This window comes from Paenibacillus sp. S150 (assembly GCF_019352175.1).
Classification (GTDB): Bacteria; Bacillota; Bacilli; order Paenibacillales; family Paenibacillaceae; genus Paenibacillus_AQ.
On record NZ_JACBYI010000004.1, the window covers coordinates 115,343 to 172,270 of the forward strand.

At 56.0% G+C, this 56,928-nt stretch carries 56 protein-coding genes and 1 riboswitch (1 of these 57 running past the window's edge); of the genes, 42 read left to right on the top strand and 14 right to left on the bottom strand.

Annotated features, from left to right (window positions below; all coding sequences use genetic code 11):
- Positions 1-803: 803 nt before the first annotated feature.
- Positions 804-1,355: a transposase gene (locus HYD27_RS06375; RefSeq protein WP_219212709.1), complete on the top strand. Its 552-nt coding sequence runs from the start codon at positions 804-806 to the stop codon at positions 1,353-1,355.
- 523 nt (positions 1,356-1,878) lie between these two features.
- Entirely contained in the window at positions 1,879-2,244 is a 366-nt protein-coding gene (locus HYD27_RS06380) for a hypothetical protein (RefSeq protein WP_219212711.1), read from the top strand.
- Positions 2,245-2,629: 385 nt separating this feature from the next.
- Here the strand turns inward: HYD27_RS06380 and HYD27_RS06385 are convergent, their stop codons facing one another.
- Positions 2,630-3,529, bottom strand: a complete 900-nt coding sequence (locus HYD27_RS06385) for a LysR family transcriptional regulator (protein ID WP_219212713.1) — start codon at positions 3,527-3,529, stop codon at positions 2,630-2,632.
- A 636-nt stretch (positions 3,530-4,165) separates the two neighbouring features.
- Between HYD27_RS06385 and HYD27_RS06390 the strand changes: the two genes are divergently transcribed.
- The 8 genes from HYD27_RS06390 to HYD27_RS06425 all read left to right on the top strand — a co-directional run bounded on the left by HYD27_RS06390 (position 4,166) and on the right by HYD27_RS06425 (position 12,077).
- The gene (locus tag HYD27_RS06390; protein ID WP_219212716.1) at positions 4,166-4,831 is read left to right on the top strand and encodes a succinate dehydrogenase cytochrome b558 subunit; all 666 of its coding nucleotides are present in this window, start codon (positions 4,166-4,168) and stop codon (positions 4,829-4,831) included.
- 97 nt (positions 4,832-4,928) lie between these two features.
- Entirely contained in the window at positions 4,929-6,671 is a 1,743-nt protein-coding gene (gene sdhA, locus HYD27_RS06395) for a succinate dehydrogenase flavoprotein subunit (protein WP_219212718.1), read from the top strand.
- Positions 6,672-6,773: 102 nt separating this feature from the next.
- Positions 6,774-7,538, top strand: a complete 765-nt coding sequence (gene sdhB, locus HYD27_RS06400) for a succinate dehydrogenase iron-sulfur subunit (protein WP_219212720.1) — start codon at positions 6,774-6,776, stop codon at positions 7,536-7,538.
- A 422-nt stretch (positions 7,539-7,960) separates the two neighbouring features.
- The gene (locus HYD27_RS06405) at positions 7,961-8,749 is read left to right on the top strand and encodes a DUF3891 family protein (RefSeq protein ID WP_219212722.1); all 789 of its coding nucleotides are present in this window, start codon (positions 7,961-7,963) and stop codon (positions 8,747-8,749) included.
- A 45-nt stretch (positions 8,750-8,794) separates the two neighbouring features.
- Entirely contained in the window at positions 8,795-9,547 is a 753-nt protein-coding gene (locus tag HYD27_RS06410; protein WP_219212724.1) for a potassium channel family protein, read from the top strand.
- Between the two features lie 35 nt (positions 9,548-9,582).
- Positions 9,583-10,518, top strand: coding sequence for a metallophosphoesterase (locus HYD27_RS06415; RefSeq protein WP_219212726.1), 936 nt, complete (start codon positions 9,583-9,585; stop codon positions 10,516-10,518).
- An 80-nt stretch (positions 10,519-10,598) separates the two neighbouring features.
- Positions 10,599-11,141, top strand: coding sequence for a GNAT family N-acetyltransferase (locus tag HYD27_RS06420; protein ID WP_219212729.1), 543 nt, complete (start codon positions 10,599-10,601; stop codon positions 11,139-11,141).
- A gap of 198 nt (positions 11,142-11,339) precedes the next feature.
- On the top strand, positions 11,340-12,077 hold the full coding sequence (locus tag HYD27_RS06425; protein ID WP_309242028.1) for an NADPH-dependent oxidoreductase: 738 nt from the start codon (positions 11,340-11,342) through the stop codon (positions 12,075-12,077).
- 100 nt (positions 12,078-12,177) lie between these two features.
- Here HYD27_RS06425 and HYD27_RS06430 read toward each other — a convergent pair whose 3' ends face one another.
- A complete protein-coding gene (locus tag HYD27_RS06430; RefSeq protein WP_219212733.1) occupies positions 12,178-12,990 on the bottom strand; it encodes a histidinol-phosphatase in 813 nt (270 codons plus the stop codon).
- Between the two features lie 83 nt (positions 12,991-13,073).
- A complete protein-coding gene (locus HYD27_RS06435; RefSeq protein ID WP_219212735.1) occupies positions 13,074-13,976 on the bottom strand; it encodes a LysR family transcriptional regulator in 903 nt (300 codons plus the stop codon).
- Positions 13,977-14,429: 453 nt separating this feature from the next.
- On the opposite strand from HYD27_RS06435, the gene HYD27_RS06440 reads away from it, so the two are divergent.
- The 5 genes from HYD27_RS06440 (at position 14,430) to HYD27_RS06460 (ending at position 19,270) form a co-directional block, all read left to right on the top strand.
- Positions 14,430-14,885 (top strand): chemotaxis protein CheX, encoded by a 456-nt coding sequence (locus HYD27_RS06440; protein WP_219212737.1) that lies wholly within the window; start codon positions 14,430-14,432, stop codon positions 14,883-14,885.
- 29 nt (positions 14,886-14,914) lie between these two features.
- Entirely contained in the window at positions 14,915-15,691 is a 777-nt protein-coding gene (locus HYD27_RS06445) for an SDR family NAD(P)-dependent oxidoreductase (protein WP_219212739.1), read from the top strand.
- Between the two features lie 129 nt (positions 15,692-15,820).
- Positions 15,821-17,299 (top strand): DEAD/DEAH box helicase, encoded by a 1,479-nt coding sequence (locus HYD27_RS06450; RefSeq protein ID WP_219212741.1) that lies wholly within the window; start codon positions 15,821-15,823, stop codon positions 17,297-17,299.
- The gene (locus HYD27_RS06455) at positions 17,296-18,042 is read left to right on the top strand and encodes an ABC transporter ATP-binding protein (protein ID WP_219212743.1); all 747 of its coding nucleotides are present in this window, start codon (positions 17,296-17,298) and stop codon (positions 18,040-18,042) included. The genes HYD27_RS06450 and HYD27_RS06455 overlap by 4 nt, the downstream gene beginning before the upstream one ends.
- Position 18,043: 1 nt before the next feature.
- Complete coding sequence (locus HYD27_RS06460; protein ID WP_219212745.1) at positions 18,044-19,270, top strand: ABC transporter permease; 1,227 nt, start codon at positions 18,044-18,046, stop codon at positions 19,268-19,270.
- Positions 19,271-19,382: 112 nt separating this feature from the next.
- On the opposite strand, the gene HYD27_RS06465 is transcribed toward HYD27_RS06460, so the two are convergent.
- Positions 19,383-20,072: a GntR family transcriptional regulator gene (locus HYD27_RS06465; RefSeq protein ID WP_219212747.1), complete on the bottom strand. Its 690-nt coding sequence runs from the start codon at positions 20,070-20,072 to the stop codon at positions 19,383-19,385.
- A 353-nt stretch (positions 20,073-20,425) separates the two neighbouring features.
- On the opposite strand from HYD27_RS06465, the gene HYD27_RS06470 reads away from it, so the two are divergent.
- The 5 genes from HYD27_RS06470 to HYD27_RS06490 are packed head-to-tail and all read left to right on the top strand — an operon-like array spanning position 20,426 to position 25,082.
- Positions 20,426-20,962, top strand: coding sequence for a tripartite tricarboxylate transporter TctB family protein (locus tag HYD27_RS06470; RefSeq protein WP_219212749.1), 537 nt, complete (start codon positions 20,426-20,428; stop codon positions 20,960-20,962).
- A 1-nt stretch (position 20,963) separates the two neighbouring features.
- Positions 20,964-22,493 carry a tripartite tricarboxylate transporter permease gene (locus HYD27_RS06475; protein ID WP_219212751.1) on the top strand — a complete coding sequence of 510 codons (1,530 nt, stop codon included), beginning with the start codon at positions 20,964-20,966 and terminating at the stop codon, positions 22,491-22,493.
- 47 nt (positions 22,494-22,540) lie between these two features.
- Positions 22,541-23,611, top strand: coding sequence for a Bug family tripartite tricarboxylate transporter substrate binding protein (locus HYD27_RS06480; protein WP_219212753.1), 1,071 nt, complete (start codon positions 22,541-22,543; stop codon positions 23,609-23,611).
- Between the two features lie 35 nt (positions 23,612-23,646).
- Positions 23,647-23,925 (top strand): UxaA family hydrolase, encoded by a 279-nt coding sequence (locus tag HYD27_RS06485; protein ID WP_228745008.1) that lies wholly within the window; start codon positions 23,647-23,649, stop codon positions 23,923-23,925.
- A 2-nt stretch (positions 23,926-23,927) separates the two neighbouring features.
- Complete coding sequence (locus HYD27_RS06490; RefSeq protein ID WP_220101529.1) at positions 23,928-25,082, top strand: UxaA family hydrolase; 1,155 nt, start codon at positions 23,928-23,930, stop codon at positions 25,080-25,082.
- Positions 25,083-25,359: 277 nt separating this feature from the next.
- Here HYD27_RS06490 and HYD27_RS06495 read toward each other — a convergent pair whose 3' ends face one another.
- From HYD27_RS06495 to HYD27_RS06510, 4 genes are all read right to left on the bottom strand, one after another.
- Complete coding sequence (locus HYD27_RS06495) at positions 25,360-25,470, bottom strand: YjcZ family sporulation protein (protein ID WP_219212758.1); 111 nt, start codon at positions 25,468-25,470, stop codon at positions 25,360-25,362.
- Positions 25,471-25,623: 153 nt separating this feature from the next.
- The gene (locus tag HYD27_RS06500) at positions 25,624-26,925 is read right to left on the bottom strand and encodes an aminotransferase class I/II-fold pyridoxal phosphate-dependent enzyme (RefSeq protein WP_219212760.1); all 1,302 of its coding nucleotides are present in this window, start codon (positions 26,923-26,925) and stop codon (positions 25,624-25,626) included.
- Between the two features lie 108 nt (positions 26,926-27,033).
- The gene (locus HYD27_RS06505; RefSeq protein ID WP_219212762.1) at positions 27,034-27,195 is read right to left on the bottom strand and encodes a hypothetical protein; all 162 of its coding nucleotides are present in this window, start codon (positions 27,193-27,195) and stop codon (positions 27,034-27,036) included.
- 123 nt (positions 27,196-27,318) lie between these two features.
- The gene (locus tag HYD27_RS06510) at positions 27,319-27,933 is read right to left on the bottom strand and encodes a pyridoxamine 5'-phosphate oxidase family protein (RefSeq protein ID WP_219212765.1); all 615 of its coding nucleotides are present in this window, start codon (positions 27,931-27,933) and stop codon (positions 27,319-27,321) included.
- A gap of 171 nt (positions 27,934-28,104) precedes the next feature.
- On the opposite strand from HYD27_RS06510, the gene HYD27_RS06520 reads away from it, so the two are divergent.
- A complete protein-coding gene (locus tag HYD27_RS06520; RefSeq protein ID WP_228745009.1) occupies positions 28,105-29,895 on the top strand; it encodes an aminotransferase-like domain-containing protein in 1,791 nt (596 codons plus the stop codon).
- Positions 29,896-30,470: 575 nt separating this feature from the next.
- Entirely contained in the window at positions 30,471-31,256 is a 786-nt protein-coding gene (locus HYD27_RS06525) for a helix-turn-helix domain-containing protein (protein WP_219212768.1), read from the top strand.
- A 784-nt stretch (positions 31,257-32,040) separates the two neighbouring features.
- Here HYD27_RS06525 and HYD27_RS06530 read toward each other — a convergent pair.
- Positions 32,041-32,292, bottom strand: coding sequence for a hypothetical protein (locus HYD27_RS06530; RefSeq protein WP_219212769.1), 252 nt, complete (start codon positions 32,290-32,292; stop codon positions 32,041-32,043).
- Between the two features lie 329 nt (positions 32,293-32,621).
- Here HYD27_RS06530 and gpmA point away from each other — a divergent pair, with 329 nt between their 5' ends.
- The gene (gene gpmA, locus HYD27_RS06535) at positions 32,622-33,371 is read left to right on the top strand and encodes a 2,3-diphosphoglycerate-dependent phosphoglycerate mutase (protein ID WP_219212771.1); all 750 of its coding nucleotides are present in this window, start codon (positions 32,622-32,624) and stop codon (positions 33,369-33,371) included.
- Between the two features lie 79 nt (positions 33,372-33,450).
- Here gpmA and asd read toward each other — a convergent pair whose 3' ends face one another.
- Positions 33,451-34,242, bottom strand: a complete 792-nt coding sequence (asd, locus tag HYD27_RS06540) for an archaetidylserine decarboxylase (protein WP_219212773.1) — start codon at positions 34,240-34,242, stop codon at positions 33,451-33,453.
- Between the two features lie 99 nt (positions 34,243-34,341).
- Positions 34,342-35,424, bottom strand: a complete 1,083-nt coding sequence (locus HYD27_RS06545; protein ID WP_219212775.1) for a YheC/YheD family endospore coat-associated protein — start codon at positions 35,422-35,424, stop codon at positions 34,342-34,344.
- A 248-nt stretch (positions 35,425-35,672) separates the two neighbouring features.
- Here HYD27_RS06545 and HYD27_RS32630 point away from each other — a divergent pair, with 248 nt between their 5' ends.
- From HYD27_RS32630 to HYD27_RS06605, 12 genes are all read left to right on the top strand, one after another.
- Positions 35,673-37,901, top strand: coding sequence for a WIAG-tail domain (locus HYD27_RS32630; protein WP_219212777.1), 2,229 nt, complete (start codon positions 35,673-35,675; stop codon positions 37,899-37,901).
- A gap of 372 nt (positions 37,902-38,273) precedes the next feature.
- Positions 38,274-39,122 carry a glycosyltransferase family 2 protein gene (locus HYD27_RS06555; protein ID WP_219212779.1) on the top strand — a complete coding sequence of 283 codons (849 nt, stop codon included), beginning with the start codon at positions 38,274-38,276 and terminating at the stop codon, positions 39,120-39,122.
- Positions 39,119-40,258, top strand: a complete 1,140-nt coding sequence (locus HYD27_RS06560) for a glycosyltransferase family 2 protein (RefSeq protein ID WP_219212781.1) — start codon at positions 39,119-39,121, stop codon at positions 40,256-40,258. The genes HYD27_RS06555 and HYD27_RS06560 overlap by 4 nt, the downstream gene beginning before the upstream one ends.
- The gene (locus tag HYD27_RS06565) at positions 40,255-40,992 is read left to right on the top strand and encodes a glycosyltransferase family 2 protein (RefSeq protein WP_219212783.1); all 738 of its coding nucleotides are present in this window, start codon (positions 40,255-40,257) and stop codon (positions 40,990-40,992) included. Before HYD27_RS06560 ends, HYD27_RS06565 begins: the two co-directional genes overlap by 4 nt.
- 47 nt (positions 40,993-41,039) lie before the next feature.
- Positions 41,040-41,771: a sugar phosphate nucleotidyltransferase gene (locus HYD27_RS06570; RefSeq protein WP_219212785.1), complete on the top strand. Its 732-nt coding sequence runs from the start codon at positions 41,040-41,042 to the stop codon at positions 41,769-41,771.
- A gap of 517 nt (positions 41,772-42,288) precedes the next feature.
- On the top strand, positions 42,289-42,582 hold the full coding sequence (locus HYD27_RS06575) for a nucleoside-diphosphate sugar epimerase (protein ID WP_220101536.1): 294 nt from the start codon (positions 42,289-42,291) through the stop codon (positions 42,580-42,582).
- Between the two features lie 24 nt (positions 42,583-42,606).
- Positions 42,607-42,945: an alpha-helical endospore appendage domain-containing protein gene (locus HYD27_RS06580; RefSeq protein WP_219212790.1), complete on the top strand. Its 339-nt coding sequence runs from the start codon at positions 42,607-42,609 to the stop codon at positions 42,943-42,945.
- Positions 42,942-43,253: a hypothetical protein gene (locus HYD27_RS06585; protein ID WP_219212792.1), complete on the top strand. Its 312-nt coding sequence runs from the start codon at positions 42,942-42,944 to the stop codon at positions 43,251-43,253. Before HYD27_RS06580 ends, HYD27_RS06585 begins: the two co-directional genes overlap by 4 nt.
- Positions 43,250-43,657 carry a FliH/SctL family protein gene (locus HYD27_RS31935; RefSeq protein ID WP_228745010.1) on the top strand — a complete coding sequence of 136 codons (408 nt, stop codon included), beginning with the start codon at positions 43,250-43,252 and terminating at the stop codon, positions 43,655-43,657. The genes HYD27_RS06585 and HYD27_RS31935 overlap by 4 nt, the downstream gene beginning before the upstream one ends.
- A gap of 165 nt (positions 43,658-43,822) precedes the next feature.
- The gene (locus tag HYD27_RS06595; protein WP_228745011.1) at positions 43,823-44,347 is read left to right on the top strand and encodes a GNAT family N-acetyltransferase; all 525 of its coding nucleotides are present in this window, start codon (positions 43,823-43,825) and stop codon (positions 44,345-44,347) included.
- A 217-nt stretch (positions 44,348-44,564) separates the two neighbouring features.
- Positions 44,565-44,663, top strand: a riboswitch (purine riboswitch).
- 63 nt (positions 44,664-44,726) lie between these two features.
- Positions 44,727-46,073 (top strand): 5'-deoxyadenosine deaminase, encoded by a 1,347-nt coding sequence (locus HYD27_RS06600; protein ID WP_219212796.1) that lies wholly within the window; start codon positions 44,727-44,729, stop codon positions 46,071-46,073.
- A 49-nt stretch (positions 46,074-46,122) separates the two neighbouring features.
- Positions 46,123-46,287, top strand: a complete 165-nt coding sequence (locus HYD27_RS06605; protein ID WP_219212798.1) for a hypothetical protein — start codon at positions 46,123-46,125, stop codon at positions 46,285-46,287.
- A 586-nt stretch (positions 46,288-46,873) separates the two neighbouring features.
- On the opposite strand, the gene HYD27_RS06610 is transcribed toward HYD27_RS06605, so the two are convergent.
- Positions 46,874-47,269, bottom strand: a complete 396-nt coding sequence (locus HYD27_RS06610; RefSeq protein ID WP_219212799.1) for a hypothetical protein — start codon at positions 47,267-47,269, stop codon at positions 46,874-46,876.
- A gap of 275 nt (positions 47,270-47,544) precedes the next feature.
- On the opposite strand from HYD27_RS06610, the gene HYD27_RS06615 reads away from it, so the two are divergent.
- From HYD27_RS06615 to HYD27_RS06625, 3 genes are all read left to right on the top strand, one after another.
- Positions 47,545-49,443 (top strand): LTA synthase family protein, encoded by a 1,899-nt coding sequence (locus HYD27_RS06615; protein ID WP_219212801.1) that lies wholly within the window; start codon positions 47,545-47,547, stop codon positions 49,441-49,443.
- Between the two features lie 9 nt (positions 49,444-49,452).
- Complete coding sequence (gene wsfD, locus HYD27_RS06620; protein ID WP_219212803.1) at positions 49,453-50,877, top strand: glycan biosynthesis hexose transferase WsfD; 1,425 nt, start codon at positions 49,453-49,455, stop codon at positions 50,875-50,877.
- A gap of 111 nt (positions 50,878-50,988) precedes the next feature.
- Positions 50,989-51,174, top strand: coding sequence for an aspartyl-phosphate phosphatase Spo0E family protein (locus tag HYD27_RS06625; protein ID WP_219212805.1), 186 nt, complete (start codon positions 50,989-50,991; stop codon positions 51,172-51,174).
- A gap of 84 nt (positions 51,175-51,258) precedes the next feature.
- On the opposite strand, the gene HYD27_RS06630 is transcribed toward HYD27_RS06625, so the two are convergent.
- Positions 51,259-52,035, bottom strand: coding sequence for an AAA family ATPase (locus tag HYD27_RS06630; RefSeq protein ID WP_219212808.1), 777 nt, complete (start codon positions 52,033-52,035; stop codon positions 51,259-51,261).
- Positions 52,036-52,247: 212 nt separating this feature from the next.
- Between HYD27_RS06630 and HYD27_RS06635 the strand changes: the two genes are divergently transcribed.
- The 4 genes from HYD27_RS06635 (at position 52,248) to HYD27_RS06650 (ending at position 56,488) form a co-directional block, all read left to right on the top strand.
- Entirely contained in the window at positions 52,248-53,336 is a 1,089-nt protein-coding gene (locus tag HYD27_RS06635) for a CgeB family protein (protein WP_219212809.1), read from the top strand.
- 30 nt (positions 53,337-53,366) lie between these two features.
- Positions 53,367-54,497, top strand: a complete 1,131-nt coding sequence (locus HYD27_RS06640) for a CgeB family protein (protein WP_219212812.1) — start codon at positions 53,367-53,369, stop codon at positions 54,495-54,497.
- Between the two features lie 297 nt (positions 54,498-54,794).
- Positions 54,795-56,288 (top strand): glycosyltransferase family 4 protein, encoded by a 1,494-nt coding sequence (locus HYD27_RS06645; RefSeq protein ID WP_219212814.1) that lies wholly within the window; start codon positions 54,795-54,797, stop codon positions 56,286-56,288.
- Positions 56,289-56,347: 59 nt separating this feature from the next.
- Entirely contained in the window at positions 56,348-56,488 is a 141-nt protein-coding gene (locus HYD27_RS06650) for a hypothetical protein (RefSeq protein WP_219212816.1), read from the top strand.
- A 345-nt stretch (positions 56,489-56,833) separates the two neighbouring features.
- Here the strand turns inward: HYD27_RS06650 and HYD27_RS06655 are convergent, their stop codons facing one another.
- On the bottom strand, positions 56,834-56,928 hold the final stretch of the coding sequence (locus HYD27_RS06655) for a hypothetical protein (protein ID WP_219212818.1). It continues 190 nt past the right edge of the window; only the last 95 of its 285 coding nucleotides appear in the window; its start codon lies beyond the right edge, outside the window — the gene reads right to left on this strand; its stop codon occupies positions 56,834-56,836.

The window sequence follows — 56,928 nt, forward strand, 5'->3', positions numbered from 1 at the left end:
TCGGGACTTCGGCCAAGCAAACTGCGCGATTGCGTTGGCCGCAGCGGGCAGGGAGAGGGAATCAGAGGCAGAAGTACCTTTAATTTCGCCCGAAGTCGGCTGGACGCTGAAATCAGAGGCAGAAGTACCTTTGAATTCGCCTGAAGCCGGCTGGACGAGGGAATCAGCGCGAAATGGTTCTTCTCCTCCCCACTGAAATGGCGGGTTACCGAATGTAAAAAGGACCTGGAGCAGAGCTTCAGGTTTTTCTTAAAAGATAAGTTATATGTTTCACGCTAAAAAATTAGCCTTATCCTTCTTGCTGAAACGGCTGCGCCGTCCTGATAAGGACGGCGCAGCCGTTTCCACTTGCGTAGGTTATATAGGCTATTAGAGTGGACGCTCCGCGAACGGAGCGTTGTCCGGGTCGCAGTGCTCTCCAGATTTATTTCATTCCCCTTAGGAGCTGCGAGGAAATGAGTACCCGCTTTTGTTGACAAAATCTCCACGGTTTTGTCAACAATGTAGCGGTACTTTATTTCGTCGCAGTCTCTTGGCGGTGAAAATCCGGAGACCCACGCGGCCGCTGCCGCTGTTCCGCGGGTCCGTCCGCTCCGCTGTTTAAGCGGGAGACGGTTCTGTAATCTTTAAAAAACACAACAAAGAAACTGGACAGTGAAAAGTTCTTTTCGAAAAATCGACGCAAAGAAAAATAACCCAATTGAGCGAAATTATGGTATCCTTTAGTTTTCACACGAAAGGAATAATCGCCAAATGGGTTACAAGAAGCAGTTTACCCTATTTGCAGGCGATTGAACATACCTATGCTCAAATATATGAACACCCTTTTACAGCCTTTCCGTTCCTGCTTTTCCAGACAAGCGACGTTCGAGTGGTTTGTCGTTATCGTTGTGGGTTTTATGCTGCGCTCCGACCACCTGGGCGTAACTTCTGTGATTCGGGATCTCTCGCTGAACAGCCGCTGCTACGAGACGCTGATTCACTTCTTCCGTTCGTCCGGCTGGTCCACTCAGGCGCTAAGGCAGAAATGGCTTCAGGTCGTGCGCCAGCATGCGCCACTCTTGGTGATTCAGGGTCGCGTGGTCCTCGTCGGCGACGGTATGAAACAGGCCAAGGAGGGTCGCCGAATGCCGGGGGTCAAGAAGCTTCATCAGGAATCCGAAAATGTCTCCAAGGATGACTACATCTTTGGTCATTTGTTCGGCGCCAGCGGCATTCTGGTCTGCGATTCAAGGAAGTGGTTCTGCTTGCCCTTGTTCATAAATCTAAAAGACGGTATCCAAACCATTCGGGGCTGGAAGAAGTCCAGGGGCGAAGGAGAGACGCATTCCCATGTCGTTCAGATGATTGAATAAGGCTTCGAGGCCGCGAAAGGCTCCGGTCAAGCACTGCTGCTTTTGGATCGGTACTTCTTGTCGGTTCCGGCCTTGGAGCGGCTGAATGCATGCCACCTCGCTTCTGAAACCCGCATGCACCTGGTGACGAAAGCGAAATCGAACGTGGTGGCCTAAGAACCCCCTCCTGCCAAGAAACCCGGACGGGGCCGGCCTCCCCAAAAAGACCAATCGGTCAAACTGAAGGAGCTGTTCACGACTCGCGCTGCTGATTTTCAAACTACAACTCTTCCCCTGTACGGCAAAGAAGAGACGGTTCAATGGCTGTGCCTGGATCTGCTTTGGGGCCAAGGCATGTATCAGGAACTGCGCTTTGTGCTGGTGATGCATCAGGGCCGCTGCTCCATTTTTGGTCAGTACGGATTTGAGCCTGGCAGCCCCAGATATCATCCGCTTGTACGGTTAACGCTTCAAGATTGAGTGCACGTTTCGGGAAATGAAGCAAGTCACCCACGCCTTCGGCTACCGCTTCTGGAGCAAGTCGATGCTGAAGCTGAACCGGTTTTTGAGAAAAGAGGAAGCTCATCCGCTCGAAGCCGTAACGAACGAGCAAGCCCGGCAGCGCATCCAGAAAGCGATCCAGGCCATCGAAGGATTCGTGATGTGCCAGTGCTATGCGATGGGACTGTTACAACTAATCGCCTTGCAGTTTTCAGGCCGGACTTCAGGGCTATGTTTCCGCTATCTGCGAACGCCCTCCCGTGCTGTGGTCTCTGAAGCCAGCGCAGCCGTTTATTTACGCAAGTCTATTTTTCGCCTGTTTGCTCAAAGTCCCCACTTATCCATAACGAAAATAATTATATCCAAGCAAGAAAACACGGATGTGGAGCGCGATTCGCTGGTTTCTTAGCACTGTAGAACTTTTGACTGGAAACTTAATGTAATTGAACCGGCTTATATTAAATGAACCGGCGAACCTGAACAAGCTGATGGAACGCAAGGAAATTTATTGGAACGGAAGCGAAGTGGAAAAAGTAACACTAATGGGCTTGGAATCCTGGCTATAACGGGCTTTAGTGGGATTTTGTACACTTAATGGAGGCCTGCTCACCTCATATGGGGGGAAACGGATGGATTAGGTATCCTTTTTCCCACTAACGCCGGCGGAAAAGGGGATAAGGTGAGATTAAGTTTACTTTTTCCACTTGGCTTACCGCCGGGTCCCTTTAAAAGCACTTTAACCTGAAATGTCCGACGGCCGCGCTGTCCTGTGAAGGCCGGCGCAGCGTTCTACGCTATTCAAGCCCCGGCAGGAACACCTCCTCGGTCACCTGCACGAGGCAGCGTGCCGCTGTGCTGAGTCCGCCGCTGACCGGATAGATCAGGCAGGTCGTCCGCTGGGTCTGCTCCAGCTCCTTGATATGCAATGAGACCAGCCCCCCTCCGTTCAGCAGCTCGGAGCGGAGATAGGATTTCGGCAGCAAGGCTGCGGCTTTGATGGTCGGCAGCAGCCGGACGATCGCCTCGAACGAGTCGATCTCCATACGCACGTCGGGATCAACGCCGCTGCGCTGGAACAGCTCGTCGGTCATGCGGCGGTACCAGGTTCCCTTGGAGAAGAGAATCATCGGCAGCCGGGCGAGATCGCCCATGGCCAGCTTCCCAGAGTGGGCCAGCGGATGATGCTCGGAGACGACCAGCCTTAGCTGGTCCTCGAACAGCGGGATGCAGCGCAGGCCGGGCTCCTGAATGGCGGAGGCGATAATGCCGAGATCGGATCTGCCCTCGCTGACCGAGGAGACGATCTCATGCGTCTTGCCGGTGATCAGCTTCAGCTCGGCGGCCGGATACTTCTCCATGTAGGCGTTCACAAGCGGAGGAAGTGTCGTCTGCAGCGTGGTCAGGCTGGCTCCGAGCGTTACAAGCTGCGGCTCCCCTTCCTTGAATTTCGACAGCGCTTCCAGAAATTTGGAGCGCTGCTGCCGCTGCTCCAGTGCGTAGGTGTAAGTAAGCCGGCCCACCTCGGTCAGCTCCAGCCGCTTGCCGAACCGGTTGAACAGGGCAACGCCCAGCCGCTCCTCCAGCTTGGAGATTTTGCGGGAGAGGGCCGGCTGGGACAAGTTGAGCTGGCGCGAAGCCCGGTTCAGGCTGGAATGCTCTACTACGGCGGCAAAAATGTCCAAATCATCAAACATAAGCCATCCTCCTAAAAGTTTTATGGAGCAGCACTTCTCCGGATATGCACCGCAATAAAACCCGCTCCGGAAGCATACGCCAAGTTTTATGGAGCAGCACTTCTCCGGATATGCACCGCAATAAAACCCGCTCCGGAAGCATACGCCAAGTTTTATGGAGCAGCACTTCTCCGGATATGCACCGCAATAAAACCCGCTCCGATAGTTTAGACATGAATCATCCGCAGGGTACACCGTATTATTTACTTCTGCCCGTTATCAAGAAAGTGATATATGGCATAGACGCCATAATAATATATCCTTTACCGGCAAGGACTAGCAGCGTTTGCGCTGCAATTATTCCGTTCCAAATGAGAATTATTATCATATTAAAAATATTCTTATGCATTTATTGTATAACGTTTAATAATTAGATTGCAATTCCCTTATAAGAGAAAAAGGAGTAACATGAAAAGTGACACAAGATATTCACATATTGTGAATAATACAGCATAGTCCGGGAAAACAATGAATAGCGGTGAAAATAGACATTTTGCAGGCTTCGCTAAGTTCCCTGCCCCCTGTTTCAACTGTGCTCCCGGCGGTGTATGCTCATTAATGAAAACGCTGTTTTATATCGGAAAGGGGACACTTTGCATGAGAGGATTTTATTCCAGAAAGATTCATTCCTTGCTTGGCGTTATCCCGCTCGGGTTCTTTTTCCTGGAGCACATGCTGACGAATTTCTCGGCAGTAGAGGGAGGCGCTTCCGGTTTTGCGGACAGCGTGCTGTGGCTGAACAGCCTGCCGCTTGTCTTCTTCCTGGAATTGTTCGGCATATGGCTTCCGCTGCTGTACCACGGAGTCTATGGGCTGTACATTGCCTATCAGTCCAAGCCAAACCTGAACCGCTTCAATCTCGAACGGAACTGGCGGTATACGCTGCAGCGGATCAGCGGAGTGATCACCTTCATCTTCATCGTCTGGCATCTGTACGATACCCGCATTCAGGTGGCGCTCGGCAATGTGGAGCATGAGGAGCTGGGCGGCGTCATGCATAATATCGTGACCCAGCCGCTGCTGCTGACCGTCTATGTAATCGGCATTGTTGCCGCCTGCTTCCACTTCTCCAACGGCCTATGGTCGTTCCTGATCAGCTGGGGGATTACGGTGGGGCCGCGTTCGCAAAGAGTGTCCTCTGTTCTGTGTCTCGGTATTTTTGTGGTGGTTACCTTCATGTTCCTGCTGTCCCTGGTCACCTTCCGCGACAACGAATTCCAGGCTTCGGCTTCGGCTGTGCAGTCGCTGCGCAGTTTGATCTAGGAACTTGAGAAAGCGTGTCCATCTACGAACGGACATTATACTTCAATATACAAGATACGGGTTGAAATTCCGCATAACAATTTAGGAGGGAACAATCATGGCATCAGCCGATATCATTATCGTGGGCGGAGGGCTGGCCGGCCTGATGGCTACCATCAAGGCGGCGGAATCCGGCGCGCATGTGCATTTATTCTCCCTTGTTCCTGTCAAAAGATCGCACTCGGTCTGTGCGCAAGGCGGCATTAACGGGGCGGTGAACACCAAAGGCGAGGGTGACTCGCCCTGGGAGCATTTCGACGACACCGTGTACGGCGGCGATTTTCTGGCCAACCAGCCTCCGGTCAAGGCGATGTGCGAAGCGGCACCGGGTATCATCCATCTGATGGACCGGATGGGCGTCATGTTCAACCGCACGCCGGAGGGGCTGCTCGACTTCCGCCGGTTCGGGGGCACGAAGCGCCACCGGACGGCTTTTGCAGGCGCGACGACCGGCCAGCAGCTCTTGTATGCACTGGATGAGCAGGTGCGCCGCTGGGAAGCCGAAGGCATGGTTACCAAAAGCGAGAACTGGGAATTCCTCTCGGTGATTCTTGACGACGAGCGGGTGTGCCGGGGCATCAGCGCCCAGAATCTCAAAACGATGGAGATTCAGACCTTCCCGGCGGATGCGGTGATTCTGGCGAGCGGCGGCCCGGGGATTATTTTCGGCAAAACGACCAACTCGGTCATCAACACCGGAACGGCTGCCAGCGCGGTATACCAGCAGGGTGTGCATTACGCCAACGGCGAATTCATCCAGATTCACCCGACCGCGATTCCCGGCGACGACAAGCTGCGGCTGATGTCTGAATCGGCTCGCGGCGAAGGCGGACGCATCTGGACCTACAAGGACGGCAAGCCGTGGTACTTCCTGGAGGAGAAATATCCTTCTTATGGCAACCTGGTGCCGCGCGATATTGCCACCCGGGAGATTTTCAGTGTGTGTGTGGACCAGGGGCTTGGCGTGGGCGGCGAGAACATGGTGTACCTCGATCTGTCCCACAAGGACCCGAAGGAGCTGGACGTCAAGCTCGGCGGCATTATTGAAATATATGAGAAATTTATGGGCGATGATCCCCGCAAAATCCCGATGAAAATCTTCCCGGCCGTACATTACTCCATGGGCGGCATGTGGGTCGACTATAACCAGATGACCAATATCCCCGGACTGTTTGCGGCAGGGGAATGCGAATACCAGTATCACGGAGCGAACCGGCTCGGAGCGAACTCGCTTGTATCGGCGATCTACGGCGGCATGGTCTCGGGTCCGAAGGCTGTCGAATATATTAAAGGGCTGAAGAAATCGGTACAGGATATTTCCTCCGCCGTCTTCGACAGCTTCCATAAGACGCAGACCGGCAAATATGAATCCCTGCTGGCGATGTCCGGCACGGAGAACGCCTATGTGATCCACAAGGAGCTGGGCGAATGGATGACCGCCAACATGACGGTTGTGCGCGATAACATGAAGCTTACGGCCACCATCGGCAAAATCAAAGAGCTGAAGGAGCGGTACCGCAGCATCAATATGGACGATACGTCGCGCTGGAACAACCAGGGGGTGGCATTCACCCGCCAGCTGTGGAACATGCTGGAGCTGTCCGAGGCTATGACTCTCGGTGCGCTGCTGCGCAATGAGAGCCGCGGGGCGCACTATAAGCCGGAGTTCCCGAAGCGCAACGATGAAGAGTTCCTGAAGACCACCAAGGCCACCTGGACCGCAGACGGTCCGCAAATCTCTTACGAGGAAGTGGATGTCTCGCTGATTCCTCCGCGGGTTCGGGATTATTCGAAGGATTAAGATAGATAAAAACGATACTCCGGGTGCCTGCCGGATGGCGGATTTTGTACGGAGTGTAAGCTCAGGAAGCATCGCTCACAAAACTTTTAGGAGGTAACAGATATGGCGGAAACTGCTGCAGCTCCCAAAAACGTAAGGTTTATCATTACCCGCCAGGATGAACCGGAAGCGGCCCCCTATACGGAGGAATTCGAGCTTGCGTACCGTCCGGGGATGAATGTGATCAGCGCCCTGATGGAAATTCAGCGCAATCCGGTCAATGCCAAGGGCGACAGCACGGTTCCCGTCTGCTGGGAATCCAACTGCCTGGAGGAGGTGTGCGGCGCCTGCTCGATGGTGATCAACGGCAAGCCGCGCCAGGCCTGCGCCGCCCTGATCGATAATCTGGAGCAGCCGGTCCGCATTGAGCCGATGAAGACCTTCCCTGTGGTCCGTGACCTGGTGATTGACCGCAGCCGGATGTTCAATGCGCTCAAACGGGTCAAGGCGTGGATTCCCATCGACGGCACCTACGATCTGGGGCCGGGCCCGCGCATGGCGGAGAAGAAGCGCCAATGGGCGTATGAGCTGTCCAAGTGCATGACCTGCGGCGTCTGCCTGGAGGCCTGCCCGAATGTCAATGAGAAGACCGACTTCATCGGTCCGGCGGCCATTTCCCAGGTGCGCCTGTTCAACGCCCATCCTACGGGCGAGATGAATGCCGATGAGCGGCTGGAAGCGCTGATGGAGGATGGGGGCATCGACGGCTGCGGCAACTCGCAGAACTGCGTGCGCGCCTGCCCGAAAGGCATTCCGCTCACCACCTCCATAGCGGAGATCAACAAGCAGACTACGAAGCATATGTTCAAGCGCTGGCTGGGTGTGTAGCCATACCTCCAACAACCAGCTGATGGAACAGGAAGGCTGTTCCCCGGAGTGCATTTCGGCCGCATAAGACCGCCTTGCAGCATTCAAAAACACACAAAAGTCAGCCAAGCAGCGATTCTTCCGTTACCGGAGAATCGTTGCTTGGCGTTTTTGCCCCATATGAAAGTAACAGCAGGTGTCTTTGGAAATCAGGCCTTGCCGCCTGCGGGCATGCCCGCACCGGAATTTCATATACTTGCCTGCCTGCAGCCTGTTTCTTTCATGCTGTCAAACGGGTACATTTTTAGACAGTCCTTTACAGTAATGCACCGGCCTGCATAAATGGCCCAGGCAGTCTGTATTCCAACATATATAGGCGTATATGTTATAATCTCCATAATCGCTGCAACATTCAGGCAATGATAAACCAGGGAGGAATAACATTGATTTGTCGCGAACAGGACGGATATTGGGTGATGCTGAAGCAGCATGAGCATGGACTGCTGGCTGGTAAATTTGCAGAGTTTTTCAAGGAAGAGCATGTTCCGGAGGAAGGCAGGCGCGCGGAGGTGCTGCGGGCGATCGGCAATCATGACCGGGGCTGGATTGATCTTGACGAGACTCCCTTCTGGAATGATGCGGAGGGCTCGCCGTACACTTTTATGGATTTTCCGCTTGTGCCGAAGCTGACCTTCTACAGGCGGGGATTGGATGAGATTGAGGCGGATACGCCTTATGGCGCACTGCTGTGCAGCTCGCATTATGAGCGTCTGATCGAGGTGTCGGGGGAGGAAGGTCCCGAGCTTACCGCCTATCTGAAGCATGAGGAGGCCCGCCGGGCCCGCATCCACCGTCATCTGGAGAACAGCAAGCCGCTTGTCGAGGGCGAACTCTATTATGATGCCAGATTGCTGCAGTTCTGCGATGACCTCTCGCTCTACTTGGGGTTGAGCGAGCCGGGAAGCCCGAAGTCGGAAGAGCATCCATGGTTCCGTGACGGCTTCTCCGGCAGCGAGGATTTCAGCTTCACCGCCGGACGCCTGATTACAGCGGAATGGCAGGATCAATCTACGCTGCTGCTTGACCCTTTTCCATTCACAGAGAACGTCGAGGTAAGCTTCAAGCTGCGCCGGGTATCTATGAAGGACGCGGAGAGCAAAGGCATCGCCCGTGCCTACAGCGGCACTGCGGAAGAAGAGTGCCGGATTACCGTGGCCAGCCGGCCGGAATAAGCTGTGCGCAGCTGAAGGGTATCCGTGAACAGGAGTGTAATGCCCATGGCTTGGTGGATGTGGCCCCTCAATATAGCTGTAATTGTACTGTTTTTATTATGGTTGAACCGGATGAAGCTGAGCTGGATGGGAAAAGGAGTGCTGCTCGCTCCCATACTGATCTATGCGCTGATTTCGGTGGAAGACCTGCTGAGCTGGATTGACCTCGGCAGCATTGTTCCGGGGGACCGGGGCCTCCGCGGCCTTATTCTGATCTTTGCCCTGGCGTCCATGCTGTTCTATGTGCTGTTTATTTTCCATGAGATCAAGGAGTCGAACAGCAAGGAGGTCAGGCTGCAGCAGACGCTGGTGCGCATCAGCATTGCCGCATTCACCTGCATTATTTTTTTCACTGTCGTATATACATCCATATATAAGCTGTTTGGACAGTCCTCCTTCGAGGGAAAAGGGCTCGGCGAGGATCTGCTCAGCCAGCTGATTACCTTCCTCTACTTCAGTGTAGCCACCTTCACCACGGTCGGGTACGGGGATGTGGCTCCGGTGGACAATACCTCGCGCCTTGTCGTCGTTATGCAGATCAGCTTCAGCTTCATCACCGTCGCTTATGCGTTGTCCATGCTGGGCTTGTTCCGCAAGATCCTGGGCCCCGGCTCGGAAGCGGAAATTGAGGCTGAGATTGATGTCAATATCGATACAGCCGCCGGACACAAGGTGCAGGAAGCCAAGGAAGAGCTGGAGACAGAGGAGGATGCAGAAAAGGCTCATTCCGCCCGTTCATCCAAGCCAACGGGCAAATGACCCATCATTACCCCGCAAGAGAGGAGAATCTCCCTATGAAGCACAAATCGTCCGGGGCTTCTCCCGACCTTTCCGCCGCACCTGCTGAAATCGGCAGCAGGTATAGTGCTCCGCCGCCTCCTGGCGGCGGCCGCCGAATCACCCGCCGCCAGTTTCTCGCCCGGGGGGCCGCCGCCGTATTTGGCGCAGGAGTGCTTACCGGCGGCTATGCCTGGCAGGGGGAGCCGAACTGGCTTGACATTACCCGGCTGGAGCTGTCCTTCACCGACCTTCCGTCCGCATTTGCCGGCACCCGCCTGGTTCATTTCAGCGATGTGCACCTAGGCTTCAACAAGGATGCCCGTGATTTGAAGCGGCTGGCTGGACATATCCGGGAGGCCAAGCCCGACATCATCTGCTTCACCGGAGATATGGTGGACAGCTATGCCGAGGATTTGACGGAAGCCGTGCCGATTCTGGCGGAGCTGAGCGCACCGCTGGGCAAATATGCGGTCCTCGGCAACCATGACTACAAGAACACGGAGCTGCTCGCCCGTCTGCTGAACGATGCCGGTTTCGGCGTGCTGCGGAACCAGTCTTATCTGATTAAGCAGGGCGGGGCAGCCATTGCGGTTACCGGACTTGACGACATGCTGCACGGCAAGCCCGATCCCCAGGCGGCCCTAAAGGGTGTCCCTGAGGGAATGTTCAATCTGCTGCTGATGCATGAGCCGGATTACGCGGATATGGTTGAGGCTTATCCCTTCCATCTGCAGCTGTCCGGGCATAGCCATGGCGGGCAGATCCGGCTGCCCTTTGTAGGAGCGGCATACACTCCTTACGGATCGGATAAATACATAAGCGGCTTGTATTATACGGACAAGAAGGGGATGCCGGTGTATGTCAACAGAGGCTTCGGTGAAACCTATATGCCATTCCGGCTAATGTGCAGACCGGAACTGACCATTATCACCCTGCGCCGGAGGGAATAACCGCGCGGCTCCGGTATAGCGGCAAACGGATCAGCCGGGGCTCACGGCAGCGGCAAGCCGCAACAGAAAAGGAGACGCGCATGAGCACCTACGATACGTTATTATCCATGGCACGGCAAGGAGAAATAGTTGAACTAAGGACGATGCCATCCGCCGAGGCCGCTGTGCTCAAGGCGCTGCTTGCCCATCCGGAAGTGAAGCCGCATATTCTGCTGCGCCAGGGAGAAGGCTCACCGCAGGCGCATCTGGATAAGCTGGTAGCCCGCATGCTGCATGCCTGCGATCCATGCGCTCTGCATGCGGGAATTTATGCCAAGGGACGCCAGGAGCTGATTGGAACGGTCTCCCTGCAGAACTGGAGCCGCCGTGAGGGCAAGGCGGTGCTTGGGTACATGCTGAATCCGCTATGGTGGGGGCAGGGGATGGCCACTGAAGCTGTCGGCCTGCTGCTGGATTACGCCATTCAGGAGCTGGGACTTATCAAGGCCGAGGGACGCTGCCGCAGTGACAACCCAAGGTCTGAGCGAGTCATGATCAAAAACGGTCTGACGCTGGAGCGCATTCTTCCGATGCCTGGCAGCCCGGGTACTGCAATGAAAGTCTTCACATTGTTACACAAATGAAATAATGCCGTTACGAAACTCTAACAGAGTCCGGTTAAACTAAGTACATGACCCCCTTTTGAAAATATAAATGCTGTTGGGACCCGATGCTTCGGGTCCATTTTTTTGCGGCCAGGACTGGCGGCTTCCCGGAGAGTTAGGATATGATGGTTGTAATACAACGGCAACAGACAAGGAGGTCATCATTCTTTGAACGAAGTGATCAGAACATTAACCAGCCACCGCTCCTTCCGGCAATACCGTAAGCAGGCTGTGGAGCCTGAGATGCTGAGGCTGATTATTGAAGCCGCCCAGGCCGCTCCCTCCTGGGCTAACGGGCAGCAGGTATCCATCATTGCCGTGCGCAGTGAAGAGCGCAGGCAGCAGCTCTCGGAGCTGAGCGGAAATCAGAAGCATGTGGCTGCTGCGCCGGTATTTTTGGTGTTCTGCATGGACTTTTACCGGGCCCAGGCGGCAAGCAGGCTGGAAGGATTGCCTTTTGAAGCCGCCAAGGATGTGGACGCGCTGCTTGTCGGTGCTACGGATGTGGGGATTGCCCTATCCAATGCCGTTGCGGCTGCGGAGTCGCTGGGGCTGGGCGTCATTCCGATAGGGGGAGTGCGCCGCCATACGGCGGAGGTGATTGAGCTCCTGCAGCTGCCGGAGTATGTCTTCCCGATAGCCGGCCTGTGTGTCGGGTATCCCGCCGAGGAGCTGCCGAAGAAGCCAAGGCTTCCCATGGAGGCCGTTCTTCATGAGGAACAGTACAATCCGGAGGTGAAGGGCCTGATTGAAGAATACAATCTGGCACACCGCGCCTCATTGAAGGCTCAGGGCTTGACGGAAAGGGACTGGAGCAGCACGATTGCCCGTTTCTATTCACTCAATCCCCAGTATGGGGATGCGCAGCATACGCTGAAGCGGCAAGGCTTCACCTGCGACAATCTGAATAAATAGCAAAATGCACCGCAGCGTTCACGGCGGACGGAAGCAACCGTCCAATGCGTGAGGCTGGGGTGCATTTTTAAATATCCGGGTGAAGGATTTCCTGCTTCCTTTATTCAACCGGCACGGAAATTTTGGCTGTCCGCTTGAAGTATACCCAATGGGTGAAGCCGATGTCCCTCAGCCGTGCCGCCACAGCCTCCCGCTGATCCGCGATCCGGGAAGGGCGGTGGGCATCAGAGCCGAAGGTGACCTGGACGCCGTAATGCAGCGCCCGCTCCAGAATGTCATCCGAAGGATACCATCCTCCGCACAGCTTTGTCCCCCCGGAGGTGTTGATCTCGATAGCGAGGCCGTATTCTCCGATAACGCGCAGACACTCGTCGACCACAGCCGCGGCGGGGATATCCGAGAATTGCGGGTAATTGCCCTTCATCGCATCGATGTGGCCGAGAATCTGGAACATCCCGCTCCGTGCTGAAGCGGCAATCAAGCGGTAATACTCGGCTTTGCCGGCGATCTTATCTTGAAGTCCGAGCCCCTTCCAGCGGCCTTTGTTGAAGATGCTCACACCGTCCACATTATGCACAGAGCCGATGATGTAATCAAACGGATACGCCGATAATGTACGGCGGTACAGCTCCGCATGTTCGGGAAAGTAGTCCGATTCGATGCCGAGCAGAACATCAATCCTGCCTGTGTATTCCTTTTGCAGCGCCAGCACTTCCTCCACATAATGGGCAAGCTCGGATTTGGCCATGGCTATACGGGGAAAAGCCTGCTCGGAAGGACTTCCGAAGTAAGGCGTATGATCCGAAATTCCGATCACTTGCAGGCCGGCGGCAATGCCTGCTTCAATATAATCCCTGATCGTCCCGTCAGCATGGCCGCAGCGGAAATGATGGGTATGCAGGTCGAATTTCATGAATTGAACATCTCCTTAGGACAAAAGTAGCAGAATCAGTGGTTTCAAAAGCGCCAGAGCATAATTTTCTCTTTGCAAATCTGTTACTCTGAGCCGATGAAATGGGTCTCGGGCATGCCCTTGAGGTCGCTCAGAAACTGCCGCATGGCAGAGTTGACGTATTTGCCTGACTTTGTAATAACGCCTACGGGGTGGGTGACTTCAAGCTCGATGATCGGGACGATCTTAAGGGTGCCGCTCCGCACCTCGGCGGTTACAGACTGCTTGGAAATCACGGCGGCGCCCAGGTCCAGCTCCACCATCCGTTTGACCTCCTCGCTGCTGGTCAGCTCCATAATCACCTGCGGCTGGATGCCGTGCTTCGCGAACACATCATCGGCGAATCTGCGGCCGACGGTATCTGGAGAGAGCAGGATAAGCGGGGTTTTGCCCAGCGCCTCAATCCCTGCAGATTTGACCTGCGCGAGGGGATGGCGCGGAGAAACGACCAGTTCAAAGGTGTCATAATACAGCACAGAGGTTGTCATTCCCGGACTGCGCCCGATTAAGTAGCCAATGCCGACGTCGACCAGCCCATTCTCCACATGCTGGTATATCTGTGAAGAGGACATGGAGGAAATGGAAGTTTTGATATGCGGGAACTGGTCCTGAAAATAAGAAAGGATACGCGGCAGAATCTGAATGGCGATCGAGGTGGTCGTACCGAGTATAATGTGCCCCTGGGGATTCTCTTCCAAATCCGCAAGACGCTGCTTAAGCTCTTCGACGATGCTCACAATCTGTTCCGCGTGTGTGAGAAACACCTGTCCCCTGTCCGTCAATGTCACCGGCTGGTTCCGGTCGACGAGCTGGGTTTTGAATTCTTCCTCAAGGCTTTTGATCTGCGCCGAAACAGCCGGCTGGGTCAGGTTGAGCAGCTCGCCCGCCTTGCGGAAGCTCATGGTTTTGGAGATGGTAATCAGCGTCTCAAGCTGGCTGATATTCATGGACTTACCCCCTTTTGGCCTGCTGATGGATGCCGCCGTTTGTTTGTATGATGCTGAAACGCGCGTTTTTTTCCAGGACTCGGGAGTCCCTTCTGATTGGAGCTGGAGATTGGCTCAGGTGATTGCAGAGTCTTCGGGATAAGCCGTGAAGTAACGCTCCGCGATGTGGGGCCGGAAAAATAACAAGGATTTATGGGGTGTTCGGGGTTCGTTCTCTGCTAGGGATGACGCCGCCGTTTCTACATGTATCTTACGCCGGATGTTGGCATTTGATTAAATTATAGGAGATAACATCCGGCAGGGCAATGTCGCCGCCGAAACTATCTTGATAATTCCTTCGAAAAGACCATTAATTTTTGGTGAATAATGCCGATATATGAAGTATAATAAATCATTATTGCTTGGGACTTTTGGTATATGACTAAAGCCTGGTAGAGGGGGGACAGCACTTTCATGAAAGCAGAAGTAATCAATCCGTTTTTAGAATCTGCAAGAATTGTAATTGAGCAGGTGATACAGGTCTCGCCATCCACCGGTAATCTGGGGATAAAGGATATCGAACTGATCGATAATCATATATGGATACAAGTGGGGATGACCGGTCAGTTGACCGGGGATATTATTTTTGGGATCACCGAACAGGTAGCGCTCAAGATCGTGTCGGCCATGATGGGCGGCTATGTGATCACGGAGATGGATGAGATGGGCCAGAGTGCAATTTCCGAGCTGGGCAACATGATCAGCGGCAACGCCAGCACGATCCTGTCCAATCAGGGGGTATCGGTGGATATTACGCCGCCGAAGCTGATGAAGACCGAGGGCATGTCGGTAATGCCGCGTAAAGCGCTGAGCATTCCGTTATTGATGGAAGGCATTGGAGAGCTGGATATTCAGGTAATGATCTCTTAGGCGGACAACTGGGAGCTGAAACATATTTCATGGCACTGGTGGACAAGGTGGTTGTAATTACAGGAGCTTCGAGCGGGATAGGGGCGCTGACGGCGCAGATGCTCAGCAAGCGTGGGGCTGTTCCCGTTCTGCTGGCCCGTTCGGAGGACAAGCTGAAAGAAACGGCGGCCGGTATTCCGGGCGTTTTTGGACTGTATGCCTGCGATGTTACCGACGGGGCGCAGGTTGCCGGGACCTTTGCGGAGATACTCCGCGTATACGGCAGAATTGACATTCTTGTGAATAATGCCGGATATGGCAAATTCGCCGCTTTTACCGAGATGGAGCCCCGGGAATTCGATGACATGATGAATGTGAACTACATGGGCATTGTCCGGTGTACTAAGGCTGTAGTCCCGCATATGCTGGAGCGCGGAAGCGGGCAGATTGTCAATGTGGCGTCCATGGCGGGCAAAATCGGCACGTCGCGGGCCGTTGCCTACACCGCAACCAAGCACGCGGTGCTGGGCTTCACGAATGCGCTCCGCCAGGAGCTGCGCACAAATGGGATTATTGTCTCGGCAGTGAACCCGGGACCGATTGCCACCGATTTCTTCCGCACAGCCGATCCTTCCGGCAATTATGAGAAAAGCGTATCCCGGATCATGATGACTCCTGAGCATGTGTCCTCAAAGATCGTTAAGCTGATCGAGAAGGGCAAGGAGGAGATCGACCTCCCCGTTTTTGCGGCCCTGGGCATCCGCCTTTATGGCCTGTTCCCCCGGCTCGCGGACAAGCTTACCTATAATCTGATGAACCGGAAATAGACAGGAAACAAGCAGCACATTACCGTTCAGCTGGCTTAGAATGGACTCAAGCGGCCTTCCATTTGGTGGAGAGGCCTTTTTGGCATATAATGAACATATTATCTTAAGCGAAAAGGATGAATTACTACTATGAATAAAGCTTCTTTTGCGGCCATCGGCATCCAGGAAGACCTCGTTGCCAGGTTGTCGGAATTCGGCATTACTGATCCATCCCCTGTGCAGGAGCAGACGATTCCGCTGCTGCTGGAGGGAAGAGATGTGCTTGCCGCTTCCCAGACAGGCACCGGCAAGACGCTGGCGTACCTGCTGCCGCTGCTCCAGGGCATTCATCCCGAGCAGAGAGTGGTGCAGAAGCTGGTGCTGGCGCCCACCCAGGAGCTGGCGATGCAGATTCTCCGTGAAGCGGAGCGCTATGGCGCAGAACGCGGCATTAAGGTAATGGGCCTGATCGGCGGCGCGGCGATCAAGCGCCAGATTGACAAGCTGCGCGAGCATCCGCAGCTTGTTGTAGGCACTCCCGGCCGCATCCGGGAGCTGATCGGGCTGCGCAAGCTGAAGATGCATGAGGTAACCACGATTGTCATCGATGAAGCCGACCAGATGTTCCAGCTCAGCGGAGCGGGCGAGGTGGCGAAGATCGTCAGCAGCGCACTTCGCACCCGTCAATTGGTTATGCTGTCGGCGACCATCGGACCGGAGACGAAGGCGCTTGCGTCGCGGGAGATGAAGAATCCGGCTGAGATCGGCATCGATCCGGGTGTCATGACGGCGCAGAGCCTGGAACACCATTACGTGGTGACCGAGGAACGGGGGAAGATCGATATGCTGCGCCGGGTAATCCGCCATTACAACCCGGAGCGGGCGATTGTGTTCGTTAATGCCACCGACGATATTGCCGAGGTGACCGCCAAGCTGAACCATCTTGGACTTACGGCGGCGGCGCTCTACGGCGATGCCGACAAGGTGACGCGCAGCAATGTGCTGTCCCGCTTCCGTGACGGCAGGTTCCGCGTGCTGGTGGCCAGTGACGTGGCCGCCCGGGGTCTGGATATTGAGAAGCTGACGCTGGTTGTCAGCTTCGATCCGGCCTTCGACTCGGAGCACTATGTGCACCGGGCCGGGCGAACGGGCCGCATGGGACGGCGCGGCCTGTCCGTGACGATCGTCACGGAGCAGCAGACGTTCATCATGCGCAAGTTCGCCAAGGAGCTGGACATCCGGCTGGAGGAGAAGGAAATGGTCGGCGGCAAGGTGCTGGCCGCCGACGAGGACCGCAGCGAATACCGCGGCGGGACGGGTTCCGGCCGCCGCGAAGGCAGCGGACCGCGCACGGGCGGCCCTGCGGCGCGCAGCGGCAAGCCGCAGGTGCGGACGGCGGCGGCGGGCGGCGGCGCCGCAGCCTCCGCCCCGCCGCCGGGAACGGCAGCGGGCGGGGAAGTCCGGCGCGAGCAGCAGCGCCGCAGTCCGGGTCCCGCCGCAGGAACGCGCGGCGGTGCGGCTCCCGCAGGCAAGGCGCGCGGCAGCAGCGCGGAGCGCGAGAAGAACCGCAAGAACAAGGGAGCGCCGAAATGGTTGAAAGACAAAACCCCGAGAGGTGACGGTCAATGAATACTGCCCCCGTATTGCAAATTACGGGCTTAAGCGGAGGTTACAGCCTGAACAAGCCGGTGCTCCATGATATCGGCCTTCAGGTACAGCCCGGAGAGATGGTCGGGCTGATCGGTTTGAACGGAGCGGGCAAAAGCACGACAATGAAGCATATTCTGGGCCTGATGTCGCCGCATAAAGGCGAGATTGCCGTTCAGGGCAAGACAAGGAGCAGCGATCCGGAGTCGTATCACGGCGCGCTGTCTTTTGTCCCGGAATCGCCGCTCCTCTATGAGGAAATGACGGTCCGCGAGCATGTGGAATTTACCGCCAGGGCTTACGGCGTGGAGCGCAGTGATTATGAATCCCGCAGCAGCCAGCTGGCCGCACTCTTTAATATGGAGGACAAGATGGATACGCTGTCCTCGCATTTATCCAAGGGCATGAAGCAGAAGGTCATGATTATGTGCGCATTCGTCGCGCGTCCGGCGCTGTATGTGATCGATGAGCCTTTCCTGGGCCTGGACCCGCTGGGGATTCGCTCCCTGCTCGATTTCATGCTGGAGCTGAAGAAATCAGGGGCTTCCATTCTGCTTAGCTCCCATATTCTCTCCACCATTGAGAATTACTGTGACCGCTTCATTGTCCTGCACCGCGGCAAGGTAATCGCGGAAGGCACGCTTGCCGAGATGTCCGCGGCTGCCGGGCTGCAGGGACTGAACCTGGAGCAGCTGTTCTATGAACTGGTGCAAGGAGGGAAATGATATGGATTTGAAGGAGCTGCGCCGGCAGCGGCGCAGCCGGTTCACCGGAAGCCTGATCCCTTATATGGGCTATATCATTCAGAGCGGTGTAGCCATGCTGTTCCTGCTGGTGCTGATTATCTTCTCGGCCTGGTACACCTCACTTCTCCGCGATATTCCGGCAGGCATCCCGATCCGCTGGATTATGCTGGTTATCCTGCTGCCTGCGGTCGCGCACAGCAGCTTCCGGACCTATCTGCAGAGTCCGGACACCATCTTTCTGCTGCCGCAGGGCCACCGGATGAAGGAATATTTCGCCCCGGCCTGGGTCGCCGGGAATGTCTGGAAGATTCTGCGGCTGGCCTTCGTGCTGATTACGCTTTGGCCCCTCTACATACGCACGGATGATTCCCATAAGATGCTGCTGGCCACGCTTGCCGTGCTGATCCTGGCGAAGCTGCTGGCAAGCTACGGCCTGTGGCGGGAGCTTACCATGCTGTCCCGTCCGGCGGCCTCCGGTTATACCCTGCTGCGGTGGGCGGCCGCAGGGCTGATGATTGCCGCATGGCTGTGGCAGCCCTCTCTCCGGGCACTGATCTTCATCGTGATACTGGCGGCAGCCTATGTGGCTGCGCTGGCCGTTCCCGGACGCCATTCCGTCCCCTGGGAACGCCTTATTGCCACCGAGCGCAATCAGGGCACGAGGGCGCTGATGATTCTCGGCTGGTTCGTGGACGTGCCGGGCAGGGAGCAGCGGGTCAATGCCCGGCGCTACTTGTCCAAATGGGGCGGCGGCATCGCCTGGCGGCGCAGCACCGCCTACCGCTTCCTGCTGACCAAAAGCTTCGCCAGGGGCGATATCTTCGGGATTGTGATGCGGATAGCGGTTCTGGCGCTGCTGCTGGTTTGGTGGAACCGGGACAGCTACTTCGGCAGCGGCATTTATCTGTTCTTCCTGCTGATGACGGGCGTGCAGCTGTCTGCGCTCCGCAAGCTGCACAGCGAGTCCTTCTGGCTGACTGTCTACCCGCTGCCGCCAGGCAGCCGGGCCGGGAGTACGGTGGACTTTGTACTCCGGGTGCATCTGGTGTTAATGCTGGTCCTGGCCGTACCGCTGCTGACAGCCGGCGGGGGAAGCCTGCCGCGGGTGCTCGGCACGCTGGCCGCCGGAGCCGCCATCGTGGCTGTGACCCGGATCCGTCTGCTACGGAAACTGCAAAGCGGAGAAGAATCGGAGCTGCAGCAATAAGCGCACCTGTCCTCGCCAACGCCAATCAACCCGTTCTCCACAATATCGTGGGCAACGGGTTGATTGCATGTCTGCATATCCTGAATTCAGGCGCCGGCCGCCCATTGCTGTGCTAGATGATGCCGCCGTTCAGATTGATATTTTGATACAGCCGCAGCTTGGCGTCCTCGAGATGTCCCGTGACCACGCGCTGCAGATCATCGTAGGCTCCCGCTTGCAGGGCGGCGATAATCTGCCCGTGCTGGTCCAGCGAGTGCATAACCATTTCCTTGGTAATCAAATACGATTTCATTGCCAGCCAGCGGTAGTTCATCGTGTTCAGATAAATATTGGAGATGTTCCGGTTGCCGCCCAGCTTCAGAAATTCCATGTGGAAGTGCAGATTATAATCCCCTTCATGGTAATTTTCCAGCTTGGAGCTATTGACAATGTAGACGGCGGTTTCATGGATTTTCTGCAGATTTGCGGCAATTTCCGGAGTAAAAGAGGCCGTCCCGTCCTCCAGCCGCTTGACCACCCACAGCTCGATCATCAGGCGTGTCTCCATGATTTCAAGCACATTCCCGGCCGTAATGCCGGTGACAAAGGTGCCGACCTTCGGCACGGTCTTGATCAAGCCATCCATTTCCAGCCGGGCCAGCGCTTCGCGAATCGGGGTGCGGCTGACACCGAGCTTGGCAGCAAGGTCGGGGATCGCCAGCTTGTGATCCGGAGGATATTCTCTTTTGATGATTAATTCTTTCAAAATACTGTAGGTTTTTTCCGGTAGATTAGCGTTGTCAATACGGCTCAGATTGGGCACGAAATCATTCCTTATCCCTTAAAATTCCAAAATAATGTTATATATATCATACTTATTTATTGCATAGTGAAAATACTTCTGTCAAGCGGTTTATCCAAAAAACAAAGTAAAAAACAAGGATTGACAGGGAAAATATGCTGATGATATGATAATCGGCAAGCAGAAACAAAGCCGACTAAACCAATGAGGTATATATATTTGTAACTGTGAGGAATGCAAAAACTCTTAATTTAGAATGTTGTATACAACATATATTAAGCTGTTGACCGTACTAACGGAGACCTGCTTGAGGCTGTAGAAGGCCAAAGCGGGTTTTTTGCGTTCATAATCCACCCGGTCAGGAGGAATGAGAGATGAAAAGCATGGCTGATCGTCTTGCCGGCGCGCTTACCGTTCTGGCTGGCTGCCTGGCTCTGCGTGAAGCTTGGAAGCTGTATCCCTACCATGTCAGCCTGCTGGGCGGGGACCATGTATTCCCGGCCTTTATTGGAGCGGGCCTGCTCCTATGCGGCTTATGGTTGCTGGCGGCATCAAGAGGACAGGCCCATAAAGCGCTTGTGGGACGTAACCCGGAAGAAGTGTTGGCCCGCAAGGCGGCAATGGATGAGCCTGAAGTGCGGGCTGCGCCGCCGCTGCTGCGGCGTTCCTGGCCCAAGGCAGGCTTAATTCCGCCGCTGCTGCTGATTTATACCGTTCTGCTGCAATCAGTGGGTTATGCGCTGAGCACTTTTGTGGCCTCGCTGCTGCTGCTGCGCTTACTCGGCGGCGGCTGGCGGCGCAGCGGCTTGTACGCTTTGGTGCTGACATCGGGGCTGTTTCTGGTATTTATCGAATGGCTGCATACGCCGTTTCCCGCTGGAACGGTCTGGCATGCGCTGAGGAGGCAATGAAATGGATAATGTGCTTATGCTGCTGGATGGCTTCGCTCAGGCCCTCACTCCGCTGAATCTGCTGATGGCGGCCATCGGGGTGCTGGTGGGCACCTTTGTGGGCGTGCTGCCGGGGCTTGGCCCCACCTCCTCGATCGCCATTTTGCTGCCCGTCACCGGGGTGCTGGAGCCGACGCAGGCGATCATTATGCTGGCGGGGATTTATTACGGTGCGATGTATGGCGGCTCGACTACGGCCATCCTGCTGAATATTCCCGGTGAAGCCTCGTCTGTTCCCACCTGCCTGGACGGATTTCCGCTGGCCCAGCAGGGACGGGGCGGCCCGGCGCTGGGAATCGCGGCGATTGCTTCCTTTATTGCCGGAATTCTGGGTGTGGTCGGTCTGGTCCTGTTCGCTCCGCTGCTGGCCAACCAGGCGCTGCGCTTTGGCCCGCCGGAGATGTTCTCGGTGCTGCTGCTGACCTTGGTCATTATGATGGGCATGACCGGGGCACGCTTTGTCAAAGCCGCAATCATGGCTCTCGCCGGTCTTGCACTGTCACTGATCGGACTGGGGGCGAATTCCGGGATGTACCGCTTTACGCTGGGCTGGGGACCGCTGGAGGGCGGGCTGGATATGGTGAGCATTCTCATCGGCTTCTTCTCCATCAGTGAGGTGATGAGGGGTGTGGCAGAGAAGAAGCAGGCGATTTCCGGCGGCCGGATCGGCAGCGTTTATCCGAGCCGTAAAGATCTGAAGCAGAGTGCTGTGGCTATAGGCGCAGGGGGAGGGATCGGTTTTTTTATGGGTCTGCTGCCGGGCTGTTCGGCCGCTGTAACGTCTTTTATGTCCTATGATTTTGTCAAAAAAATCTCCCGCCGCCGCCATCTGTTCGGCAAAGGGGCGATTGAAGGGGTTGCCGCACCGGAGGCTGCCAACAATGCCACCAGCTCCGCGGGCTTTGTCCCGCTGTTCGCACTGGGCATTCCTTCTTCGCCGCCGCTGGCGGTGCTGCTGGCCGGGCTGATGATCTACGGGCTGACGCCGGGGCCGATGCTGTTCGAGCAGAAAGGCAGCTTTGTCTGGACCGTCATCGCCAGCATGTTTATAGGAAACGTGCTGCTGCTGGTGTTGAATCTGCCGCTGGTCGGCATCTGGGCCAAGCTGACGCGGGTGCCGTTCGCGATTCTTGGTCCGATCATCCTGCTGCTCAGCATGATCGGCGCCTATACGGTGCGCAACAGCCTGTTCGATGTCCAGGTTGCCGTGGTCTTCGGCATTGCCGGATATTACCTGCAAAAGCATGATTGGCCGACCATGCCCTTTATTCTCTGCTTTATTCTCGGCCCGATGGTGGAGCAGGCATTTCTGCAATCAATGGCGATCTCCGGTGGGAGCCTGGCCATTTTTGTGCAAAGGGGCCTGTCGCTGTTCTTCATTGGCGCCGCCGCTGTAATGCTGCTTCTATCCCTGTATATGGTCCGCCGCACCCGGCAGAGACTCCGCGAGGAGCGGGGGGAAGCGCTCAGCATCCTGAACAGCGAGGCTTGACATTGGCTCCGGCAATTATTCCATATAGAAACAGGAGAGTGGATTGGATGAACAAATGGATTGTACGCAAGGCCCGGCGTTTGCCGGCATCTCTGGCACTGCTGGTACTGCTCGCCGGCTGCGCCGCGGAACCCGCGCAGCCGGAAACGGCGGCAACCTCTGAAGCGTCGCCGTCCGGCGCTGCGGCGACGGCGTCGCCGGGCCCATACGCCGACTATCCGAACAGAAGGATAGAGTATGTGGTGCCGTTCTCGGCCGGCGGAGGGGTAGATCTTGTGGCCCGGACGGTAGCGGAGGCGCTGGGCAAGGAATGGGGGCAGCCGATTGAAATTGTGAACAAGCCCGGTGCGGGCGGGGCTACCGGGGCGCAGTACGCACTCAAGCAGGCGGCAAACGACGGCTACACGGTGCTGGCCGACAATGTGGCCAGCACGACGATGCTGCAGGCCGGATCGGCCAAGGCACCGGTGCTGCTCAGCGACCATGAGTTCGCGGCGCGGGTAGTGACGGATGCGCCTGTGTTCGTAGTGGCGGCGGATGCCCCGTGGGAGGATTTTACCGAGTTCTCCGCCTGGGTCAAGGCGAACCCCGATCAGCTGACCTGGACGAGTGTCGGTCCGGCGGGCTTCACCACCTTCGTTGTTGCGGAATGGCTGAAAGAAATCGGGGCGGACTTTTCCAAGACACGGATGGTGGCGACCAAGGGCGCGTCCGAATCACTTCCGCTGGTGGCCGGAGGCAATGCGGTCCTGGCGGTGCACACCGTCAATGAGACCTCAACCCTGGTCAAAGCGGGCAAGCTGAAGGTGCTGGCGGTTCTGGCGCCTGAACGCAGCCCGTATTACCCTGACGTGCCTACAACCGGTGAGCAAGGTGTTGATAATCTGACGGTTTCGTGGTGGACAGGCTTCAGCTTTCCAAAGGGAACGCCGCAGGAGATTATTGACAAATGGCAGGAGGGAATCGGCAAGCTGGCACAGGACCCGGACTTTATCGCGAAGCTGAAGACGCTGCAGCTTGAACCCGATGTTCTGACCGGCCCGGCGTTTAAGGACTGGATTGACCAGCAGGCGGAATATTATACGGGGCTGGCTGCCGAAACGGGAATTCGCAAATAGGCATGCCCGCCCACATTGAAATGGAGGAAAGGAATATGCATCATTTTCTGATTCACAAGCAGGGAGATCAGGTCGGTGTAGCCACAACGGATATCCCGGCGGGACAGGAGGCCGTCGGCATCTACATGGATGATGATTCGCGCATTACCCTGACCAGCCTGCAGGACATTCCGCTCGGGCATAAAATTTCACTGGCTCCGCTTGAACGGGGCGGCCGGGTGCTGGAATACGGCATTTCCATAGGAATTGCCCCCGGGGGACTGGCAAGCGGCGAGTACGTGCATACGCACAACATTAAATCGGCGAGGTGGTAACAATGGGACAATTATATGGGTACCGTCGGGAAAACGGGGCGGTGGGCATCCGCAATCATGTCATTCTGTTGCCTGTGGACGATATTTCGAACGCGGCCTGCGAAGCGGTGGCCAAGGTCATCTCCGGCACACTGGCGCTCCCGCATGCTTACGGGCGCTTGCAGTATGGGGCGGATCTGGATTTGCATTTCCGCACATTGATTGGAACGGGGCGCAATCCGAATGTGGCAGCAGTCATTGTAATCGGCATTGAGCCGAACTGGACGAACATTGTCGTCGACGGCATCGCCGGCACCGGCAAGCCGGTCGCGGGCTTCTCCATTGAGGGGCTGGGCGATCTTGAGGTTATCCGCCGCGCCTCCTGGAAGGCCAAGGAATTTGTGCAGTCGGCTTCCGAGCTGCGCCGTGAGCCGGTGACGCTCGGCGAATTAACGGTCAGCATCAAGTGCGGCGAGTCGGATACGACCACCGGGCTGGGATCATGTCCCACCGTTGGCAGCACGGTCGATTATTTGCTGGAGCAGGGCGCAACCGTCTTCTTCGGCGAAACGTCGGAGCTTACGGGCGGCGAGCATCTGATCGCCGGGCGTATGGCGACGGAGGAGCTGCGGGACAAGTTCCTGCGGACGTATGAGCGCTATGTGTCCGGTTTTGCCTCCCAGGGAGTGGATCTGCTCGGCTCGCAGCCGACACAGGGCAATATTGCAGGCGGCTTGTCAACCATCGAAGAGAAGGCGCTCGGCAATATTGAGAAAACCGGGAGCAAGCCGGTCATCGGGGTGCTGGAGCCGGCGGAGGAGCCGCAGAACGGGCCGGGACTGTATTTCATGGACAGCTCCTCCGCTGCGGCGGAATGCATTACGTTGATGGCGGCCGCCGGAGCGGTCGTACATTTCTTCCCGACGGGACAGGGGAATATTATCGGCCATCCGATTGAGCCGGTGATCAAATTATCGGCCAACCCGCGCACGGTCTCGCAGATGGCAGAGCATATCGATGTCGATGTCAGTCCGCTGCTGGAGCGCTCGATTACGCTCCCGGAAGCCGGCGAGCGCCTGCTCGAAGCGCTGGAGCGGACGGCCAACGGCCGCTTGACGGCGGCGGAGGCGCTTGGCCACCGGGAATTCGTAATGACCAAGCTGTATCCGAGCGCCTGACTTTTAGGCAGTCCGGACTGTGAGGATGCAGCCGTTCGGCGGCAGATCGGCGCCGCCGGCAGCTGATGGCACCGGGCCTGTTGCTCAATACCTCTCCGCTATCGAAAACAAGGATGTTTTTCGGCCGTGGCATGGCTTGGAAACATCCTTGTTTTTTATGGACTCGTCTTCGGTTGGATATGCTTTTTTTGCCGGGAATATTACTCCATAGGGAATGGCTAAACGCGGGTAAGTATGGGAGAGAGCCGTGGCTCCCTCCCGGGATAGTCATTCCCGGTTAGACAAAAAGTGAACGGCTGATGATAACCAGCAGGATAAAGAGAACCAGAATCGCGCCAGTGCTTGTGAATGCACCGTATCCATATCCGCCTCTAACTTCTTCGCTCATGTTCATTCCCCTTTCGAGTGTGAGTTGTTGTACTTGAGTACACCGTATTGTATGTGCGGAGGGAACAACGTGTATAGGCCAATGCATAACCGCCTGCAAAAAAATCAGCCCCGGCTTGGCCGGGGCTGATTGCTACCCGGCAGGCCTGTATCCTCAGGCTTTTTCGAGATCGCGGATTCCCGCATAGACCATATCGAACAGGTCCTCAAGCTGATCCTCTTCGATACAGGAGAAGGCAATGCGCAGATCGGTTTCACCCAGGGCTATCGTGCCCAGACCGTAGTTATGAATCAGATGCAGGCGCAGGGCGTCAGCGGAAACGGTGTGCAGCTTCAGGCACATGAAGTACCCGGAGTTGAACGGATAATAGGTCCAGACCTCATCGCCGTATTTGCCGCTGTCGAGCAGCGCCTTCACTTTGTTGGCACGGCCCTTCATAATCTGGAACTTCTCTTCCTTCTGTTCCGCGAATTCGGGCGATTTCAGCGCATCAAGCACAAAGGTCTGCGAAGGATGGGGTCCGCTGGAAATGGTGGCGCGGATAATGCCCATTGTCTTCTGCTCCAGGGCAGCAAGCACTTCCCTGCTGTCCGAGGCATAGGTGATGAAGCCGACGCGGAAGCCCCAGACGAATTCCTCCTTGGTGGCTCCGTCAATCTTCACGGCGAGCACGCGCGGATGCAGATTGGCCAGACGGCCAAAGAGGGATTCCTTCAAGGAATCCTCAAAAAAGAGCCCGAAATAAGCATCGTCGCTGACTACAACTACATTGATGCCTTCTTCCGCTGCGCGCAGAATGGAGGAAACGATTGCTTCTCCTTCCTTGACGCCAGGGGTATAGCCGGTAGGATTGTTCGGGAAGTTGAGCAGTACAATCGCTTTGCCGCGGTCCTTCTGGGCCAGCAGGGCATCCAGCAGCCCTTCGCTGTTGAAGCTCATATCTTCAGTGAAAAGCGGATAGTTGACGATATCGCTGAGACGGCGGACGCCGAAGGTCAGCTCGTAGTTCTCCCAGTTTTTGTCCGGATAGATGATGGCATCGCCCTGATCGGCGAACAGGTCGGCAACGATGCTGAGCCCGTGGGTCAGCGCATTGGTAGCGATAGGGTTGCCGAAGGATTTGCCTTCAAGCGACGGAGTCTCGCGCAGCATCTTCTCGCGCCATACGTTGCGCAGCTCCGGCTTGCCTGCCGGTGGAGCGTAGCCGTACAGGTCCTTTGGACTGTAGGCGGAGAGCTTATCCTGAATAACGGCGAGGTGCATAGGTACGCCCTTCTCGGTGGCAATACCGATGGTTGCATTGTATTTCTTCGCGTGAGCAGCCGCTTCGGCGGATTGACTCAGAATGCCCTCTTTGGGATAATAAAGCGCCTTGCCAAGATTGGAGAGCATATCGTACACATGTTCATTGCCTGCCTTGATGCTGTCATTCAATTGTCCAGCCAGTGGATTCATCAGTTTCATCCTTCCGGTATTCTTCTGGGATATACGTTAACATTGCCTAACATTATATCACCGTGATTCCCCGCCGTCACTGATGAAAGACGCATTTTCCAGAACCTTTTAGAAAATTTGTGGCGGATCTGCCAGACCTGAACCCCGGGTATAGCGCTCAGGACCCAGAGCGTTCCATTCCTGCGGCCAGCCGAACAGCGAAATGGCCTCCCGGATCTCCGCAAGCAGGTACACCTGCCCACGGTAGGGCTTGCCGTCCGGATATCTCATCGCAGGAAACAAGTCACCATACGTAAAGCTGATGCATTCCGGGGAAAAGGAGGCAACCGGCCGGCCTTCTTTGGCGGTAAAAGCCTTCCGGGCCTTCTGCTCAACATAGAAATATTTTAACACCTAAGAGCGGTAGGGGCAGTACTTTTCCATCATCGCTATGGTTTCGGCATCGCGCGCCCCGTTCCGGTTCATCAGCCCCTGCACGACACCGGTACGCTCATCCTCCTTCAGGTTCTGGCCAAATTTGAATTTGGCGCTGAGCTCCTCCGGAACAATCCGCACGACCGCGACTCCCTTAAGCCGTGAACGGTATCTGGGCTCTCCGGCATCTATCGGGGCGTGGCCGCCTTCCGGCTGGAGCTTTTGCATAAAAAGCGCAAGCACGGCTGCCTTCTCGGCAGCATCCGTTACAGGCTCGGCCTGTCCATAAGCGGTTACGCTTTTGAAATAGGCAGTGGCGGGACAGGCCAGCTCAGGATCGCTGAAATAGGAGGGAATCAGGGCGTATTCGTCGGCGACCGTGAAGCATACCTGCTGATTCCGGCGGATGGTCTCCATTTTGCCTCCGGCGTGGCTGCCGTGGAAATAGAAGCTTCCCTTCATATATACAAAATTCAGCGGCGTCACACGCGGCCGGCCCTCCTCGTCGCTGGTCCCGAGAAAGCCGAAGCTCATCCCGTTCAGAAACGCGGCCAGTTCCTCTTCCTGCTCTACTTTGAATTCTTTTCGGCGCATAACGGCACATCCTTTTCTGATTATTGGCGGAGCCCAATTCTCCGGGTCAAAAGGTTTATTAAAAATATAAAGATTTATATGTCTGCTTAGAATAGAGGAAGAATTGACAATAAAAAAGGACCGGTTTACATTAATTTTAGTAGTCCACTTTGGAGTGGAGAGGATGGGAACATGAATTTCACGCTGCCGTATGACCAGTACCTTGCTGTACACCGCTATAAGTATTTGGCCTTATATCACGCGCTCCGCGCGGCTATACTGGGCGGAACTCTGCCGGGGGGGACGCGTCTGCCCTCTACCCGGAAGCTGGCGGGGCTGTACCTGGTATCGCGCGGCTCGGCATCGCAGGTTTACGATATGCTGCTGGCTGACGGCTACATCAGGACAGAGAGCGGCCGGGGCACCTTTGTTGCGGATGACAGCTTTGCTCCGGCGGAGGGGGAGCGGGGGAGCGTGGTTCAAGAGGCTGGAGGCGCTGCTGCAGTGCGGCCAGGCTGCGGGAGTGCCGCTGGCACGGGAAGTGACAGAGCCGCTGCGGGCAGGATTGATGGCGCAGAAGCCGGGATGTTCGGTGGTGCAGGAGGTGCTGAAGCCGGAAAGACGCGGCCGGAAGGCGGCGCAGAAACTGCAGAAGCCCAAATCACGGGTGCGGCGCATAAAACGGCCGGAGACAGTCAGGCCAAGGCTGCAATGCCGGCCCGGGAGCCTGCTGCCTCTGCGCCGTCCGGCCAGTCCGGGGTACCGGCCGGTGCTTCCGCCGCCGCATCCCCTGCTTCCCAATCCGGGGCGCCCTCTGCCGGGATACCGCTCTCCGGTTGGGGGAGCCGCCTCATGGAGCGGCAAGTCTCCATGTATGAGAGAGCGGGAAATGATGTGGTCAGCTTCCGCAGCCAGGGGATGCCGATGGAGCATTTTCCCTACGCTGAGTGGCGGAGCGCGCTGAATTACGCTGGCGGCAAAAGCGGAGGGCGGCTGGAGAGCTATTGCCCGCCCCAAGGGGAGGAAGGCCTGCGGCGGTCTATTGCCGCGCATCTAAGGGTGACACGGGGCATCCGCGCGGAGGCGGAGCAGATTGTGCTCTTCAGCGGCTCCATGCAGGGTATTGTCCTTCTCACGCAGCTGCTGCTGGAGCCAGGAAGCCCGGTGGTTGTGGAGGACCCCGGATTTCACGGCATCCGCAGAGCCGTGGAGATTTCCGGCGGCAGGCTGCTGCCTGGCAGCGTGGACGCGAGCGGGCTGGTGCCGCAGGATTGGGCCGCCCGGCTGCTGTTCGTCACGCCAAGCCGACAGTTTCCCACCGGCGCGGTGCTGCCGATTGATCGGCGGCGCAGTCTGCTGGAATGGGCGCACCGGCGGGATGCGCTGATTGTGGAGGATGATTACGACAGCGAATTCCGCTGGGGCGGGCGGCCCATAGAGCCGTTGAAGGCACTCGACCGGGGAGAGCGTGTCATCTACATCGGCTCATTCTCGAACAGCATGTTTTCCGCCTTGCGGCTGGGTTACGCGGTACTGCCTCCCCTGCTGGTCAAGCCAGTGACCGCCGCCAAGGCGCTGTACGAGCCGATTCCGGGAGGGCAGCAGGAGCAGCGGGCCTTGGCGCGCTTCATGCATACCGGCGGCTACAGCCGCCACCTGCGGCGGATGACGCGTGTCTACGGCGAGCGTGCCCGCCTCCTTCGCTCACTGCTGGCGGAGCGGCTCGGGATGCTGTTCGAGCCGCTGCCCGGGGATGCGGGGCTGCACATCTACGCGCGCTGGCGGCGCAGCAGGAGAGAATTCGCCGCCTTCCGGGCGGCGGCTCTCGGGCGCGGCGCGGACTTCCGGGATGCGGCGCTGTACCGGGTCGCCGGGGGGGAGCCGGCGGCCTGTTTTTCTTTCTCCCATTTGGATGCCGCCCGGCTGGAGGAAGGGGTAAGCCGCCTGCTCCTGGCCTGGAATGATGTGCAAAAAGAAACGTGACAAGGTATTATGAAAGAAAAGAAACTATAGGCCTTCTGTGAAATGCCATCGGCTGAAGCGCCGTGCATGAGTACTTGAATGTCTATTGTATTTTATACAGCTGAACAGGCTGATTGCGCTCTGAAAATGAATTCTGCTGTATTCTGTGCAGTAGAGTTCCGTTTCCAGGCTGAAAACGGGCAGATTTGGGCTTTTAGGATGTACCAAGTGCAATAGAATTAATAATTCCGCTCTCAGAACGTCTATTGCAGAAAGTGCAGCAGAAGCTTGCGGCAGGAGGGGCTGCAAACAGTTGTGAGTGTGGGGACGCTTACGAACTGGACTTTGTTCGGAGCATACGCAGGAAGCGGCGCTTACAAACTTAAAGCGGATGCTTATGAAGCGAGTTTTATTGCGGGGTATTTCAAAGGAGTAAAGCTTCATAAAACAAAGCGGACGCTTACGAAGCGAGTTTTATTGCGGAGTATTTCAAAGGAGTAAAGCTTCATAAAACAAAGCGGATGCTTACGAAGCGAGTTTTATTGCGGAGTATTTCAAAGGAGTAAAGCTTCATAAAACTTTTAGGAGGGAACATTATGCTGCATGCATCGCCGTCCTCTTTTGTGATCCTGCCGGCCCTGGCGAAGATCGTCTGCGAACCGGGCTGGAAATGGCAAAAAAGGGAGAAGCCGCTGCAAAACTATGATTTGTTCTATGTCTGGAGCGGGGAAGGCACCGTTGTGCGCAGAGGGGTGCCTTATCAGGTGGGCAAGGGAAGCTGCTTCCTGTTCCGTCCGGGGGATCATACGAGCGCGACCCATAATCCGCAAAAGCCGCTTGTGCTTACATATATTCATTTTGATGTCGCCGAGGACGTGACAGAGATTCCCGAGCCGTACCGCGAGCTGTCGGAAACGGTGGAGTTCGAGCACTTGCTGGCCCGGTATGTCCGCCTGTTCCTGGTGAAGACCTTTGCGGCGGAGGAGGAGGGCCAGCTCATTCTGAAGCAGCTGATGATTCATTTGCTTCGTGAAGATCTGGTAATGCCTGTGGAACGCCAAGTGAGCAACCAGCTGGCGGAGGTCATCCACGAGGTGGCCAACTATGTCAGCCAGCATCCCGGAGCGGTGCACCGGGTGGAGGATCTGGCTGCCCGCGCGGGGCTGTCGCCGCGTTATTTTTCGATCAAATTCAAGGAAATTACCGGCTCCTCCGTCCAATCCTATGTAATCCGCTCGCGGATTGAACGTGCCCAGCATCTGCTGCTGTACGCCGGAATGAATGTCACCGAGGTGGCGGATGCGCTGGGCTACCGCGATATTTTCTTCTTCAGCCGCCAATTCAAGCAGCACACCGGCAAAAGCCCGTCCGAAATCCGCTGACGCCACGGTTTGTTTCACTTTTTTCCAGCCGGGGTAATTACGTTGCAACCTGGTTACATACTGATGTGCTCAGCAGCTTGGAAGGGGAGAACGAACAGAATGATGATTAGACGCCGCATATGCAATACCGAATGCAAGGGCGGGGGGAGCGGGATTTTCCGCAACCGCTGGAAACGATTGAAGCGCAGCAGCGCGTTGACCGCCGACCATTGGTTCTGACCATTGATCCGAGAGTGATAGACCAGATAAACGAGGGAGAACCGGGGCCGGAGGGCTTCCGGTTTTTTGAAAATATAAGACCTTCCATACCGCTGCGCGGCACCACTGGGGAATGAAATATCGCTGCGGCCGCGTGATTACAGGGCAGAATTTATATGCTTGCACACTAAATGCTCCTTCTGTTTCTCGCTGAAACACGCCGTCCCTTATAAGGACGGCGTAGCCGTTTCTGCTTGTCGTTTAGGAAATTATGCTTCTCGTCAATTGTGGATAAGGTAGGCTATGAAGTTAGGGATAAATTATAATGCGTCTTAAGCGTGCGTGCCTTTAAAGACCGGTTTCAACCAGTAATCTTATTCCAATCAGGAAACCGGGCTTTAACAGCGGCCGGAAGAACCCTCTGAACCCGCAGCGGACTTCGTTCACATCGTCAACCGCAAAAGCTGATGGAACGCAAGAAGGTTCATAGGGAAGCGGAAGCGAAGTGTAAAAAGTAACACTAATGGGCTGGAATTCTGGCTTCAACGGGCTTTAGTGGGATTTTGTACACTTCATAGAGGCCCGTTCATCCCATCCGGCTGATTTCAGCCGGATTAGTTGTACTTTTTCCCACTAAGGATGATCCAGGATCCGAATGCGGTGGATTAGTTATCCTTTTTACCGCTAAAATGGCTGCCCTTTTGGATAAATGTTTCAAGTACATCTTAATGTAGGCGTATTCCTCTGCAAGGGGGGGGAACGGATCGATTAGGGTTCCTTTTTCCACTAAAGCTTGCGAAAAAGCGGCTGAGGGGAGTATGAAGTGACCTTTTGCCACTTGGCTTCCCGCCTGACATCAGTAGGCCAGCCCTACATCTGAAATCCCAGCAGCGATGCCGGCCAGTCAAGGACGGCATCGCTGTTTTGTTCCGCCACTTATAAAAAATCAACTCTGTGCCTGAACTGTAAAATTTGGAGTATGTTATATAGCCAGACTGTAGCTGCAGTGTATTCTTACGCCTGCGCCGGGGTATAAGGATAGAAAGAGTGTTCGTCTTGAACAACCTGTCCGGCAAGCCTATGCTAATGTAAAGGATAGGTCAGCTTGCACCTATATAAGCGGAATACAGAAGACATTGCGAAATTATAGGCCGGAGGAGTGAGAGTATGTACGAAATCGTATTGATACGCCATGGAGAGAGCGAGTACAACCGACTGAATCTGTTCACAGGCTGGAGTGACCCCGATCTGACGGGGAAGGGGGTGGAGGAGGCCAAAGCGGCGGGCAGGCTGCTGAAGGAGGCAGGCTATACCTTCGATCTGGCTTTTGCTTCCGTGCTGAAGCGTTCGATCAAGACTCTGAATTATGTGCTGGATGAGATGGACCTGCTGTGGATTCCCGTGCAGAAGTCCTGGAAGCTGAACGAGCGCCATTACGGGGCGCTGCAGGGGTTGAGCAAAAGCGAGACCGCAGTCAAATACGGCGAAGAGCAGCTCCATATCTGGCGGCGCAGCCTGTCGGTCCGTCCTCCGATGCTGGAGCCGGATGATCCGCGCTATGCCCGGAACGACATCCGCTACAAGGAGGTCCGTCCCGGTGATATTCCGCGCGGCGAGAGCCTGGAGGATACGGTGCGCCGTGTCGGTGATTTCTGGGGCAAGCGCATCGTGCCGCTGATCCGCAAGAAGGAGCGGGTGCTGATCTCGGCGCATGGCAACACGCTGCGGGCGCTGATCAAATTCATGGAGGACATCGACGAGAAAGCGCTGCTGGATCTGAACATTCCGACCGGAGTCCCTCTGGTCTACAAGCTGGATGATGATGTGAAGCCGATCAGCCGGTTCTATCTCGGCGTGCCGGAAGAGGTTCAGGAGAAGGCCCGTGAGGTGGCGAATCAGAGCAAGGTCACGGAGTAGCCGCCTGATTTATCTGCAAAATCAAAAAGGCAGCAGCTTTCCGGTTTCTGGAAAGCTGCTGCCTTTATTTTGTTCTTCACTATAATGGACGACGCAGCGTGCCCAGCAGCTCGCCCATCTTCACCTTGGTCCCGCAGGCAATTCCCGGACGCGGAGTGAAGCTGCCGTTCTCCAGAAGCAGCACCACCGTGGAGCCGAATTCGAAATAGGCGAGATCATCGCCGATCTGCCAGGCCTCCGCCTGATCATCCGCATAGCGGATGCTGCTGACGTTCATCGCGCCCACCTTCACTACTGCGGCTTCTCCGTTTGCTCCGGCGATATAAGTAATGAGCCGTTCATTGCGGCTCAGCACGCCCTTCATATGTCTCATGCCGAACTCATTGACAGGGTAGGCCCGGCCGCGGATATGCTCACTCTCTACCTTGCGCCCGGTAAGGGGGGCGTGAATCCGGTGATAATCCGTGGGACTTAAGTACAGCACGAAGAAAAAGCCCTTTTTGTACAGCTCCTGATGCGGAGAGTGGTTCAACAGCTCTTCCAGCCCATAATCCTGCCCTTTTACATTCATAATGGTTCCGGAATGAATCTCGCCCATGGCGGTAATCAGCGCATCCACCGGGCTGGCGACAGCATTCTCGCCGCCGGCGACGGGGCGCATGCCGGATTTCAGACGGCGGCTGAAAAATTCATTAAGCGTATGATATTCCCCGGAAGGCTTCTCTGCTTCAGAAGCGGGAATATGATAAATCCGAATAAATGCCGGGATTAAAAAACGGCTGAGTCTGCTATGGGAAAAAGCTCCCATTAACCGGGAAAGCCATCTGTGCGAGGACAGCTCGGTCATCAGCCGCAGCAATTGTTTTACCATGCCCATCTCCCTTCCATCATGCAGCAGCACGGTCCCGTAGCCGGGACCGTTTCCGCTCTGCATTATATTGACATAGAATAGGAGACAAATCAATAACTGTTACTGTGAGGGATGGTCAAGCAGGTATCTTGCATAAGCCATAGGCCTCCGGTAGCTTTCTTTCCAGGTTCCGTTCAGCCCGGCTTTGCGGAAGCCATAGCGCTGGTCGCGCCCGTTGCATTCGATGAAATAGATTTGGCCTGTTCCGGTAATGCCCATGTCCAGACCGATATCGGCAAGGCCGGGCAGGCTGCGCTCCAGCTCGCGGGCAAGGCCGAGGCTGCGGGCCAGGACGGACATGCGGATGCGCGCCGCCGCTTCGCCGGAGAATACCTGCCCCAGGGCAAGCGAAGCGTCGAGTGCCTCTCCGCCCCGGGCGATATTGGAGACGAACCCGCCGGGGGCCGCCCGTTTGGCGAACAGTCCGGTGACCTGCCATTCTCCGCCCCAGCCGCGCTGCACGGTGACGCGCAGGTCAAAGGGACGGCCGCCAATTTCGGCCAGCGGGATGCGTTCCTGGACCAGGTACGGTGCGGACATCAGACGCGCCCGCAGCGCTCTGGGCAAGGCATTCTGATCAACAGCTGCGCTGACCCAGCGGCGGGAGCCGGCGGGCTGGTAGCTCCAGAGCCAGCGCCCGGAACCGCTCCGTGAGAGGCGCATTACGCCTTGGCCGATACTCCCGCGGCAGGGCTTGAGAATGAGGTCGGAATAGCTGTCCATCATGTCCTTCAGTCCGGAGAGCCCGGCTGAGGTCGCCGGCAGAAGCTCGCGCAGTCCGGCGTTCTGCTCCAGCAGGCCGTGAATCTGGTCTTTGCCGTAGCGGTTGCATGTATTGTATACCTGAATGCCGCTGCGCAGGAGCCGGTCGACTCCGCGGCTCCCCGGGTCGTAGATGGCCCGGTTGTGAATGACGTCCGGTGTCGGAATTACGGCTCCCCTGTAGCCTTGAGGCCCTTTCATATAGGCAAGGCTGTATCCGGAGTTCGTATCGATGTCGGACAGCTTCAGGAAGCAGGGGGTCAGTCCGTATGCGGCGGCGGCTTCCTCATAGCTCTTCAGCGACTCCTGTCCCGTTTTTAACCGGGGAACGCCCCGGTGCATAGCGGCATTTAGCAGTATTCCCACGAGCTTCTGCCCCATGTTTGTTCCTCCCGTTATCATCTATAGTCCCTGCTGTTCTCTTCCTGTGTCATTGTATGTGTGTGCTTGCCCTTTAGGGTGGACGAATGCGCGGTGGCAGATGCCCTTTTTTTTGAAAGATGCCGGGAATTCCCTTTCTCCTGACGCCTGAGGCAGATTTGTAAGGCTTGGCGTAATTGGGTGTCATCCGCCCAGTACGCTGCATATGATGCCTAGGTGAAACAATAGATGGAAGGAGGAGACTGCTTGTGAAGGGCTCCAAAAAAAATCAGCATCGCAGTTCCAAAAAACCGCTCTATGTTGTGGATAATCCGAATAAGAAAGAATTAAGCATGCTGAAAAGCATTCCCAAGGTACAGAAGGGCTCAAGCTTTGCCGGAAGTAAAGCGCCGTTAATGCCGCAAACAATACAAGCTTTGGATACCGGGAGTATTACTCTGAAGGTAAGCGGGGTGGATACACTTGATGCTCCGGATTCTGTATCTGCGGTACTAAATCAAGAAATTCCCGGGGATCAGGCGGCGGCAGAGAGGGATTTGATTGCTGCAGAGCCTTTGCCAATGCTCCCGGAGGCGCCGCCTGTTCTGGAAAAAGAACGCCTGCAGCCCGTGTATACCGACGATCTGAGCGACGCAGCCGTGACCGGGAGCAAAATCGCTCCACGGGCTATAGACGGGTCCAAGCTGAAGTCCGGCATCATCGGAACGCCTTGGCTGCAGGATTACGCTGTACAGAGCATTAATATCGCGGACAAGGCAGTAACGTCCTCCAAACTGGCCCCGGAATCCGTTTCGGGTAGGCATTTGGCAGAAGGAAGCATCAGCGGCGGCAAGCTGCTGGACCATTCGATCGGCGGCGAAAAGCTTAAGAACGGCAGCATCGGCCCGGAACAGCTGGCTGACCGGATCATCGGCGGAGATCAAATTGCCGATCAGGCGATTGCCAGCCGCCATCTTAGCGACTGCATCATTACGTCGGAGCTGCTCGAAGATGGGGCAGTGACCGGCGAGAAAATTCTGAGCAGCAGCATTGTCAGCCGCCATTTGGCGAACGGGAGCATTGACCGCTCCAGGCTGGCTGACGAAGCGGTATCGGGGGATAAAATTGCCGACGGTGAAATTGCCAGCCGCCACTTGGCGGACCGCAGCATTTCTTTTGTGAAGCTGGCGGAAGGCAGCATGGAAGCCGCGAAGCCGGCTGCACCGGCAGTTCAAGCCGGGCATCTGGCCGCAGGAGTCGTTGGCCCCGGCTCGATCAGCGACATGGCAGTGCAGGGCAGGCATCTGGCCCCGGGAAGCGTCGGCGGAGCGCATATTCGGCCAATGTCCATCGGCAATGGACATATTATCCCAAGCTCTGTCTCATCCATCCAGATTCAGGATGGCAGCATCAGCGGTGCCAAGCTGACTGAAGGGGCTGTTGCTTCCCGTCATCTTGCGCCCGGAAGTGTGGCAGGCAGCCACTTGGCGGAGGCCTCGGTGGAAGGACGGCATATCGGGCAAGGCGGCATCACCCTGGTACATCTGGCCGAGGGGGTCCGCAGCAGCCAAATTCTTCCGGACGGCAGCAATGGCGGAGAGAAGCTGGCCCCGGATGCTGTACGGTCCGTTCATTTGACTGCCGGAAGTGTGCGCGCGGGGCATCTGGCACAGGAAGCAGTGGAGGGCCGGCACATCCGTACAGGCGAGATCACATTGGCGCACCTGGCGGAAGAAGTGCACAGTGCAGACATTCTTCCGGACGGCAGCATCGGAGGCAGCAAGCTGGCGCCGGGCGCAGTCCATTCGGAGCATCTGCAGCAGCGGAGCATACAAGGCGGGCATCTTGCGGATGGAACGCTGGAGGAGCGGCATATGAGCCCCGGCATCGTTAAGCCGGAGCATCTGGCCCAGGAAACGAGAAGTGCAGAAATGCTGCCCGATGGCAGCATTACCGCAGAGAAGCTCGCGGCTAAGAGCATCGGGACCGCACAGATCGCTGAAGGTGCAGTTGGGAATTCGGAGCTGCAGGACGAAGCGGTGGATGCCGCCAAAATTACTTCGTTCGCCATCCAAGCCCGCCATCTGGAAGAAGACAGTGTGCAGGGCTGCCATATCGCTGCCGGTGCGGTAACCGGAGACCATCTGGCTCCCGGCTCGGTACATGCGGAGCACCTGTCGTTCAGTCCGGTACAGAGCGCCGGCAGCCGGGAGGTTCTGCAGCAGTTCGGCATGACGGCCTTCATGTTCAACGGAGATGCGGAGAGCGTGGAGGTTACAGTGGCTTTTGATGAAAGCTTCGGCCATACCGGCTATGTGCTTGTTGCCATGACGAACCAGCCGTTCTTTCATGCCTCACTGAAGAGCAGGGCGGGCGGAGAAGCAATTATTGAGGTGGTGAGGCTGCGCGAAACCCCGCATTTCTACGGAGTGTTATCCTGGATTGCCCTCGGCTCCCCTCTCGTGAAGCCGGCTGCGGATCATCAGGTATTCGATTGAACGCTGACCGGGAAACTTTGTTGAAGGCAATAATGAATGAGGAAGTCTTAGCAAAATAAGTTCGGATTCACTAATAGATATTAAAAACAGGTAAACCCGGGCGCGGCCAATGGCTGCGCTCTTTGCGTTGCCGAGCACCGGGGGCTGTTTCTTTCAGGGAAGGGTGAGGCCGGGTTTTTGCCTGCTATCCCCGACGCCGGGCGGCTGCATAGCCGTCAAACGCCGACCTTGCCGGATTCCGGCAGCAAGAGCAAGCGGGCATGTGTCCAAATTTCTGCGTGCAGGGAGACATTTGCCGTTACCCGGGACGGCGGATTACATAGACTGTGATGTAACCCTCAGCCCGGAGACCATGCCCTGCAAGGAAGGTGGATGAGCTTGAAGCATACACGTACATCTGCCCGCCGCACGGGGCGGCGGGCTTCGCAACCCACGCGGCGGATTCCCCGGACGGTGCGTCCTGAAGCGCCGGGCCCGGCGGCCAATCACCCCGAGCCTTATGTATCGGTGATCATTCCGGCTATGAATGAAGCGGCAACGATTGCCAGGGTGATTGCCGGAGCGAGAGGAGTTCATCCCCGCTGTGAGGTTATTGTTGTTGTTAACGGCTCTGCCGACAATACGGCAGACATTGCGTTGTCGCTGGGGGCACATGTCATCCTCTTCGAGCAGCCGCTCGGGCATGATGTGGGCCGCTGCATCGGTGCAGAGGCGGCCAAGGGAGAAGTCCTGCTCTTCACCGACGGGGATCTTGTGATTTCCGCTTCACAGCTGCGTCCCTTTGTGGCCGCAGTCAGTCATGGCACAGATGTTGCTCTAAATGATTATTCCGGTCCGGTCCGCAGCAAGCTTCCGCATCCGGTGGTGCTCTCCAAGCATGCGCTTAACATTATGCTTGGCCGCCCTGACCTGAAGGGATGTTCGCTGACGGCGGTGCCCCATGCGCTCAGCCGCAAAGCGCTTGCCGCTCTGGGAAGCGGCCTGTTGTCAAGGCCGCCTCTGGCGCATGCGCAGGCTGTTCTTGACGGCCTGCTTGTGAAGGCAGTGCACAGGGTGCCTGTCGGCAGGCTGAACGCCGTCCGTCCCAGGCAGGCTGGAGCCGATCCCTTGCGTGAGGCCATCCTCAGGGATCATCTCGACGCGGCAGGCCTGGTGCTCCAGCGCAGAGGTGAGAGGGCGGGCTTCATTGACGGTAACCGGCGAAGGGAGATGGTAAGATGACAGCAGCCATGTCAAATCCTTCATCCGGCTTACTGCAAAAGGCATATGTATCCTCGGCTGCTCCCGCCCGGCAGTTCGGAGCAAAGGTGCTGAAGGCTTCCGCTGCCCTCCGAGCTGAAGCTGGCTCGCTGGGCCGGCACAGCTCCGCTGCCGCCGTGGCCCTGACGGCGGGAACCCCGCCTGCCCGCCGGACCGGGGCAGGCAGCTCCGCTGTCCGGCGCAAGGCGGCAAAGCCCGCCGCCGCCGCAGCAGTCCGCCGGAGCACTCGCGGCAGACCCGCCGCTGTCCGGCAGGCCGGGGGCAGGTCCGGTTCCCGCCGGATGCCGGCGGGAGCTTCTGCCGCTTACCGCCGGTCCGGGCCGCAGCTGCCCGGTCTGCGCGGCTCGCTGTCGGTAATTATCTCGGCGCGCAATGAGGAGCGCACTCTGCCGGCTCTGCTGAAGCAGGTGCAGCGCCTGAAGCCGGCCGAAATTATCGTTGTGCTGAACGGCTGCACCGACAACAGCTATAAGCGATCCCGGCTATGCAAGCGGGCGACAGTGGTGCATTGCCCGGATTCTGCCGGGCATGATGTGGGCCGGGCAATCGGGGCCAAGCTCAGCCGGGGTGACATCCTGCTGTTCCTGGATGGAGATATGGTCATCTCCGCTCCGCAGCTGGCAATGTTTGCAGCGGCTGTGGACAGCGGAGTGGATGTGGCGCTGAATGATCTGGATGCGCTGCTGCCCCCTTTCGGCTTAAGCGATGATGTCACCCGCTGCAAGATGTACCTCAATGCCGTTCTGGACCGGAGCGATCTTGGCGTCAGCTCCATGACCGCAGTGCCCCATGCGCTGTCGCGGAAGGCCCTGGAGCGGATTGGCTGCCGGACGCTGATGGTTCCTCCCAAAGCGCAGGCCCTTTTGATCCTGGAGCAGCTCCGGGTGGAAAAGGCGGGCACGGTAAATGTCATTAAGCATAACCGTCTCCGGCAGGGAAATACGGGAGCCGGCAATGCCATGGAGCAGCTGATTGCCGGTGATCATGCAGAGGCCCTGCAACGGATACTTGCCCATCGTGACGCGAGCGGGGTGCTCTCCGGCGAGAACCTGCAGGAGCAGCGCAGGCAAATGGCAGCCTGGAGGAACCGGATATGACGATAACCAGTATTATTATCCCAACCTATAATAGGGTCGGCCTGCTGCGTGCCTGTGTTGAATCTATCAGGGCGCACACCGGGTCCCCCTATGAAATTATTGTGATCGACAACGCTTCAACGGATGGAACAGACGATTACTGCCGCGCGAACAGGCTGACCTTTATTTCACTTCCCGAGAACCGGGGATTCCCGGTGGCCTGTAATCTGGGGCTGCAGCTGGCTTCCGGCGATGAATTGCTGCTGCTGAACAATGACGTTGCCGTATCGCGGGGCTGGCTGGAGAGCCTGAAGAACGCCTTGTACAGTGCGCCCGACATCGGCATCGTGGGACCTGTAACGAACTATGCCAGCGGCCGGCAGCAGGTAAGCACAGCGTATTCGGATATGCCGGGCTTCCACGCCGAAGCCGAGACGCTGAGCCTTCAGGGCTCCCGCGGGTGGATTGAAACCAGGAGGCTGATCGGCCTGTGCTTTTTATTCAAAAGAGAGCTGATGGATGCCATCGGCCTCCTGGATGAGCGGTTCTCGCCCGGGCACTATGAAGACGATGATTATTGCTACCGCGCACGGCTGCAGGGCTACCGTCTGCTTATTGCCGGGAATTGCCTGGTGCATCATGAAGGAAGCGCGAGCTTCAAGGAGGTATACTCCTCCGGGCTTCAGGAGCTGGTGGAACGGAATCGCAGGATGTTCATAGATAAGTGGCATGCGGATCCGGCACAGTTCATCTGAAAGGACGGCCCAAAGGCTAAAGACACAGATAAAAAGGAGGAAAGTAAGTGAAAGGAGTCATACTGGCGGGCGGAACAGGATCAAGGCTGTATCCGCTGACCCGGCTTATGAACAAACATTTGCTTCCGGTCGGCAAATATCCTATGGTGTGTTACGGTATAGACCGCTTGCGCCGGGGGGGTATAACCGATATTCTCCTGGTCATCAGCAAGCAGTCTGCGGGGCAGTATACGGATTTTTTGGGCAGCGGCGCAGAGTTTGGAGTCTCTCTTACTTACAAAATTCAGGAGGCCGCCGGAGGCATTGCGGAAGCGCTGGAGCTGGCGAAAGGATTCATTCTCCCCGGTGAACGTTTTGTTGTGCTGCTTGGTGACAATCTTTTTATGGATGATCTGACGCCTTATGTGGAGAGGTATCTGCAGCAGCCGCAGGGAACTGCCAAGGTTTTGCTGAAACCAGTGGATGATGCGCGGAGATACGGTGTTCCAGTGTTTGACAGTCTGGATCCCGCCTGGATTTCCTATATCGAAGAAAAGCCGGAGCATCCGAAGACCAAATTTTGCGTAACCGGAATTTATATGTACGACGAGGCTGTATTTGATATTATCCGGCGCGTGACCCCTTCTAAAAGGGGAGAGCTTGAGATTACCGACGTGAATAATATCTATGCGGCAGACCGCAGACTCAGCTACGATGTACTCAAGGAATGGTGGAGTGACGCCGGAACGTTCCAGTCTCTGTACGAAGCCGGGGAAAAGCTGAAGAACACGTTGCCGTGAGGCGCGTGTTTTTTTGGAAATATAAGAATTGATATGTTTCACGCAATCAATTATCCTTCTATTTTTGGAGAAACGGATACCGCCTCTTTCAGAGGACGGCGAAGCCGTTTCTTCTTATGCGGCGACTCCCGGCTGTGCGGAGCATAAATAACGGCAAATGTGCCGTTATTTTGGGCGATCCGGGCTGGAAATGTACAAATAACGGCAAATCTGCTGTTATTCCCGCCTTTGAGGGTCTTGACCCCTTTAATAACGGCAAATGTGCCGTTAGCTCAGCCAGGGTTAAGGGCCGCAAATCCAAGCGGATGCTTGTAAGCTTCAATAGAATACCTCAAATCCGGGTAATAATTCTTCTTTTTCAGATTTCTCTGTCGGGTCCGGCTGAATTGACGGAAGGTTCAGCGTGCATATAAATCCCGCATTTACTGCGGCAACACCTCTGCAACTTCCTGCAGAGCCCCGCACCGCAAGGGCTTCTGCCGCATATGCTGTAGCAGGGCGTTTGAGCAAAGGAGACATGAAGGTGCAGAGTAAAATAACGAAAGTCCTGCAGCACATGGCCCATACGCACGAACAGATGGCACGGATTCTCGACGCCGAACGCCACGTAGCCGTCCGTATGTCGCAGATAGTCCATGATCTGCCGGATGTAGAGCCTGACTTTGGCGGATTCAGCGGACTGGTGGAGAGCACAGGTCAGGTCAACAAAAATATTATTGCTTACTTGAACGCGCTTGCCGATCTGGAAGAGGCTATGGCCGAAGGGGTAGGCAGGGTCATCAAGGAATTAAACGGCGAGGAAGAAGAGTAGCGCTTAAAGAGCAGGAGGTGGAAGATGAGCAGAGAAAAGGCTTATCTGCAAATGCTGGAGTCAACCGCTACTATCCAGTGGAACATCGCGATGATTCTTGAGGCCAAAGCGGTGGAAGCGGAAAAAGTAAAGCAGTGGACACAGCATCATATCCACGCTAGAGCGTTCGACTCCCATGAAGAACAGCTTAAGGAATCCATCTCCATTCACGAGGTGATCGTGGAAATGGTAGAAGGGCTGACCAAGCTGGAAAACGGGTTATACAGCAATCTGAAAGCGGTGCTGGGCAGCGGTGATGATGGCGGCGAAGGGTTTGGCGGCATGTCCGGCGACGCCTTTGATTTCGGAGAAGACAGCAAATGAGCGGCGGGCTGCTCTCTGAACACGCCGTCAAGCTGGAGATGATCCGCTCCATTGCCCGCAGCCAGGCTGCGCTTGCGGCCATCCTGGAGAGTATCGCCGAGGTTACAGGGCAATCGGAGCTGACAGCCCGCAAATTGAGCGACAATATCCGGATTCTCAGCCAATACCAGAGCGCAATGTGCCGGATGATGTCCGGTATTTCGCTGCATCGGCCCAAACGGGGAATTCCTGCTGCGCCATGGCTAAGTACGGCATGCGCAGGCGGCACTGCAAGAAGTACATGGAGTACAGGAGGAGTAGAAAAATGAAAAAAAAGAAACTTGGAAAGGTGCGCTCGGGCGGCAGAAGCCGCAGACGCACACTGCTGCTGTCGCGTAAAGCCAGAATCCGCAAGGGGCTGGGGCGCAAATCGCGCAGGGGATTGATCCGCCGGAGCGGCAGGACCAAGAGAGAACTTTTGCTGCGGAGAAAAAGAAGACTCCGCCGCCGGCACCGGAGAGTGCCCGCTGTTCATCCGCCGGCGCAGGTAGTGGCGGCCGTCGAAGCACCTCCCGCGCCGCAGGTGGTACCGCTCCCCCCGGATCTTGGCGTCCCTCCGGAAACGCCGCCGGAAGACGCCTTTCAGCAGGGCTACACCGAAGCATACAACGTGGGATTCGACGCGGGTTTCGCCAAGGGCTTCGAGGACGGGCATAAGCTGGAGCTTGGCTGATCCGCCCTAAGACACCCGGGTGAGGCGTAATAGAGGCGGTTGAATATACGCCGCCTCTATAGAATCTGGAAACGTGCCGCACTATCGATTTTGCTCCCGGATATGGTAGACTTCATTACAGAATCTGTACCGGGTTCAAATGCTGATAAGGAGGCAGGAATGTACATGAGCGGGAGTGAGATCCGCAATGCGCGGAGAGACGAAATTGGGGAGATCATGGAGCTGATTGCCAAATGTGTGCAGGTCATGCAGGCTGGCGGAAGCGACCAATGGGACAGCAGCTACCCGAACAGGGACGTCATCGGGGAGGACATTGCCAAGGGCGCGTTATATGTCTGTGTGGATCAGGCTGCCATCGCCGGCATTATTGTGCTGGACGAGAACCAGGCAGAGCAGTACAAAGCCATTGACTGGACGGAGAAGCAGGGGCCGCAGCTGATCATGCACCGTCTGGCTGTTCATCCGGAGGTACAGGGCAAGGGCATAGCGCGCAAGCTGATTGCCTTTTCTGAGGAGCATGCCCGGAGAGGCGGGTACAGCAGCATCCGGCTGGATACTTATGCCAAGAACAGCAGGGCGCTGGCGCTGTATCCTTCGCTTGGGTACGAGTGCAGAGGCGAAGTGGATTTTCCGGGGCGGACAGCAAGATTTCCTGTGTTTGAGAAGATTCTGACTGCTGCCTGGGAATAAAGGACAAGCCCGGAGCCGGCTGCAGCAATAAGCGAAAGCTATTATCCTCATACATATTTGTTAGTTAATATGACATTATATCAGGGATAATTACTTTATATATTAAAAATCACTCACGGATAGGACGAGAAAGGGGATTGTGTTATTTTATCTTACTTGTATTGACAACAAACTTGTCTTTGGATTATGATGGGGTTATTCAGTAAGCAATTTAAGCAATTGAATAATCCTTTTTTTTCGTATATCCTTAATAATTGGTTTAAGGGTCTCTACCGGGAACCGTAAATTTCTGGCTACGAAAATATGCCTATGCATATTTTTGTGGCTTTTTTGTGTTAATAACAAATCCGGACTGCAGCAGACGAGGGGGACGATGGAAATGGCCAATATTCTGATCAAGAACGCCGAGATTATTACAATGAACAAGCAGGAAGAAATCATACACGGAGATATCCGCATTAAGGATAACCGGATTGCCGAGATCGGCAGCGGCCTTGTGCCGCAGGGGGATGAGCAGGTGATCGATGCCGCGAACCGCACCGTCATTCCGGGTTTTGTACAGACTCATATTCATCTCTGCCAGACGCTGTTCCGCGGCAAGGGCGATGACCTGGAGCTGATGGACTGGCTGCGCAAGCGGATCTGGCCGCTCGAAGCGGCGCATGATGAAGAATCGCTATATTATTCCGCCATGCTGGGGATTGGCGAGCTGATCTCCAGCGGCACGACGACGATTGTGGATATGGAGACGGTGAATCATACGGATTTTGCCTTTCAGGCGATTGCAGAGAGCGGCATCCGCGCGCTGTCGGGCAAGGTGATGATGGATCAGAAGAATGCGGATGCGCCTGCGGCGCTGCAGGAGGATACGGCAGCTTCGCTGCAGGAAAGCGTGGATTTGCTGGAAAAATGGAACGGGTACGGAGGCGGCCGGATTCAGTATGCATTCTCGCCGCGTTTTGTGATTTCCTGCACCGAGCCGCTGCTGCGGGAAGTACGCGACCTGTCGGAGCGCTACGGGGTTAAGGTGCACACCCATGCATCGGAGAATTTGGGCGAGATCGAAATCGTCCAGGCGATGACCGGCATGCGCAACATCGTCTATCTGGACCATCTGGGGCTGGCGAATGAACGCCTGATTCTGGCGCACTGCGTCTGGGTGGATAAGGAGGAGCGGCGCATTTTGCGTGACCGCGGAGTTCATGTCAGCCACTGCCCGGGCTCCAACCTGAAGCTGGCTTCGGGTATCGCCGACACGCCGGGCATGCTGCATGACCACATTCATCTCAGCCTCGGTGCAGACGGTGCGCCGTGCAACAACAATCTGGATATGTTCAATGAAATGCGTCTGGCCGCCATTATCCAGAAGCCGCACCATGGGCCGACCACGATGGATGCGAGAAGCGTATTCCGGATGGCAACGATAGGCGGTGCCAAGGCGGTAGGCATGGAGGATCAGATCGGCAGCATCGAGGTTGGCAAAAAAGCCGACCTGGCGATTTTGAATCTCTATAACTTCCACACCTTCCCCTCCTTCGATGTAGACCCGATCTCCCGCATTGTCTATTCCGCAACCCGGGCCGATGTGGAAACGACGATTATCGACGGTGAAATTCTTATGGATAAAGGGCTGCTGAAGACGGTTGACAAGGACACTGTGCTGCATGAAGCCAACCGCTCGATTAAAAGGCTGCTGGCGCACACCCCGCTTGGCCTGGCGGATTGACCGCAGGACCCGCTGCCCTATAATTTGCAGATGGAGATTTGCGTAACGCATGGATTCCGAATATAATCGGCAGCATTGGAGCATTGGAGCATTGGAGCATTGGAGCATTGGAGCATTGGAGCATTGGAGCATTGGAGCATTGGAGCATTGGAGCATTGGAGCATTGGAGCATTGGAGCATTGGAGCATTGGAGCATTGGAGCAATGTGGAATGAGGGAATATAAATGGACGGAAAAGCGTCCCGCAGAAGGAATAGTAGGAAAAAGTAAACTTATTTTAAGCGTATTCCCCTGAAAAGGGACTAAACGGATGGATTAGGTATCCATTTTCCCGCTAACGCTTGCGAAAAAGGGGATGGGGGGAGAGAGAAAGAGAAGAGACGTAAGCCTGCGGGGCTGCGTCTTTTTTTTGAAAGAATTTATATGTTTTGGGGTCCCCGCAAAGTACCTGAGTGATCATCGAAGCCAAGGCCCCGCTTTGTGGGGTTATTTTGAAATATAATTTATCCTGAATTTCGAAAGTGAATTGAACCAATCCAAGATTGGACAAGGGATAAACCCTCTTTTTGCTTCACCCATTGGGTGCAAGCTGTTTTTAGCAAGAAATACCTTAGTGTAGAGCTTATTAGATGATTTGTGGATACTTACTTTCGAAATTCAGGTTTATATATTTCACGCAATCAATTATCCTTCTATTTTTGGAGAAACGGATACCGCCTCTTTCAGAGGACGGCGAAGCCGGGTTCTTCTTAAAAGATAAGAATTTATATATTTTGGGGGAAACGAAGCTTATCCGTTATTTCACGGCTGCGCTGTAGCTGTATATGAAAGAATGGATCGGGATTTCGGCCAAGCAAACTGCGCGATTGCGTTGTCCGCAGCTGGCAGGACGAGGGAATCAAAGGCAAAAGTACCTTTGATTTCGCCCGAAGCCGGCTGGACGAGGGAATCAGAGGCAGAAGTACCTTTGATTTTGCCCGAAGCCGGCTGGACGAGGGAATCAGAGGCAGAAGTACCTCTGATTTCGCCCGAAGCCGGCTGGACGAGGGAATCAGAGGCAAAAGTACCCTTGATTTCGCCCGAAGCCGGCTGGACGAGGGAATCAGAGGCAAAAGTACCTTGGATTTCGCCCGAAGCCGGCTGGACGAGGGAATCAGCGCGAAATGATTCTTCTCCTCCCCACTGAAATGGCAGCATTCTTATTATAGGACGCCGATAGGCGTCTTTCTTAAATGATAAGAATGTATATGTTTCACGCTATACATTAGCCTTATCTTTCTCACTGAAACGGATACCGTCCTTATAAGGACGGCGCAGCCGTTTCCACTTGCAGCTTTATAGGAGCAGTTGCTCCCCTCTAAGTGCGCTCAAACTTGTGCTTCAGGATTCATTTGCTATACTAGAGAAATCTGATATTTTACAAAAAAAGAGAATTGGGTTTACAATCATCTACAAGTTAAGAGGGGAAAGCTATGAATGAGAATAAGCATACACGGGTAGGAGCGCATTTCTATATTGTTGCGGTGCTTATTTGGCTGAAGCTGCTGCTGCTGCGGTTACTGTTTTTTGACCGGATTGCCTGGGAATGGACCGCTGCGGATTTGGCTCCGGTTCTGCTGCTGCTGGGGCTGCTGGCGCTGCTCATTCCGGCGCGGATGAAGACCGCTGTCTACTGGAGCCTGAACGGCCTGCTGTCGCTGCTGCTGTTCGCCGCCAGTGTCTATTTCAATCATTTCGGCTCAGTTCCCACGTATCTGGCCTTGTATGAGCTGAATCAGGTGTTCCAGGTAAAAGAGAGCGTGGAGTCTACCATCCAGCCGGTTGATTATTTGTTCTTCTCGGATCTTGTGGCCGTAATGGTCTACAGCCTGTTCCGCAGATGGAAAACAGGAGCTGCACAGCCGTTGCGCCGCTATCTTTCGCCGGGAAAGCGCAGAGCACAGTGGATTGTCATCCTTGTGTCCATCATCGGCGGAGGGCTGCTGTCGGCATACTCTGTTCATGCGGCACGCGGAATTACCAATGAGCTTGTGCAGGCAGAGAGCGCCGGGCTCCTGAATTATGAGGTGCTCGCGGTGATAAAAGCCAAGGAGGACAACGGCCTTACCGGCACCGGAGACATTAAGGAAACCGTCGCGAAGGTTGACGCGCTTGAGGCGTCCTATCCTTACAGCAGCAAGCCCGCGGGGACGGTGCCGGATTATTTTGGCTCGCAAAAGGGAAAGAATGTAATTGTAATTCAGATGGAAGCCTTTCAGAACTTTCCGCTGCATCAGTCGCTGGATGGGCAGGAGCTGACACCGGTGCTGAACCGCTTAGCGGAGGAAGGCTTTTATTTCCCTCATATCTACCAGCAGATCGGGGCGGGCAATACCTCGGATGCCGAGTTCATGAGCAATACCTCCATCTATCCGGTTGCCTCGCTTGCGATGTCTACAGGCTTCGGAGACCGGGTGCTGCCAAGCCTGCCGCGTCTTTTGCGGGATAAGGGCTATGAGGCCTATACCTTCCATGTGAATAAGGCCGGCTTCTGGAACCGCAATGAGCTGTACCCGGCGCTGGGCTTCAATGACTATTATGACAAGGGGTATTTCAAGAATGACCATTTCAACGCTTTCGGCGCCTCCGATGAGCAGCTGTACATTACGGCGGTAGAGAAGCTGGCAGCGCTGCAGCAAAAAGGGACGCCGTTCTATGCCCAGCTGGTGACAGCTTCGAGCCATCATCCCTTCCAAATCCCTGAGGCCTACAAAAAAATCACGCTGCCGGATCATCTGCAGAATACGATGCTCGGGGACTATCTGACGGCAATCAATTATACGGATTACGCGGTGGGAACACTTATTGAAGGGCTGAAGCAAAACGGACTATGGGACAATACTGTGCTGGTGCTGTACGGCGACCATTTCGGGCTGCAGCCGCAGGATGTCCCGCCGGAGCAGGTGGAGGCGGCGCTCGGAATCCCTTACGATTCGCGGATCAGCCGGTTCAATATTCCGCTCATTGTCCATGCGCCGGGAATGGCCCAGGGCCAGGTTGTGGAGCGTACGGGCGGGCAGCTGGATATTCTGCCAACCGTAGCCAATCTGCTCGGGCTGCCGCTGAAGCAGGAAGGGTTCACGGCCTTTGGGCATGATCTGCTTAACATTGAACGCAACGTGCTGGGGATGCGCTATTATTTGCCTACAGGCTCTTTCTTCAATGACGACATTATGTTTGTGCCGGGCAAAGGCTTCACGGACGGTGAGGCGGTGTCGCTGGATACGCTTCAGCCTGTGGCGGATTTCAGCCCGTACCAGAGTGACTATGATTATATTCTGAAGCTGATGAATTTATCGGATGAATATGTGAAGCTGCTGCCGCAGCGGTAGGGAGAAACTATGAAACGATTATTCAATGCGGAAAATCTTATTGCCCTTGCAGGCTGCGGGCTGATATTCTATCTGCTGTTTGTGCAGCCGTTCGTCGGGGTCGCCGACAACGGCGACTTCAAGCGGATGATGAATACCGTAGGACTGGATTATTACAACACTGCAGAGAGCTATGCCGACCGCTTCTTCAGCTTCAGCCATTCCAGATTCTCCTATGAAAACTTGTTCAAGGGCTTCTATCCTTCCTCGCAAATCGTGCTGGTGCTGGTGCCGAGACTGCTGTCCGGGCTTGTGCACGGGAGTTATTTCGATATCCGCTTGCTGGCTGCGGTGTATGCCCTGCTGCTGCTGGCGGCTACCTGGCTGATCGTCAAGGTGGGGGCGCGCCGTTCCTGTATTACGGGACTGCTGCTGGGTGCGGGAATGCTGGTGGTGTTTTATGATATCGGCTATTTGGCTTATTTCAATTCGCTCTACGGCGAGCCGGTGTCGCTGGTGTCCATGCTGCTAACCTTTGCGCTGGGACTGCGGCTGGCGGGACAGGAGCGGCCGACAGCCGGGGGGTTGAAGCTGTTTTTTACCGCGGTGCTGTTTCTGATCTGCTCCAAGATCCAGAATGCGCCGGTTGGCATCGCCTTTTCCCTGATTTTCCTGCGGCTTATGACGCTGAACGGGACGGGGAACTGGCGCAGGCTGGCTGGGCGGTTCGCAATTGCGGTATGTCTTGTCTCTGTCATTATGTATATGGCCGCGCCCAAAGAGCTGAAGCATATCAATCTCTATCAGACCGTGTTTTTCGGAATCCTGAATGAATCGCCGGATGTGCAGGGGGATTTGCGCGAGCTGGGCCTGCCGGAGAAGCTGGAGGTGCTGGCGGGAACGAACTATTTTCAGGCCGGTACGGCGATCAGGCAGGATGATCCGTCGCTTCAGGCGGATTTCTATGACCGGGTGTCCCATAAGGATGTGCTCTTCTTCTATATAAAGCATCCCTCGCGGCTGGTGGATGGCATGAAATATGCTGCCCGGAACAGCATGGACCTGCGTCCCTATTACCTGGGAAACTATGAGAAGTCCTTAGGGAAGCCGGAGAAGGCCTTAGCCTATACTTACAGCACCTGGAGCCAGTTCAAAAGAGAGGTTCTGCCCCATTCGCTGGGTTTTCTGGCATTCTTCTATCTTATCTATTATGCCGGAGTCCTGTTCGAATATTTCCGCAGCCGGGATTTGCGCGGACGGATTGCGGGCGAGCTGCTGATGCTGCTGGGCCTGATCGGACTCTTTTCTTTTCTGGTGCCGATTCTCGGCGATGGCCGGGCCGATATCGGAAAGCACTTGTTCCTCTTTAACGTCAGCTTCGATATGATGGCTGTGGCGATGTTCGGCTGGACGGTGCACAGGCTTGTTCGGATTGTGAAACATTTTGCCCGGTAAAGTGGGCTGTTGATTTGCCGAATCGGCACTGGCCGTGACTTCAGCTTATATAGACAAAACAAACTTAAAAACCGGGCAGACAGATGTCAGCGATGCATCAAGGAGGCCGCTATGGGCAACGAAGAACAGAAAGCCAGAATCGAGCGGGAACGCAAGGCATTAAACACGCTGGCTGTGGAGCTTGGCATGCGGCATCCAAGGGTGCTGAGCCAATCCGTGAAGCTGGATGCGCTGATCAATGAGTATATTGACAGCCAGAAGGACGAAGAAGATGAATTCGTTCCAAGAGATAAATAAATCCGGCGATTGTAAAAAGACACTTGTACAGGTGGTGAGGCTGCCTGTGCCGGTGTCTTTTTGTGCTGCTGAGAATTTCGATTCTCAATCGTCTCCCAGCAGCTCGCGCAGCATGCCCCCGCGGTCGTTCATGAACGCTTTCGTTACGGTATAGTGCTCCGTTTCTTCCAGACTGACAGGCCGGATGGCCTCGCCCTCCAGCAGGAAGATTTCGGAGCCGGGGCAGGACATCAGGATGGGGGAGTGGGTGGCGATAATGAACTGCGAATGCTGCTTCACCAGCTCATGCATGCGCACCAGCAGCGACATTTGCCGCAGCGGGGAGAGGGCCGCTTCCGGCTCATCGAGAATATACAGGCCCTGTCCCCCAAAGCGGTGGACAAAAGCGGCAAAAAACGATTCCCCATGCGACTGCTCATGCAGTGATTTGCCCCCGTAGGAATTCTTAATCATATTGCTCTGTACCCCCGGCTCCCCAGGTATCTCATCCAGCTGTTCAATATAGGAGGCAACATTGTAATAGCTCTCCGCACGCAGAAAGAAGCCGTCTTTGGGGCGTCTTACCCCTTTGGAAATCCGCAGGTATTCATGCAGGCTGGAATGCGAGGAACGGGTGTTGAAGGAGAAATTCAGCGTCCCGCCCTCCGGATTGAATCCCCAGGCCGCAGCAATGCCTTCCAGCAGCGTGGATTTTCCCGTCCCGTTCTCGCCGACAAGAAAAGTAACCCGCTTCTGAAACGCAAGCCGGTTAAAGCTGCGGATGACCGGCAGATCAAACGGATAGGCCTGGAAGGAAGGCACCCGTTCACGCAGCAGCTCCGCTTGGCGGATATAGAGCATGGCGTTGTCCATAGCATACATATTCCCACTCTCCCAATCTTCTAAATAAGCGCTCGCCTGCTTCCGTAATTGTAGCCCGAGTGGAACCAATCTGCAAAGGTTCGGGCAATCCGGGCGAAAGACAGGGGGCATATGCCAATTTCGGACTGATACAGACAGATGTCCATGAGGCGGATGCTGACTCCGCATATAGTTATACTGTCTTGAGAATATGACGGGGCAGGGTGAAAGCCGTGAAATCAAAAAAGAGAAAAGAGCGTCCGCAGGATTACAGCGACGGTTATCAGGAAGGATACCGTCTCGGCTTGTGCGAAGCCGTGAAGCGGCTGAATTCTCCGGAGGTGGGAGCATGCCGGCCGTTCAAGCTGATGTATGTGCCACAGGGATTTCAAGCGATTGATACGGGAGTAACGGAAGCACTGCGGCAGCTTGTAAGCGAACTGGTCATCAGTTCACCGGAAAACATGCTGGCTGTGGCCGCACGCGAGTCGCCGGGAGCTGTACTGGTCATGAATGGCCTGCATGTATTTCCCGAGAATCATCTGGAGCAGATCATGGAAATAAGAAAGCTGGGTATTCCTACGGCAATCTGGTTTGTGGATGATCCTTATTTTTCAGAGGATACATCGGTGATCTGCCGGCATTATGATCATGTATTTACGCATGAGCTGGGCTGTGTGGAGTTCTATCGTGCGCTGGGAATCCGTTCCGTGCACTACCTTCCACTCTGCGTCAATCCGCAGATGTTCTATCCGCGCCGCACCGGACCGCAGTATCAATACGATGTTGTGTTCATCGGCAATGCCTTTCGCAACCGGACAGAGCTGTTTGACGAACTTGCTCCGTTTCTCCGCGGCAAGAAGGTGCTGATTGCCGGAGGATTCTGGGAACGGCTGGCCGCCTTTGAGGAGCTGTCGCCTTTTATCAAGGACGGATTTATCCCTCCGGAGGAAACAGCAAATTATTACAGCGGAGCGAAGCTTGTCATCAATATTCACCGTCCCTGGCAAGGCGGGCAGGACAACCGGAACACCTTTCAGCTCCCTTCCCGCTCGATTAATCCGCGAACCTACGAAATCTGTGCCTGCGGGACGATGCAGCTGACCGATGTCCGTGAGGATCTGGGCAGCCATTACCGACCGGGCAAGGACCTGGATACCTTTGCCAATGCCGATGAGCTGAGACGTAAAATCGACTATTACCTGAAGCATGAAAAGGAGCGCCGGCAGTTAGCGCTTCAGGGGCTGCAGACGACACTCCGCCATCATACCTTTACGGCGCGAATGCCATATTTGTTGAATGTTCTTACAGCGCAAGGCTGAAAACCAATACGGATTAAAGGAGCGAATACCATGAATAATTTTATAATGCCAGCACCGCCACTGCCCCGGACGCCTGCCGAAGAACAGAAGCTGAGCGGCCGCCTGACCGGATTCAAGGTTGGATACGATGAAGGTTACCTGCGGGGAAGACTGGCCATTCTGGACGGCCGGCCGGAGGAGCCGCTTCCGGTCCGCAACCTCCATGTGATGTACGTGGCTTCAGGAAAAGGCTATCCGTATTCGCCGCTGGACGATGCGGTTCTCTATGCGCTGCAAAGACTGACGTCCCAGGTCACGATTACCGATGTGCGTCAGAATCTGGTCGAGCTTGCCGATGCGCAGCATCCCGATCTCGTGCTGGTGCTGGATGGACTGGATCTGCCGCTTGATCAACTTGCCGTTCTGCGCGGCAGGGGCATTAAGACAGCCATCTGGCTGACAGATGATCCGTATTACACCGACTTTACGGTAAAAATTGTAAACCACTACGATTACGTGTTCACGCTGGAGCTGAATTGTGTGGAATTCTACCGTGGCCTGGGATGCAATGAGGTGCATTATCTGCCTTTTGCCGCACACCGCGAGCATTACCGCCCCACGACAGGGCGTTCGCCGGTCAGCAGGGATATCAGCTTCATTGGCTCGGCATATTGGAACAGAGTCCATTTCTTCCGCGATGTTATGCCGGAGCTGATGAGCTACAACACGGTTATCAACGGCATTTGGTGGGACCGTCTGCCTGAGGCTCCGCTGTATGGGGACCGCATTGAGATTGGGAAGTGGATGTCGCCGCAGGAGACGGCAGTTGCCTACAGCGGTTCCAAAATCGTGATTAACCTTCACCGCTCGCACATTGACGACAGTGTCAACAACAACGCGCTGCTGATTCCGGCAGTCTCTCCAAATCCCCGCACCTTTGAAATCGCGGCCAGCGGAACGCTGCAGCTGAGTGATGCCAGAGATGATATGAATTCATTTTATACAGTCGGGGAAGAGATCGACACGTTCTCCAGCCCGCAGGAAATGCTGGATAAAATCCGTTATTACCTGACTCATGAAGAGGAGCGCCGCGCCATGGCCCTGCGCGCTTTTGAACGGACGCTCAGGGATCATACGTATGCCAGACGCTTGAACCAGCTGTTGACGATCATTTACGGCTAGCTTGACGGACCCGGCGGAAATGGGCTTATATCCGGGGGACAGGTGTCGTGACGGCATTTGTTCCCCCTCAATATACTACTGGAGTACCTGGTTTTGGCGTTTGCCGGCAGAATATTGCGCCATGAGCCGCAGGACCAAAGAATTCAACATCCCAAAGACTGAAGCAAAGCTCCGTAGAACTAAAGCGTACGCCTGCGCAGCGAGTTTTACTGCGAAGAATTACTGAAGCAAGGCTCCGTAAAACTTTTAGGGAGGTGAATGGCTGCTCCACAGCCCGCCAAGGAGCGCCGACACACCATGGCCGACAAAGCGACAATCGTGATCTTTTCCCATGTATCCAATACACGCAGCATCACAGGTGCGGAAAAGCTGCTGCTGTTCTTCAGCCGGGAGCTGTCCTCTTACTTCAACTGTATTCTTGTGGCACCCCAGGAAGGCAAGCTGACCCGGCAGGCGCGCAAGAATGGACTGAATGTGCAGCTGCTGTCCATCCCGCTGGTCTACGGGATGTACACACCGTATGCCGGACTGGAGGCAGATATCCGCAAATTTCAGGACAGCCGCGAGTATGCTGAACTGGTGGAATGGCTTGCTGCGCTGCGTCCGGCTTTTATTGTCTCCAGCACCTGCGTGCATGCTTTGCCGGCGATGGCGGCGAAATCACTGGGCATTCCCGTGATGTGGAAGATTTCGGAGACGATAACGGACAACGATTTCACTTCAATCAGCACGGAGCTGATTCACAGGTACAGCGATGAGATACTGGCCATTTCGCACACCGCGGCATCCTGTTTTCCCGAGGATATCCGTGAAGGAAAGCTGACACAGCTTCCCCCTTCCTGGAATGATGCGGAGATGATGTTCGAAGCCTGGAGCAAACTGCGGGGCGAGCGCCGCCGGGAGTTTCGGATTAACCCGGAGGAGCCTCTGATCGGTTATATATCTTCCTTCATTAATAAGGAGAAGGGACTGGAGCATTTCGTCAAAATGGCTGTTCTTGTAGCGGAGCAGCATCCTGAAGCAAAGTTCATTGTCGTCGGCACACCTGGGGATAAAAGCTACTACGACCGCTGCGTCCGCAAGGTGAAGCTGGAAGGCCTGACCTCCCGCTTCAAATTCGTCGGTTATGAAGACAGTCTCCCCGAGGTCTATTGCGCCATGGATATGCTGGTGGTTCCCAGTCTGATCCGTGAGGGCTTCGGGATGACTGCTCTGGAGGGAATGGCCTTCGGCAAGCCGGTGGTTGCCTATGCTTCCGGCGGCTTGTACGAAATTCTCCATGCCGCCGGCTGCGGCGGACTGCTGGTTCCGGCGGGGGATATTGGCGCCCTCGCCGAACGGGTGAACAGCCTGCTGGCGGAGCCGGGGCTGGCTGCCGCCATCGGCACCCAGGCGCGGGAGCGCATCGCTGCCGTCTATGGGCCGGCAGCCTACCGCGCCCGCCTGCTCGGGCTGGCGGAGAGGTGGCATCTCCGCTACTGCCTTGCGCCGCCTGAACCCGCCGGCGCCCCGGAGCCGCCCGCGGCCGAAGCCTCGGGCAGCGGCGAACCCGCGGCCGCGCCGCCTGCGGCGCCGCGCAAGGGCCATCCGCGCCGTGCAGCACGGCTGCGGCGCGGCAAGCTCCGGCGCGGCAGGCTCCGCCGCGCCGCGGCCCGGGCGCGCAGCCGCTCGCGGCCGGGCCGCAAACGGCGCGCGGCGGGAAGCGCGCGCCGGCGGGACAGCGGCGGAGGCAAGCACCGCCGCGCGGGCCATTCGCGCCGCGCAGCGAAGCGGCGGCGCAAAGCGGGCTAGGCCTGCGGGTCACACCGCAGGCTGCGCTCCTGGGGTGCGCCGCCGCAAGCGGGCGTGCCGTGAAAGCTGCGCGGCGCGAACGCGCAGCAGCCTGCCGCGGCGGCACCCGGCCGCGCCTGCATCCCTTCAACGGCAGCAGCGCCGTCTGGGCCGCATATGCACTAAATAACGGCAAAAATGCCGTTAAATTAGCGGCCTGAGCGCACAGCGAGTCTAATAACGGCAAAAATGCCGTTAAATCCGCGGCCTGAGCGCACGGCGAGCGAAATAACGGCAAAAATGCCGTTAAATCCGCGGCCTGAGCGCACGGCGAGCGAAATAACGGCAAAAATGCCGTTAATTTAGCGGTCTGAGCGCACGGCGAGTCTAATAACGGCAAAAATGCCGTTAAATCCGCCGCCTGAACGCACAGCGAGTCTAATAACGGCAAAAATGCCGTTAAATCCGCGGCCTGAGCGCACAGCGAGTCTAATAACGGCAAAAATGCCGTTAAATCCGCGGCCTGAGCGCACAGCGAGTCTAATAACGGCAAAAATGCCGTTAATTTAGCGGTCTGAGCGCACGGCGAGTCTAATAACGGCAAAAATGCCGTTAAATCCGCGGCCTGAGCGCACAGCGAGTCTAATAACGGCAAAAATGC

Coding starts and splice junctions, on each gene's coding strand:
- HYD27_RS06500 (WP_219212760.1), bottom strand. CDS start 26,925: ATGAATCCACTGGCTGGACAATTGAATGACAGCATCAAGGCAGGCAAT.
- HYD27_RS06585 (WP_219212792.1), top strand. CDS start 42,942: ATGAGCGGCGGGCTGCTCTCTGAACACGCCGTCAAGCTGGAGATGATC.
- HYD27_RS06525 (WP_219212768.1), top strand. CDS start 30,471: ATGCTGCATGCATCGCCGTCCTCTTTTGTGATCCTGCCGGCCCTGGCG.
- HYD27_RS06385 (WP_219212713.1), bottom strand. CDS start 3,529: ATGTTTGATGATTTGGACATTTTTGCCGCCGTAGTAGAGCATTCCAGC.
- HYD27_RS06605 (WP_219212798.1), top strand. CDS start 46,123: ATGGATTCCGAATATAATCGGCAGCATTGGAGCATTGGAGCATTGGAG.
- HYD27_RS06600 (WP_219212796.1), top strand. CDS start 44,727: ATGGCCAATATTCTGATCAAGAACGCCGAGATTATTACAATGAACAAG.
- HYD27_RS06460 (WP_219212745.1), top strand. CDS start 18,044: ATGGATTTGAAGGAGCTGCGCCGGCAGCGGCGCAGCCGGTTCACCGGA.
- wsfD (WP_219212803.1), top strand. CDS start 49,453: ATGAAACGATTATTCAATGCGGAAAATCTTATTGCCCTTGCAGGCTGC.
- HYD27_RS06520 (WP_228745009.1), top strand. CDS start 28,105: ATGAATTTCACGCTGCCGTATGACCAGTACCTTGCTGTACACCGCTAT.
- HYD27_RS06415 (WP_219212726.1), top strand. CDS start 9,583: ATGAAGCACAAATCGTCCGGGGCTTCTCCCGACCTTTCCGCCGCACCT.
- HYD27_RS06490 (WP_220101529.1), top strand. CDS start 23,928: ATGGGACAATTATATGGGTACCGTCGGGAAAACGGGGCGGTGGGCATC.
- HYD27_RS06450 (WP_219212741.1), top strand. CDS start 15,821: ATGAATAAAGCTTCTTTTGCGGCCATCGGCATCCAGGAAGACCTCGTT.
- HYD27_RS06445 (WP_219212739.1), top strand. CDS start 14,915: ATGGCACTGGTGGACAAGGTGGTTGTAATTACAGGAGCTTCGAGCGGG.
- HYD27_RS06380 (WP_219212711.1), top strand. CDS start 1,879: ATGCTGAAGCTGAACCGGTTTTTGAGAAAAGAGGAAGCTCATCCGCTC.
- HYD27_RS06640 (WP_219212812.1), top strand. CDS start 53,367: ATGAATAATTTTATAATGCCAGCACCGCCACTGCCCCGGACGCCTGCC.
- HYD27_RS06555 (WP_219212779.1), top strand. CDS start 38,274: ATGAGCTTGAAGCATACACGTACATCTGCCCGCCGCACGGGGCGGCGG.
- HYD27_RS06625 (WP_219212805.1), top strand. CDS start 50,989: ATGGGCAACGAAGAACAGAAAGCCAGAATCGAGCGGGAACGCAAGGCA.
- HYD27_RS06615 (WP_219212801.1), top strand. CDS start 47,545: ATGAATGAGAATAAGCATACACGGGTAGGAGCGCATTTCTATATTGTT.
- HYD27_RS06410 (WP_219212724.1), top strand. CDS start 8,795: ATGGCTTGGTGGATGTGGCCCCTCAATATAGCTGTAATTGTACTGTTT.
- HYD27_RS06495 (WP_219212758.1), bottom strand. CDS start 25,470: ATGAGCGAAGAAGTTAGAGGCGGATATGGATACGGTGCATTCACAAGC.
- HYD27_RS06390 (WP_219212716.1), top strand. CDS start 4,166: ATGAGAGGATTTTATTCCAGAAAGATTCATTCCTTGCTTGGCGTTATC.
- HYD27_RS06480 (WP_219212753.1), top strand. CDS start 22,541: ATGAACAAATGGATTGTACGCAAGGCCCGGCGTTTGCCGGCATCTCTG.
- gpmA (WP_219212771.1), top strand. CDS start 32,622: ATGTACGAAATCGTATTGATACGCCATGGAGAGAGCGAGTACAACCGA.
- HYD27_RS06595 (WP_228745011.1), top strand. CDS start 43,823: ATGAGCGGGAGTGAGATCCGCAATGCGCGGAGAGACGAAATTGGGGAG.
- sdhA (WP_219212718.1), top strand. CDS start 4,929: ATGGCATCAGCCGATATCATTATCGTGGGCGGAGGGCTGGCCGGCCTG.
- HYD27_RS06610 (WP_219212799.1), bottom strand. CDS start 47,269: ATGCTGCCATTTCAGTGGGGAGGAGAAGAATCATTTCGCGCTGATTCC.
- HYD27_RS31935 (WP_228745010.1), top strand. CDS start 43,250: ATGAAAAAAAAGAAACTTGGAAAGGTGCGCTCGGGCGGCAGAAGCCGC.
- HYD27_RS06485 (WP_228745008.1), top strand. CDS start 23,647: ATGCATCATTTTCTGATTCACAAGCAGGGAGATCAGGTCGGTGTAGCC.
- HYD27_RS06630 (WP_219212808.1), bottom strand. CDS start 52,035: ATGTATGCTATGGACAACGCCATGCTCTATATCCGCCAAGCGGAGCTG.
- HYD27_RS06560 (WP_219212781.1), top strand. CDS start 39,119: ATGACAGCAGCCATGTCAAATCCTTCATCCGGCTTACTGCAAAAGGCA.
- HYD27_RS06375 (WP_219212709.1), top strand. CDS start 804: ATGCTCAAATATATGAACACCCTTTTACAGCCTTTCCGTTCCTGCTTT.
- HYD27_RS06475 (WP_219212751.1), top strand. CDS start 20,964: ATGGATAATGTGCTTATGCTGCTGGATGGCTTCGCTCAGGCCCTCACT.
- HYD27_RS06510 (WP_219212765.1), bottom strand. CDS start 27,933: ATGCGCCGAAAAGAATTCAAAGTAGAGCAGGAAGAGGAACTGGCCGCG.
- HYD27_RS06440 (WP_219212737.1), top strand. CDS start 14,430: ATGAAAGCAGAAGTAATCAATCCGTTTTTAGAATCTGCAAGAATTGTA.
- HYD27_RS06420 (WP_219212729.1), top strand. CDS start 10,599: ATGAGCACCTACGATACGTTATTATCCATGGCACGGCAAGGAGAAATA.
- HYD27_RS06430 (WP_219212733.1), bottom strand. CDS start 12,990: ATGAAATTCGACCTGCATACCCATCATTTCCGCTGCGGCCATGCTGAC.
- asd (WP_219212773.1), bottom strand. CDS start 34,242: ATGGTAAAACAATTGCTGCGGCTGATGACCGAGCTGTCCTCGCACAGA.
- HYD27_RS06505 (WP_219212762.1), bottom strand. CDS start 27,195: ATGAGATATCCGGACGGCAAGCCCTACCGTGGGCAGGTGTACCTGCTT.
- HYD27_RS06645 (WP_219212814.1), top strand. CDS start 54,795: ATGGCCGACAAAGCGACAATCGTGATCTTTTCCCATGTATCCAATACA.
- HYD27_RS06580 (WP_219212790.1), top strand. CDS start 42,607: ATGAGCAGAGAAAAGGCTTATCTGCAAATGCTGGAGTCAACCGCTACT.
- HYD27_RS06455 (WP_219212743.1), top strand. CDS start 17,296: ATGAATACTGCCCCCGTATTGCAAATTACGGGCTTAAGCGGAGGTTAC.
- HYD27_RS06435 (WP_219212735.1), bottom strand. CDS start 13,976: ATGAATATCAGCCAGCTTGAGACGCTGATTACCATCTCCAAAACCATG.
- HYD27_RS06575 (WP_220101536.1), top strand. CDS start 42,289: ATGAAGGTGCAGAGTAAAATAACGAAAGTCCTGCAGCACATGGCCCAT.
- HYD27_RS06565 (WP_219212783.1), top strand. CDS start 40,255: ATGACGATAACCAGTATTATTATCCCAACCTATAATAGGGTCGGCCTG.
- HYD27_RS06470 (WP_219212749.1), top strand. CDS start 20,426: ATGAAAAGCATGGCTGATCGTCTTGCCGGCGCGCTTACCGTTCTGGCT.
- sdhB (WP_219212720.1), top strand. CDS start 6,774: ATGGCGGAAACTGCTGCAGCTCCCAAAAACGTAAGGTTTATCATTACC.
- HYD27_RS06545 (WP_219212775.1), bottom strand. CDS start 35,424: ATGGGGCAGAAGCTCGTGGGAATACTGCTAAATGCCGCTATGCACCGG.